53 protein-coding genes and 1 tRNA gene (1 of these 54 running past the window's edge) are annotated in these 56,751 nt (G+C 65.6%); 34 read left to right on the forward strand and 20 right to left on the reverse strand.

Going from position 1 to position 56,751, the window contains the following annotated elements:
- The 4 genes from GRX03_RS08300 to GRX03_RS08315 form a co-directional block, all read right to left on the reverse strand.
- Positions 1-983, reverse strand: partial view of a methyl-accepting chemotaxis protein gene (locus GRX03_RS08300; protein WP_159763748.1) — the 5' portion only. The gene continues 673 nt to the left of window position 1, outside the view; 983 of the gene's 1,656 nt are visible here — the first part of the coding sequence; it begins with the start codon at positions 981-983; the stop codon falls past the left edge of the window.
- 135 nt (positions 984-1,118) lie between these two features.
- The gene (ygfZ, locus tag GRX03_RS08305) at positions 1,119-2,210 is read right to left on the reverse strand and encodes a CAF17-like 4Fe-4S cluster assembly/insertion protein YgfZ (protein ID WP_159763749.1); all 1,092 of its coding nucleotides are present in this window, start codon (positions 2,208-2,210) and stop codon (positions 1,119-1,121) included.
- A 39-nt stretch (positions 2,211-2,249) separates the two neighbouring features.
- Positions 2,250-3,641 carry a carboxypeptidase-like regulatory domain-containing protein gene (locus GRX03_RS08310; protein WP_159763750.1) on the reverse strand — a complete coding sequence of 464 codons (1,392 nt, stop codon included), beginning with the start codon at positions 3,639-3,641 and terminating at the stop codon, positions 2,250-2,252.
- A 54-nt stretch (positions 3,642-3,695) separates the two neighbouring features.
- On the reverse strand, positions 3,696-4,664 hold the full coding sequence (locus GRX03_RS08315) for a PfkB family carbohydrate kinase (RefSeq protein WP_159763751.1): 969 nt from the start codon (positions 4,662-4,664) through the stop codon (positions 3,696-3,698).
- 84 nt (positions 4,665-4,748) lie between these two features.
- Here GRX03_RS08315 and tmcA point away from each other — a divergent pair, with 84 nt between their 5' ends.
- The 3 genes from tmcA to GRX03_RS16540 are packed head-to-tail and all read left to right on the forward strand — an operon-like array spanning position 4,749 to position 7,640.
- Positions 4,749-6,947, forward strand: a complete 2,199-nt coding sequence (gene tmcA, locus GRX03_RS08320) for a tRNA(Met) cytidine acetyltransferase TmcA (RefSeq protein ID WP_159763752.1) — start codon at positions 4,749-4,751, stop codon at positions 6,945-6,947.
- A 3-nt stretch (positions 6,948-6,950) separates the two neighbouring features.
- Positions 6,951-7,430, forward strand: a complete 480-nt coding sequence (locus GRX03_RS08325) for a DUF456 domain-containing protein (RefSeq protein ID WP_159763753.1) — start codon at positions 6,951-6,953, stop codon at positions 7,428-7,430.
- A gap of 36 nt (positions 7,431-7,466) precedes the next feature.
- Complete coding sequence (locus GRX03_RS16540; protein WP_201289206.1) at positions 7,467-7,640, forward strand: hypothetical protein; 174 nt, start codon at positions 7,467-7,469, stop codon at positions 7,638-7,640.
- On the opposite strand, the gene GRX03_RS08330 is transcribed toward GRX03_RS16540, so the two are convergent.
- Positions 7,637-8,761 carry a DUF373 family protein gene (locus GRX03_RS08330; protein ID WP_368278199.1) on the reverse strand — a complete coding sequence of 375 codons (1,125 nt, stop codon included), beginning with the start codon at positions 8,759-8,761 and terminating at the stop codon, positions 7,637-7,639. The two genes, GRX03_RS16540 and GRX03_RS08330, sit on opposite strands and share 4 nt — an antisense overlap.
- A 133-nt stretch (positions 8,762-8,894) precedes the next feature.
- Between GRX03_RS08330 and GRX03_RS08335 the strand changes: the two genes are divergently transcribed.
- A complete protein-coding gene (locus GRX03_RS08335; RefSeq protein WP_159763755.1) occupies positions 8,895-10,448 on the forward strand; it encodes a TraB/GumN family protein in 1,554 nt (517 codons plus the stop codon).
- A 1-nt stretch (position 10,449) separates the two neighbouring features.
- Positions 10,450-11,076: a metalloprotease gene (locus GRX03_RS08340; protein WP_159763756.1), complete on the forward strand. Its 627-nt coding sequence runs from the start codon at positions 10,450-10,452 to the stop codon at positions 11,074-11,076.
- A 160-nt stretch (positions 11,077-11,236) separates the two neighbouring features.
- On the opposite strand, the gene GRX03_RS08345 is transcribed toward GRX03_RS08340, so the two are convergent.
- Both GRX03_RS08345 and GRX03_RS08350 read right to left on the reverse strand, forming a co-directional pair.
- Positions 11,237-11,680: an acyl-CoA thioesterase gene (locus tag GRX03_RS08345; protein WP_159763757.1), complete on the reverse strand. Its 444-nt coding sequence runs from the start codon at positions 11,678-11,680 to the stop codon at positions 11,237-11,239.
- A gap of 36 nt (positions 11,681-11,716) precedes the next feature.
- Positions 11,717-12,097: a hypothetical protein gene (locus GRX03_RS08350; RefSeq protein WP_159763758.1), complete on the reverse strand. Its 381-nt coding sequence runs from the start codon at positions 12,095-12,097 to the stop codon at positions 11,717-11,719.
- A 90-nt stretch (positions 12,098-12,187) separates the two neighbouring features.
- On the opposite strand from GRX03_RS08350, the gene purM reads away from it, so the two are divergent.
- The 3 genes from purM to GRX03_RS08365 all read left to right on the forward strand — a co-directional run bounded on the left by purM (position 12,188) and on the right by GRX03_RS08365 (position 15,514).
- Positions 12,188-13,162, forward strand: a complete 975-nt coding sequence (purM, locus tag GRX03_RS08355) for a phosphoribosylformylglycinamidine cyclo-ligase (RefSeq protein ID WP_159763759.1) — start codon at positions 12,188-12,190, stop codon at positions 13,160-13,162.
- Between the two features lie 42 nt (positions 13,163-13,204).
- Positions 13,205-14,527: a cell division protein gene (locus tag GRX03_RS08360; protein ID WP_159763760.1), complete on the forward strand. Its 1,323-nt coding sequence runs from the start codon at positions 13,205-13,207 to the stop codon at positions 14,525-14,527.
- Between the two features lie 69 nt (positions 14,528-14,596).
- Positions 14,597-15,514, forward strand: a complete 918-nt coding sequence (locus GRX03_RS08365; protein WP_159763761.1) for a metallophosphoesterase family protein — start codon at positions 14,597-14,599, stop codon at positions 15,512-15,514.
- A 25-nt stretch (positions 15,515-15,539) separates the two neighbouring features.
- On the opposite strand, the gene GRX03_RS08370 is transcribed toward GRX03_RS08365, so the two are convergent.
- The gene (locus tag GRX03_RS08370) at positions 15,540-16,100 is read right to left on the reverse strand and encodes a CBS domain-containing protein (protein ID WP_159763762.1); all 561 of its coding nucleotides are present in this window, start codon (positions 16,098-16,100) and stop codon (positions 15,540-15,542) included.
- Positions 16,101-16,146: 46 nt separating this feature from the next.
- Complete coding sequence (locus GRX03_RS08375; protein ID WP_159763763.1) at positions 16,147-16,515, reverse strand: DUF555 domain-containing protein; 369 nt, start codon at positions 16,513-16,515, stop codon at positions 16,147-16,149.
- A gap of 257 nt (positions 16,516-16,772) precedes the next feature.
- Between GRX03_RS08375 and GRX03_RS08380 the strand changes: the two genes are divergently transcribed.
- The 6 genes from GRX03_RS08380 (at position 16,773) to GRX03_RS08405 (ending at position 22,822) form a co-directional block, all read left to right on the forward strand.
- The gene (locus GRX03_RS08380) at positions 16,773-16,946 is read left to right on the forward strand and encodes a hypothetical protein (RefSeq protein WP_159763764.1); all 174 of its coding nucleotides are present in this window, start codon (positions 16,773-16,775) and stop codon (positions 16,944-16,946) included.
- A gap of 38 nt (positions 16,947-16,984) precedes the next feature.
- The gene (gene psmB, locus GRX03_RS08385; protein WP_159763765.1) at positions 16,985-17,698 is read left to right on the forward strand and encodes an archaeal proteasome endopeptidase complex subunit beta; all 714 of its coding nucleotides are present in this window, start codon (positions 16,985-16,987) and stop codon (positions 17,696-17,698) included.
- A 66-nt stretch (positions 17,699-17,764) separates the two neighbouring features.
- The gene (locus GRX03_RS08390) at positions 17,765-18,028 is read left to right on the forward strand and encodes a ribbon-helix-helix protein, CopG family (RefSeq protein WP_159763766.1); all 264 of its coding nucleotides are present in this window, start codon (positions 17,765-17,767) and stop codon (positions 18,026-18,028) included.
- Positions 18,029-18,081: 53 nt separating this feature from the next.
- Positions 18,082-19,938 (forward strand): SLC13 family permease, encoded by a 1,857-nt coding sequence (locus tag GRX03_RS08395; RefSeq protein WP_159763767.1) that lies wholly within the window; start codon positions 18,082-18,084, stop codon positions 19,936-19,938.
- A 152-nt stretch (positions 19,939-20,090) separates the two neighbouring features.
- Complete coding sequence (locus tag GRX03_RS08400) at positions 20,091-21,398, forward strand: MFS transporter (protein ID WP_368278202.1); 1,308 nt, start codon at positions 20,091-20,093, stop codon at positions 21,396-21,398.
- Positions 21,399-21,457: 59 nt separating this feature from the next.
- Complete coding sequence (locus tag GRX03_RS08405) at positions 21,458-22,822, forward strand: phosphomannomutase (RefSeq protein WP_159763768.1); 1,365 nt, start codon at positions 21,458-21,460, stop codon at positions 22,820-22,822.
- A 6-nt stretch (positions 22,823-22,828) separates the two neighbouring features.
- On the opposite strand, the gene GRX03_RS08410 is transcribed toward GRX03_RS08405, so the two are convergent.
- The 3 genes from GRX03_RS08410 to GRX03_RS08420 all read right to left on the reverse strand — a co-directional run bounded on the left by GRX03_RS08410 (position 22,829) and on the right by GRX03_RS08420 (position 25,433).
- Positions 22,829-22,901: transfer RNA gene (locus tag GRX03_RS08410), tRNA-Gly, on the reverse strand.
- Between the two features lie 53 nt (positions 22,902-22,954).
- Complete coding sequence (locus GRX03_RS08415; RefSeq protein WP_159763769.1) at positions 22,955-23,458, reverse strand: metallophosphoesterase; 504 nt, start codon at positions 23,456-23,458, stop codon at positions 22,955-22,957.
- 43 nt (positions 23,459-23,501) lie between these two features.
- Entirely contained in the window at positions 23,502-25,433 is a 1,932-nt protein-coding gene (locus GRX03_RS08420) for an ABC transporter ATP-binding protein (protein ID WP_159763770.1), read from the reverse strand.
- Between the two features lie 134 nt (positions 25,434-25,567).
- Here GRX03_RS08420 and GRX03_RS08425 point away from each other — a divergent pair, with 134 nt between their 5' ends.
- Entirely contained in the window at positions 25,568-25,990 is a 423-nt protein-coding gene (locus GRX03_RS08425) for a universal stress protein (RefSeq protein ID WP_159763771.1), read from the forward strand.
- On the opposite strand, the gene GRX03_RS08430 is transcribed toward GRX03_RS08425, so the two are convergent.
- On the reverse strand, positions 25,987-27,090 hold the full coding sequence (locus GRX03_RS08430; RefSeq protein WP_159763772.1) for an aminopeptidase: 1,104 nt from the start codon (positions 27,088-27,090) through the stop codon (positions 25,987-25,989). The two genes, GRX03_RS08425 and GRX03_RS08430, sit on opposite strands and share 4 nt — an antisense overlap.
- A gap of 117 nt (positions 27,091-27,207) precedes the next feature.
- On the opposite strand from GRX03_RS08430, the gene GRX03_RS08435 reads away from it, so the two are divergent.
- The gene (locus tag GRX03_RS08435; RefSeq protein WP_159763773.1) at positions 27,208-28,449 is read left to right on the forward strand and encodes a sensor histidine kinase; all 1,242 of its coding nucleotides are present in this window, start codon (positions 27,208-27,210) and stop codon (positions 28,447-28,449) included.
- A 96-nt stretch (positions 28,450-28,545) separates the two neighbouring features.
- On the opposite strand, the gene GRX03_RS08440 is transcribed toward GRX03_RS08435, so the two are convergent.
- A complete protein-coding gene (locus GRX03_RS08440) occupies positions 28,546-29,106 on the reverse strand; it encodes a MaoC family dehydratase (protein ID WP_159764162.1) in 561 nt (186 codons plus the stop codon).
- Between the two features lie 278 nt (positions 29,107-29,384).
- Here GRX03_RS08440 and GRX03_RS08445 point away from each other — a divergent pair, with 278 nt between their 5' ends.
- The 4 genes from GRX03_RS08445 to phaC all read left to right on the forward strand — a co-directional run bounded on the left by GRX03_RS08445 (position 29,385) and on the right by phaC (position 32,341).
- A complete protein-coding gene (locus tag GRX03_RS08445; RefSeq protein ID WP_159763774.1) occupies positions 29,385-29,690 on the forward strand; it encodes an AbrB/MazE/SpoVT family DNA-binding domain-containing protein in 306 nt (101 codons plus the stop codon).
- A gap of 9 nt (positions 29,691-29,699) precedes the next feature.
- Positions 29,700-30,218 (forward strand): hypothetical protein, encoded by a 519-nt coding sequence (locus GRX03_RS08450; protein WP_159763775.1) that lies wholly within the window; start codon positions 29,700-29,702, stop codon positions 30,216-30,218.
- A 189-nt stretch (positions 30,219-30,407) separates the two neighbouring features.
- The gene (locus GRX03_RS08455; RefSeq protein WP_159763776.1) at positions 30,408-30,944 is read left to right on the forward strand and encodes a poly(R)-hydroxyalkanoic acid synthase subunit PhaE; all 537 of its coding nucleotides are present in this window, start codon (positions 30,408-30,410) and stop codon (positions 30,942-30,944) included.
- A 2-nt stretch (positions 30,945-30,946) separates the two neighbouring features.
- Positions 30,947-32,341 (forward strand): class III poly(R)-hydroxyalkanoic acid synthase subunit PhaC, encoded by a 1,395-nt coding sequence (gene phaC, locus GRX03_RS08460; RefSeq protein WP_159763777.1) that lies wholly within the window; start codon positions 30,947-30,949, stop codon positions 32,339-32,341.
- Here phaC and GRX03_RS08465 read toward each other — a convergent pair.
- Together GRX03_RS08465 and GRX03_RS08470 are read right to left on the reverse strand one after the other, a co-directional pair.
- Positions 32,338-33,141, reverse strand: a complete 804-nt coding sequence (locus GRX03_RS08465) for a BtpA/SgcQ family protein (RefSeq protein ID WP_159763778.1) — start codon at positions 33,139-33,141, stop codon at positions 32,338-32,340. The genes phaC and GRX03_RS08465 overlap by 4 nt on opposite strands.
- Before the next feature lies 1 nt (position 33,142).
- Positions 33,143-33,730 carry a thioredoxin family protein gene (locus GRX03_RS08470; RefSeq protein ID WP_159763779.1) on the reverse strand — a complete coding sequence of 196 codons (588 nt, stop codon included), beginning with the start codon at positions 33,728-33,730 and terminating at the stop codon, positions 33,143-33,145.
- Positions 33,731-33,847: 117 nt separating this feature from the next.
- Here GRX03_RS08470 and GRX03_RS08475 point away from each other — a divergent pair, with 117 nt between their 5' ends.
- The 10 genes from GRX03_RS08475 to GRX03_RS08520 all read left to right on the forward strand — a co-directional run bounded on the left by GRX03_RS08475 (position 33,848) and on the right by GRX03_RS08520 (position 50,083).
- Positions 33,848-34,336, forward strand: coding sequence for an Lrp/AsnC family transcriptional regulator (locus tag GRX03_RS08475; protein ID WP_159763780.1), 489 nt, complete (start codon positions 33,848-33,850; stop codon positions 34,334-34,336).
- Positions 34,333-35,472 (forward strand): pyridoxal phosphate-dependent aminotransferase, encoded by a 1,140-nt coding sequence (locus GRX03_RS08480; protein ID WP_159763781.1) that lies wholly within the window; start codon positions 34,333-34,335, stop codon positions 35,470-35,472. Before GRX03_RS08475 ends, GRX03_RS08480 begins: the two co-directional genes overlap by 4 nt.
- A gap of 156 nt (positions 35,473-35,628) precedes the next feature.
- Positions 35,629-38,340 carry a type II/IV secretion system ATPase subunit gene (locus GRX03_RS08485; RefSeq protein ID WP_159763782.1) on the forward strand — a complete coding sequence of 904 codons (2,712 nt, stop codon included), beginning with the start codon at positions 35,629-35,631 and terminating at the stop codon, positions 38,338-38,340.
- Entirely contained in the window at positions 38,337-40,451 is a 2,115-nt protein-coding gene (locus GRX03_RS08490; protein ID WP_159763783.1) for a type II secretion system F family protein, read from the forward strand. The genes GRX03_RS08485 and GRX03_RS08490 overlap by 4 nt, the downstream gene beginning before the upstream one ends.
- Before the next feature lie 27 nt (positions 40,452-40,478).
- Positions 40,479-40,910: a DUF7287 family protein gene (locus tag GRX03_RS08495; RefSeq protein ID WP_159763784.1), complete on the forward strand. Its 432-nt coding sequence runs from the start codon at positions 40,479-40,481 to the stop codon at positions 40,908-40,910.
- A gap of 1 nt (position 40,911) precedes the next feature.
- Positions 40,912-41,487 (forward strand): DUF7288 family protein, encoded by a 576-nt coding sequence (locus tag GRX03_RS08500; protein WP_159763785.1) that lies wholly within the window; start codon positions 40,912-40,914, stop codon positions 41,485-41,487.
- Entirely contained in the window at positions 41,484-42,341 is an 858-nt protein-coding gene (locus tag GRX03_RS08505) for a DUF7261 family protein (RefSeq protein WP_159763786.1), read from the forward strand. Before GRX03_RS08500 ends, GRX03_RS08505 begins: the two co-directional genes overlap by 4 nt.
- Positions 42,338-42,787, forward strand: a complete 450-nt coding sequence (locus GRX03_RS08510; RefSeq protein WP_159763787.1) for a DUF7266 family protein — start codon at positions 42,338-42,340, stop codon at positions 42,785-42,787. The genes GRX03_RS08505 and GRX03_RS08510 overlap by 4 nt, the downstream gene beginning before the upstream one ends.
- Positions 42,784-43,644 carry a DUF7289 family protein gene (locus tag GRX03_RS08515; RefSeq protein WP_159763788.1) on the forward strand — a complete coding sequence of 287 codons (861 nt, stop codon included), beginning with the start codon at positions 42,784-42,786 and terminating at the stop codon, positions 43,642-43,644. The genes GRX03_RS08510 and GRX03_RS08515 overlap by 4 nt, the downstream gene beginning before the upstream one ends.
- A gap of 205 nt (positions 43,645-43,849) precedes the next feature.
- Positions 43,850-50,083, forward strand: a complete 6,234-nt coding sequence (locus GRX03_RS08520) for a VWA domain-containing protein (RefSeq protein ID WP_159763789.1) — start codon at positions 43,850-43,852, stop codon at positions 50,081-50,083.
- A gap of 114 nt (positions 50,084-50,197) precedes the next feature.
- Here the strand turns inward: GRX03_RS08520 and GRX03_RS08525 are convergent, their stop codons facing one another.
- Positions 50,198-50,884, reverse strand: coding sequence for a DnaJ domain-containing protein (locus GRX03_RS08525; protein WP_159763790.1), 687 nt, complete (start codon positions 50,882-50,884; stop codon positions 50,198-50,200).
- A 163-nt stretch (positions 50,885-51,047) separates the two neighbouring features.
- On the opposite strand from GRX03_RS08525, the gene GRX03_RS08530 reads away from it, so the two are divergent.
- The 4 genes from GRX03_RS08530 to GRX03_RS08545 are packed head-to-tail and all read left to right on the forward strand — an operon-like array spanning position 51,048 to position 53,659.
- Positions 51,048-52,079 (forward strand): tyrosine--tRNA ligase, encoded by a 1,032-nt coding sequence (locus tag GRX03_RS08530; protein ID WP_159763791.1) that lies wholly within the window; start codon positions 51,048-51,050, stop codon positions 52,077-52,079.
- Positions 52,079-52,744: a class I SAM-dependent methyltransferase gene (locus GRX03_RS08535; protein WP_159763792.1), complete on the forward strand. Its 666-nt coding sequence runs from the start codon at positions 52,079-52,081 to the stop codon at positions 52,742-52,744. The genes GRX03_RS08530 and GRX03_RS08535 overlap by 1 nt, the downstream gene beginning before the upstream one ends.
- Positions 52,745-52,784: 40 nt before the next feature.
- Positions 52,785-52,991 (forward strand): hypothetical protein, encoded by a 207-nt coding sequence (locus tag GRX03_RS08540; protein WP_159763793.1) that lies wholly within the window; start codon positions 52,785-52,787, stop codon positions 52,989-52,991.
- Positions 52,988-53,659 (forward strand): O-methyltransferase, encoded by a 672-nt coding sequence (locus GRX03_RS08545; protein ID WP_159763794.1) that lies wholly within the window; start codon positions 52,988-52,990, stop codon positions 53,657-53,659. Before GRX03_RS08540 ends, GRX03_RS08545 begins: the two co-directional genes overlap by 4 nt.
- On the opposite strand, the gene GRX03_RS08550 is transcribed toward GRX03_RS08545, so the two are convergent.
- Genes GRX03_RS08550 through pyrG form a run of 3 tightly spaced genes read right to left on the reverse strand, consistent with a single transcriptional unit; the run spans position 53,654 to position 56,510 of the window.
- A complete protein-coding gene (locus tag GRX03_RS08550; protein WP_159763795.1) occupies positions 53,654-53,965 on the reverse strand; it encodes a DUF7126 family protein in 312 nt (103 codons plus the stop codon). The genes GRX03_RS08545 and GRX03_RS08550 overlap by 6 nt on opposite strands.
- Entirely contained in the window at positions 53,962-54,879 is a 918-nt protein-coding gene (gene guaA / locus GRX03_RS08555; RefSeq protein ID WP_159763796.1) for a glutamine-hydrolyzing GMP synthase, read from the reverse strand. Before guaA ends, GRX03_RS08550 begins: the two co-directional genes overlap by 4 nt.
- Complete coding sequence (gene pyrG, locus GRX03_RS08560; protein ID WP_159763797.1) at positions 54,879-56,510, reverse strand: glutamine hydrolyzing CTP synthase; 1,632 nt, start codon at positions 56,508-56,510, stop codon at positions 54,879-54,881. The genes guaA and pyrG overlap by 1 nt, the downstream gene beginning before the upstream one ends.
- Positions 56,511-56,751: the final 241 nt, after the last annotated feature.

Consider the following 56,751-nt stretch of genomic DNA (forward strand, 5'->3'; position numbering starts at 1 on the left):
GAATCCGCCGTCGAGGCGATTTCTTCGACGGACGCGCTCATGTTGTTGATCTCGTTCGACACCTCCTGTAGCGACGACGCCTGCTGATCGGCGGCACCCGAAATCGAGTCCGCTCGGGCCGCGATGTTCTCCGTCGACGACCGGAGCCGCTGGCTGTCGTCGGCGATCTCGCTGACGATCTCCTCCAGTTCCGCCAGAGTGCCGTTCAGCGTCTCGACCACTCCCGTCACGTCGTCTTCGACGTGTTCGAGCGAGAGATCCGTCGCCCGAGCGGTGAGATCACCCTCCTCGACGGTCGCGAGCGTCTCGGTCAGTTCGTCGACGAGCGTCTTGAGATCCTGCTGCTTGCGCACGTCTTCGGTCCGGTCCTCGACGTACTCGACGACCCCGACGAACTCCTCGTCTTCGTACAGCGGCGCGGCACTGAACCGGATGTAGCGGGTGTTTCCGTCGGCGTCGTCGAACGTCGACTCGTCCTGGTACAGCTCGAAATCGACCCAGTCGACGCGTTCGACGTCGTAGGCGACGTGCGTCGGCGTCGGATCGGTCTCTGATCCGCCGTGCGTGTCGATGATTTTGTCCGCAAGCGTCTTCGCGCGGCGTCCGTCGTGATACCAGACCGTGCTGAGTTGGTCCGCGGCCTTGGCCTGGTCCTCGTCGCTGCCGGTCAGTTCCTCCATCCCCTCGTTCCAGACCAGCGCGTTCCCCTCGGCGTCGGTCACGAACATGGGGGCTTTGGTCAGATGGAGGATCTGATGGAAGTTCTTCGGGAACGCCTCGATCTGACGGGACGGGTCCGACTCGTCGGCTGTCGCAACCGGACCCTGATCGTCCGCCTCCGTCGACACCGGTCCACCGTCGCTCAGTGGGACGGCGTTCCCGTCGGATGAATCCGGTTCTGTCTCTGAGTCCGTCCCGTGTTCCCGCGTATCGGCCGTCCGCTGGGATTCACTCGTGTCGTTGCCACCGGTCCCGGGGAGCATACTGTACACGCCTTGCCACATCTCAGGTAACGCTCACCACTATCCCCTCATATATTCGTCCGTCGGATTATCTGCATTGATACTGCCAAAGAGAGTACGTCGTCCGAGACTGGAGACGCGCGCCGACCAAATCTCTCAGTACGACGGCAGCCGTGCCGACTGGTCCGACCCGTCGACGAACGGCAGGTGCTGTCCCTCGGCGGGCGACTCCTCACCGTCGATCCGAACGGTCAGGTTCGCCTCGCCAATCGACGCCGCAACGTCTCGGTCCAGTAGCGCGAGCGCGGCGGGCGTATCGAGCATCGGGCTCTCGCACGCCCGCGTGACCTCTCCGGCGGTCTCGTCGCCGGCGAAGACGGTCGCACCGGCCTCGGGGACGGCGTCGGTCGTCAGCCCGACCAGTCGCTTCGTCGCCTGGCCGCGGTTTTCGACCCGAGAGACGACCTCCTGGCCGACGAAACAGCCCTTCTCGAAGTCGACGGCGTTGCGGAGACCGAGGTTGTTCGGCACCTCGTCTTCCAGTTCTGTCTCGAACAGCGGCGTCCCGGCTTCGAGCGTGAGCGACTCCCAGGTCTGGTAGCCGAAGGGCGCGGCGTTCAGTCCCCGGTTTTCCAGCGTGTCGAAAACGTCTCGGGCGTCTTCGGCCCGACAGATCACCTCGTAGCCCTCCTCTCCGGTGAGCCCGTCCGTCCGGACGACGGTCACGCCGGCGTCGCCCATCGACCCCCGGACGAAGGTCAACTGCTCGTCGGGCGTCTGGACGTTGCAGACGCTCGCAATCTTCTCCGTCGCTTTCGCGCCGTGGACGCCGAAGACGGCGAACTCCTCGGTCGCGTCCTCTATGTCCACGTCCTGGATGAACGTCTTCTCCTGCCACTCGCTGGCGATTTCCGGTCCCTTCCCCGGCGGTAGTACGACGAGCAGGCGTTCGCCGGCGTTGTAGACGTACATCTCGGTCCGGATCCGCCCCTGGGGGTTCAACAGCAGGGCGTAGACGCCGCGTTCCTCCTCGCTCGGAACCTGGTTCGAGACGGCGTTGTCGACGTACTCGACGCGGTCGTCGCCGGTGACGACGACCACGTCGTAGGCGTGCTCGATGACGCCGACGACGTTACGGACCGCTCGGTGGGTCCTGGCCGGACGGCCGTACTCCGCGACGACGCGCCGGCCGCCGCGCTCGACGAACGTCGCCTCGTGGCCCTCGTGAACGGACGGAAGGATAGTCATACTTCGATGCAGGACGGCTGGAGAGTTAAGAAGCGCGTTCTACGCCGACCGCCGACGGACGCCGAGCAACGCCACCGCGATCAGCGCACCCAGCGCCGCGAACAGCCCGAAGCCGGGACCGATTGCATCGCCCCCCTCCGAACCGTTACCGTCGGTGCCGTCCGCACCGTCGCTGTCGGTGCCGTCCGTGCCGTCGCCGTCGGTGCCATCTTCACCATCTGTACCGTCTTCACCGTCCGTGCCATCCTCCCCGTCCGTGCCGTCCTCGCCGTCGGTGCCGTCCCCCTGGTTGGCGTCGACGCCCTGGAGCGTCACCGAATCTGTGAGTCCGCGGTACGAGGCGGTGATCGTGTTCTCGCCGGCCTGGGTGATGTTGAATACGACCTGTCCCTGCCCGTTCGTCTCGCCAACTGTCTCCCCGTTCAGTCCGACCGTCACCCCCTCCACGGGGTCACCGTACGCGTTCGTGATCGTCACCTGCGTCGGCTGTCCGACGACAATCGCATCCTGCAGTTGGTTGATGCTGATCGACGGAACCCGCTGTGTGGTGAGTGTGAGCGAGGCCGGTTCCTCCCCGAGATTCAGCGTTTCGGAGGTGTTGAGATATCCGTCGAGGGAGACGGAGACTTCGTACTGGGTGTTGACCCGCAGGATGCCCTCCGTTCGGCCGTTCTCTTCGGTCTGTATCTGTCTCGTACTCTCGTCGCTGTTGATCGTAATCTGTGCCCCTTCGAGGGGTCGTGGCTCCTGGAAGTAATCGTCGAAGACGGCAAACTCGACGTTGACACGGCTCCGTTCGAGTTCGATCGTCTCCGAGACCGAACTACTGTTTACGTTGACAGATTCCTCCGCGGTGATAAATCCCGACCGGAGGACATCGACGGTGTAGTTGCGCTGTTCCACGCCCGAGATCTCGGCCGTCCCGTCGGGTCCGGTGAAAGCGACATCGACGACGGTGTTCTGTCCCTGGAACAGCCGTATCCGGGCGTCGTTGACCGGCATCCCCTCGCTGTCGACGACGGAGAACTGGGCCTGGCCGCGTGGGGCCATCTCGATCCGCAAGACCCCGTCGATCTCGCTCGCGGTCCGGGTCACTGGCTGTCTGTTTCTGACGAACTCGCCGTCGGTATCGTTCACGGTGAACTCGACCTCGGTGTCCCTCGGTACGTCGAGTAACACCCGTCCGCTCGAGGTCGTCGTGTCGGTGCTGGTGCCGTTGTCCCACTCCGCGACCACCTCGATATCGGAGAGGGTCCTGCCAGAGCGGTCTTCGACGACGACCTCGACTTCGACGAGGTCCTGCTGTGCGACAGCCGCAGACTCGGTGGTCTCCGTGCCGGGGTCCGTATTCTCGGCGCTCACGGCGCCGGCGGCCCCGAAAAGGACCACGACGACCGCGAGCGCGGAGACCAACGCCCTCGTTCGGAACATATGTAGATCATCGGCAACACTTCTTAAATGCCTACCGGCCACCGACCGCACACCCTACCTCGATTTGTCGACGACAGTCTCGGCAATCGGGTCGAGTTCGCCGGCGGTCGTCGTCAGGAACGGACCGGGGACCGTTCGGCTGAGCGTGGCCGCCGCGACGGCGTAGCTGAGCGACCGGGCGGTGTCCGACCCGTCGATGAGTCGCTCGAGGAAAGCCCCGACGAACGCCCCCATCTCGCCGGTCGGGTCGACGGTCTCGGTCTCGACTGTCTCGCGCTCGTGGATGATGTTGGTGCCGGGGGAGTCACGGAGCGCGACCGCCCCGCGGTCCGACCGACGGATCACGATGATTTCGAGGTCGTACTCGGCGGCGATAGTGTTGGCGAGTTCCCGCGGGCCGCCGCTGCGATCCAGCGCCTCCCGCGCCGACTCCTCCTCGGCGAACAGCACGTCGATGTCCGCTGCCAGCGTCTCCAGGACGCCGCTGTAGGTGTCCGGCGGTGCGAGTCCCTGGCTGTAGTCCAGATCGACGGCGGTCATCGCGCCGCTTCCCCCGGCGGCCCGCAACAGCGCCCCCGTCGTCTCCGCGGCCTCCTGTGAGAGCACCGCCGTCCCGAGGCCCGCGAAGATGATCTCCGTCTCCTGGACCCGATCCATCGGAAACTCCGCCGGTGTCGCCGTCGCGGCGGCGGTGTTCCCGCGGTCGTGCCACTGTTTGCTCCCCCGCGGGGCGGCCGCGCCTTCCCGGAAGAGCAGCCCCTGTCTGTGGGCGGGGTCCTCGCTCCAGGCCACCGCCGTCTCGACGCCCTGCTCTTCGATCTGTGACTGCACCCGCCGTCCGAGCGGCGACTCCGGGAGTTTCGAGAGCCACAGCGTCTCCGCCCCGAGTTCGTCGGCCGCGACCGCGACGTTGCTGGCCGTGCCGTCGGCGTGGATCGTCGCCTCCCGGGCCTGCTCCAGCCGCTGGTCACCCGTCGGTGACAGCCGCAACGGCGTCTCCCCGAACGTGATCAACTCTGTCATACCCTCCCCATACAGATGGAGGCTCTTAACTCAACTGGCAGTTGTCGACCCGAACGCTCAATGCCGCCGCCGTCAACCTCCGGTATGGAGCTTGCCGCTCGCCTGCGCGCCCAGGCCCGCCGATCCGACCAGCGCCGGCTGCTGGTCGTCACCGGCGAGGCGGAGAGCTGTCGCGAGCGGGCGCGGGCCGCCCTCGACGCGACCGACGTCGGTCCGGGCGAGACGACCTACGTCGGTCCGGCCGGAGAGTTCCACTGCGAGTCGGTAGCCCGTCACGAGGCCGACCGCCTGCTCGGGCAGAGCCGCGAGGCCGTCGTCATCGACTGTCATGAGCGGTGCGAGCCCAACACGCTCGGGAAGCTACTCGGCGTCGTCTCCGGCGGCGGCCTCCTCGTCCTCCTCGCCCCGCCGCTCGCGGAGTGGCCCGACCGCCGCGACGGCTTCGACCGGTCGCTTGCCGTCCCCCCCTTCGAGGTCGATGCCGTCGGCTCGACCTTCCGAACGCGGCTCGTGGAGACGCTTCGCGAGCACCGCGGCATCGTGGTCGTCGACGCGGACACCGGCGAGATCGAAGTCGACGGCCGCTTCGAGGCCCCGCCACGGCTACCCGATCCGACGCCGACGCCGCCCGACGACTCGCAGTTCCCCCGCGCGGCCTTCGCGGCCTGCCGGACGGCGGATCAGGCGGCCGCCGTCTCCGCGCTCGAATCCCTTCGCGAACCCGGGACCGCTGTCGTCGTCGAGTCGAACCGGGGCCGCGGAAAATCGAGCGCCGCCGGCCTCGCGGCGGGTGCACTTGCACACGACGGCACGGACGTGCTCGTCACCGCGCCGACGCGACAGAGCGCCGGTGCGTTGTTCGACCGCGCGGAAGAGCTGTTAGACACGCTCGGCGGCGTCTCGGACGCCGCCGACCTCTCGCCGTCGACCGGGTCGGGACGCATCCGGTACGAACGGCCGGCGGCGGCCGCCGACCTGCCCGGGTCGCCCGGTGTCGTCTTCGTCGACGAGGCGGCGGCGCTGCCCGTTCGCCTGCTCGAATCCCTGCTCGAAGCGCCGTCGGTCGCGTTCACGACGACCATCCACGGCTACGAGGGGGCCGGTCGGGGGTTCTCGATCCGGTTCCGGGACCGCCTGGCTGACAGCGACCACGACGTGTCCGAGTGTTCGCTCGCGAAGCCGATCAGATACGCCCCGGCCGATCCCATCGAGGTCTGGTCCTTTCGCGCCCTCGCGCTCGACGCCGCGCCGGCCGCCGACCAACTCGTCGACGCAGCGACGCCGGAGTCGGTGCGCTACCGGCGTCTCTCCGGCGCAGAACTCGGTGCGGACGAGCACCTCCTCCGGGAGGTCTTCGGCCTGCTCGTCGCCGCACACTACCGAACGGATCCGAACGACCTCGCGCGATTGCTCGACGCGCCGAACGTCTCCGTCCACTGCCTGTTCGAGGACGGCCACGTCGCGGCGGTCGCGCTGTGTGCTCGCGAGGGGGGCTTCTCTGCGGAGCTTCGCGAGCGCGTCCACGACGGCGAACGGGTCCGCGGCAACCTCGTCCCGGACGTGCTGACGAGTCAACTCCGGGACCGGCGGGCGGGTGAGCCGGTCGGCTGGCGGGTGATGCGGATCGCGACCCACGAGGCCGTCCGGTCGCGCGGGCTCGGCTCCGCGCTGCTCGATCACGTCCGGGCGGCTGCCCGCGCGGCCGACCTCGATTATCTGGGCGTCTCCTACGGCGTCACCCCGGGGCTGGCGGGGGTCTGGGCCGACAACGGGTTCGGGACCGTCCATCTCTCGACGACCCGCAACGACCGCAGCGGCGAACACTCCGTTCTCATGCTCGATCCGCTCTCGCCGGCCGGAGAGGCGCTGTTCGACCGCCACAGCGAGTGGTTCTGTCGGCGCGCTCCGGCGGCGATCCGCGAGTCGCTGTCGGACGCCGATCCGGCGGTCGTCCGGGCGGCCTGTCGAACCGCTCGCGCGACGCCCGCCCTCGACCTCAGCGACGCGGAGTGGCGACACGCCGCCGATACGGCGACCGGGCGGGCGATCTTCGAGACCGCGCCTCGCGGCCCGCAGCGGCTCTGTTTCCGACACCTCGTCGATCCGACCGAGGAGCCGTTCGACGCCGACCAGCGGGAGCTACTCGTCCGGAAAGGCGTCCAGGGCCAGTCCTGGGAGCGGGCCAGCGAGGCAGTAGGTTTTCACTCCGAGGCGTCGTGTAAACGAACGATGGGGGAAATCATCGGCCGTCTCGTCGACCTGTACGGCGAGGACCGCGCCTGAGCCATGCTCGCGTTCACACTGCTCGCCTTCGGGCTGTTGGTCGCCGGGGTCGTCGGGAGTCTACTCCCGACTCTCCCGGGTCCGTTGCTCTCGCTTGCCGGCGTCTACACCTACTGGTGGGCGAGCGGGTTCACCGCTCCCTCGACGCTGCTGGTCGCGGTCGTGACGGCTCTCGTCCTGCTGACGGTCGTCGGCGGGCTCTTCGAGGACGTGATCGCGGCGCGACTCGGCGGGGCCTCGGGCTGGTCGGCGACCGCGGCGGGGCTGGTCGGGTTCGTCTGCTTTTTCGCGCTCGGCCCGGTCGGGATGCTCCTCGGCTCCGCAACCACCGTCTTCGTCCTCGAATACCGCCGCCAGCGCGACGCGAAAGCCGGCGCGACCGCCGCCACGGCCGTCGTCCTCGCGACGATTGGCTCGACGCTGGTCCAACTGCTCGTGACGAGCACGCTTCTGGTCGCGATGGCGCTGGTCGTCCTGTTGTAGCCCGGCATTTATGACTGGTGGTTGCGAACACCCGGCATGGACTGCTCCGAGGACGGCTGTTCGAGCGAGGCCGCCTTCCGGCTCCACGTTCCGTGGGGCGACGACCGCGTGGTCTGTGCCGGCCACGCCCGCGTCGAGAGTCAGAAGGAGGGGGTGGTCGCGAAGCCGCTGGACGCCGCCGACGAGCGGTTACCCGACGGCGCGGCCTAAGCGCCCTCGCCGAACTGGCCCTCGTAGTCGGCGCTGCTGAGGTAGGCAGCGACGCGGACGCCGACGAGACTGACGACGATACTGCCGAGGATGAACACCGCGAGATGCGTGCCGGGCGCCAGCGAGAACGCCTCGATCTCTGTCGATCCGATTGCGATTTCGGGGACGGTCACGGGCGGAGAGACATCCGCCAGCCGCAGGAAGTACGCCGAGAAGCCGCGCACGGCCAGGCCGACGGCTACGGCGACGAAGGGGAGGTTGACGTAGGCGGTCCCGAGTTCGTCGTTTCGGATCACCTCGTCGAGGAGGCGGCCGGCGCTGGCGATCAGTGCGGCCCCGGTCAGCCACGGAATCGCGTCGTGGACGAACCGCGTCGCGAGGATCAGCTCTCCGGTGTCGGTGCCGAGTGCACTCACCCCGAGCGCCCCGACGAACGCGCCGGCGAGAGCCAGCCCCGCCCCGACGACGTAGGTGACGAGCGAGACCTGTCCGGAGTACAGCGAGTCGCGGATCCGCTCGGAGAGCGTCGCCAGCAGGTCGTCGATTCGAAGGCCCTTGTACAGGAGAAAGACACCGAGGACGGCGGCGATAGAGCCCAGCGACAGCGCCGGACTCTGGAAGACCGCGAGCAGCGCCGGAAAGACCAGCAGTGCGATCCCGACCGGAACGAGCACCGTCTTCCGTAGCTCCTCGTCGCCGAGAAACTGCTTGAGCAGGTAGTACGTCGACTCGATATCTCTGGCCTGCCGGACCACCACCCGGTCGACGGCGTCGACGGGCACGCGACTCTCGACCAGCGGGACCAGCCGCTCGTCCTCGGCGCTGTCGACGACGACCACCGCCGACTCGGGGTCGTACTCCGTCACGAGCTGGTCGATCTGTCCCGCAATCTCCCTGTCACCGGCGACGCTGTCGGTCGCCGCCGTCACCACCGCGACGGTCGACTCGTCGAGGTCGCGGGCCACCCGGAGCCCTTCGAGCAGGCAGTTGACGCGGCTGTCCTCCGGGTCTTCGATGCCGGCAGAGGTGACGAGCCGTTCGACCGCCTCCCGGCCCACGTACGGCGGGGACGACTCCGAGAGGGCTGGCCCGCGGTAGAGACAGACAACCAGCGTACTCACAGTTGCATGCAAACAGTCCCGATATATAAACCCTCAACAGTGTTTCCGGTCTGGGGACCGTCCCTTCCCGCGGACGACTACCTCGAACTGACACTCGAAACGCTTGTAAGCCGGGGACCGATAGGCGAGAGAAATGAGCGACGACGGAGAGGTCCTAGACCCCGACACTGCTGGCGGCGCCGCCGCCGAGGGCTCGGTCACCGTCGTCGGCACCGCCCACGTCTCCGAGGACAGCGTGCGCGAGGTCGAGGAGACCATCGAGCGCGAACAGCCCGACGTGGTCGCGGTCGAACTCGACCGGACCCGCTACGAGCGACTCAAGGGCGAGGAACCGGACGACATCGACGGGAGAGACCTCATCTCCGGTCGCACGATGTACCAGTTTCTGGCCTACTGGCTGCTCTCGTACGTCCAGGCGCGGCTGGGCGACGAGTTCGACGTCGAACCCGGGGCGGACATGATGGCCGCCGTCGAGGCCGCCGAGGCCCGGGGCAGCGCCGTCGCGCTGGTCGACCGGGACATTCAGGTGACCGTCCAGCGGCTCTGGTCGGGGATGCGCTTTCGCGAGAAACTGGCCATCGTCGCCGCCTTACTGGTCGAGACGCTGGGGCCGTGGACAGCCGGCTGGTCGATCGGCTTCTTTTTCGGTCTGCTCGGCGGTATCGCCGCCAGCGCTCTCGGCGGCCCGTATCTCGTTCCGGCGGCTCTCGGCGACGGCATCGGTCTCCCGGTTCTCGGGAGCGTCGTCGGCTCACTCGGCGGGATCCTCGATACCCTGCTGGTCGTCGCCGGCATCTCACTCGCTATCGGACTGCCGATCGGCGCGCTTCTGGCGCGCTCTGCGGGTGACATCGAGGCCGAGGAGTTCGACATGGCGCGGCTGACGGACGACGACGTCGTGACCGCGATGATAAAGGAGTTTCGCCGCTTCTCCCCCGGCGGGGCGCAGGCGCTGATCGACGAACGGGACGCCTACATCGCTCACCGGCTGCTCTCGCTGCGCGAGCAGGGGTATCACGTCGTCGCGGTCGTCGGCGCGGGCCACCGCGCGGGCATCGAGAACTACCTCGCCAATCCCGACACGTTGCCCGACCCGGAGAGCCTCGTCGGCGAGCCCTCCACCAGCCGCTGGCGCAGTGCCCTCTACAAGGCAGTCGGCTACGCCTTCACGCTGGGCTTTCTGTTCTTCTTCGTCCTGCTGGCGATGGCCGGCGTGCAGGGTGACCTCCTGCTCAACATCTTCATCGCGTGGTTTCTGGTCAACGGGATCATCGCCGCCGGCCTGGCCAAACTCGCCGGCGCACACTGGACGAGCGCGGGCGCTGGCGGCGCGGTCGCGTGGCTCACCAGCGTCAATCCCCTGCTCGCACCGGGCTGGTTCGCCGGCTACGTCGAGTTGCGGTACACGAGCATCAACCCGGCCGACATCGGTCGGCTCAACGACCTGCTCGCCGACCCGTCGCTGTCGCTGTGGGAACTGCTCGGGGAGATGCGCGACGTGCCCACCTTCCGATTGATCCTCGTCGTCGCGATGACGAACATCGGTAGTTTCGTCGCCTCGGTGCTGTTCGCGACCGTGTTGCTCCCGCAGTTCGCGGCGGATGTCGGCGGGATCACCGGCCTCGGCCAGCAGATGCTCGAAGGGGCGCGAAACAGCGCCGAACTGATCTGGGAGCTGGTTACCTGACATGCTCAGACTCAACGGCATCACGTTCTACCGCGACGAACTGCGTGACCTGGCCGTGGCGTGGGTCGCGCTCGGCTTCGCCTTCGCGATGTTTCTCGAACCCGCGACGATCCAGCGGATGCTCGGCGGCGCCGGACACTTCGGGCGGACTTTCCTGTTGAGCATGCTCACCGTCGGCGTGGGGTTCCTGCTGCACGAACTCGCACACAAGATCGTCGCGGTCCAGTTCGGTCAGGTCGCGGCCTTCCGGGCCGACTACGGCATGCTCGCGCTGGCGGTTGCGGGCGCGCTCGCGGGCATCTTCTTCGCGGCACCGGGGGCCGTCTATCACCGCGGCCGGATCACCACGAGACAGAACGGTCTCATCGCCGTCGCCGGCCCGGTGACGAACCTGGCGCTGGCTGTCGTGTTTCTCCTCCCGTTCCTGCTGTTCGGCGGCTTCGTCGGGGAGGTCTCCCAGATGGGCGTGCTGGTCAACCTCTTTTTGGGCGCGTTCAACATGATCCCGTTCGGGCCGCTCGACGGCAAGACCGTCCGCGAGTGGGACACCGGTATCTTCGCGCTCGTGCTCGTTACCGCGGTCGGTTCACTCGTCGGGTTCCTCCTCGGTTTCGGCTTCGGCCTGTGAACCACAGCAGGCCCCCGACGTGGCTCTCCAAGCGGGTCCGTCTCTGCGTCACACTGCCCCCGCTACGAGCGTACACAGGGTGTCGAGAACCGCGGCGACGACGAGTCCGACACCCTCCCCGACGGCGACTCAGTCAAACGCGGCGCTCAGTGCGAGACGGTCACTCCTCGGGGTCGTGTTCGAGCGCCGCCTGCCGAAGCCTCTGGCACCGCTCGGAGTCGACGGTGAGTTCCGGCACCGGCGTCGGCTTGTTCTGCTCGTCGACGGCGACGAAGACGAAATAGGAGTCGGTCGTCTGCTCGCGGTCGCCGGTTCGCGGCTGTTCGCGGAACGCCCGCAGACGGACTTTGACGCTCGTCCTGCCGGCGGCGTAGGCGTACGCCTCGACGATACAGGTGTCACCTTGCGGAATCGGGCGCTCGAAGTCGAGTTCGTTGATCCGGGCCGTGACACAGGTCTCGCCGGCGTGGCGCATCGCGGACATCGCTCCGATTTCGTCCATCCACTTGACGATATTCCCCCCGTGGGCGGCCTCGTAGTTGTTGGTGTGGGTCGGCTGGACCCGCTGGCGGTTCTCGATGTAGGTGTCCGAGACTGACGGCATACCGGAGGGTGGAGGCGGACGAACAAAATGGTACGCTCATTCCGGAGAGCCGCTGTCGGCCACACTCCGGTAGCCCTTTCGGGCCTCTGCGAGGAGGATAGCGGCGACTGCCAGCCCGACCAGCGACCGGGTGACCGTCGCCGCCGGCGGTGAGGCTGTGTCCGCAGCAGCCGCCCCGAAGAGGACGACGACGACGAGCAGAAAGCCGCGTCGGTACGAAGCCGGGACAGTATCGTCGACACGAAGCAGATACAGCTGTGGGAGGACGAACCCGAACCCGGCGAGCAACACGAACGTGGCAACCGACGTCCAGCCGTCGGGCAGACCGACCGTCGAGTCGACGATCTGCAGGACGAACCCAGACCCAAAGACGCCCGCAAGCGCGAGGACGCCGGCACGTGTTCCGGCAGATGCCATACGCCATTATGTTCTACCAGTGTCACTAAACTGTGGCGGTTCCTCCGAGACAACGACGGATTTTTGCCGCTCGGCCGCGCTCGCGGAGATATGACAGAGGACTCCGAGGAGGGACTCACCTACGCCGAGGCGGGAGTCGATATCGACGCGAGCGAGGCCGCGACCGCCGCGCTCGTCAACGCCGCAGGCGAGTTCGAGGGCGACTACGCGGGGCTGGTCGACCTGGGCGAGCAGTATCTCGCCCTGGCGACCGACGGCGTCGGGACGAAACTGCTCGTCGCCGAGGCAATCGACGACTACTCGACGATCGGCATCGACTGCCTGGCGATGAACGTCAACGACCTGGTCGCACAGGGCGTCGAACCGGTCGCGTTCGTCGATTATCTGGCCGTCGAGGAGCCCGACGACGAGATGGCCGAAGCCATCGGTGAGGGACTGCGCCGCGGCGCGGAGGAGGCCGGGGTGGCGCTGGTCGGCGGCGAAACCGCGGTCCTGCCCGACGTCATAAAGGGGTTCGACATCGCCGGGGCCTGTGCGGGACTGGCGCCGAAAGACGGCATCTTCGCCGGCGAAGCCGAACCGGGCGAGGCGCTGGTCGGCTGGCCCTCCAGCGGGATCCACTCCAACGGACTGACCCTGGCGCGAGAGGCGGTCACGCGCGAGCACGAGTACACCGACCCGTTCCCGCCGGACCCCGACCGCTCCATCGGCGAGGAACTGCTCGAACCGACCCGGCTGTACACTCACCTCCTCGGGCCGCTCCGGGAGGCCGCAATCAGCGGCGCGGCACACATCACCGGCGGCGGGTGGGCGAACCTCACCCGACTCGGCGAGCACCGGTACGAGATCACGGACCCCTTCGAGGCACAACCCGTCTTCGAGTTCGTCCAGTCGGCGGGCAACGTCGACGACGAAGAGATGCACCGGACGTTCAACATGGGGACCGGCTTCGTCGCCGCACTCCCCGAGGCCGACGCCGAGGCGCTCGCCGCCGAGACCGACGGCCGCGTCATCGGCCACGTCGCGGAGGGCAACAGCGTCGAGATTCGCGGACTGTCGCTGTGAGCCCCCGCCGGGACTTTTATACTGCGGTCGTCAACGACGGGTATGCACGTCGCGGCCATCGGAGTCGGGGGCGCGGGCGGACGGATCGTCGACCGGCTCGCTCGGGATCTAGGGACGGGAACGGACGCACCGCTCACCGCCGTCCACGCGATCGATACTGACACGGAGACACTCGCGTCACTCGGTGCAGTTCCGAGGGAGAATCGCCACACGGTCGGACAGTTCGAGACCGGCGGCGCGGGGACCGACGGCGACCGGAAGTTGGCGGCTGATATCGTCGATGAGGAGCGCATGGAGATCCGCCGCGCCGTCGAGGACGGGATTCCCACGACCGTCGACGCAATCGTCGTCGCGGCCGGACTGGCCGGCGGCACCGGATCGGCGGTGGCTCCGGCGCTGGCCGGCGGATTCGACCGGGTGTACGAACAGCCAGTCTACGCCGTTTCGGTCCTCCCCTCGGAGAGCGAGACCGACGACCGAGGGCGGGAGAACACCGCTCGCGGACTGACAGCGCTGAACGACGCCGCGACGGCACAGATCGTCTTCGACAACGACGCCTGGCTCCCCGCGGAGCAGTCTCTGGAGGCGCACAGCGACACGCTCAACGCCGAACTGGTCGACCGTCTCGGTCATCTGCTCACGGTCAGTCAGGAGACCGACGGGGCCGTCGGTGAGCGCGTCGTCGACACCCGGGATATTATGGGGACGCTCGACGGCGGGGGGCTCGTCTCGCTGGGGTACGCGAGCCGTTCGATCGCGGCCTGGCGCGGCGATAGCTCCCTGCTGGACGGGCTGAAACGGCGAGTTCTCGGTGACGACACCGACGAGGTGGAACGCGGGCGGGCAGTGCAGCGAACACTTTCGTGGGCGACGAGAGGGACGCTGACCTTCGAGTCGCCGCGGAGCGGGGCCACGCGCGGACTGCTCGTCTTCCGCGGTCCGCCGGAGTGGCTCCGCGGCGACGCCATCTCGAAGGGCCGGGAGTGGTTCGCCGACCGGACGGGGATCGAACAGCTCCGAAGCGGTGACTGTCCGGTCTCGGGAGCCGACACGCTCGATGTCCTCGTCGTCCTCGCGGGCATCGAGAACGCCCCGCGTATCGAGGCGTTCAGTCTGGACTCCGGCTCCTCCGATCCCAACGCCGACCACGCGGGGGACGAGGACGCGCCAGAGGACAGTGACGCGACGGAGGGCGGCGACACGGCGGGAGATGAACAGGGAGGCGAGCGTGACAGCGAGGGCTCCGGGGTGCAGTCGGAGCCCGACGACGACGGTACGGCGACCGGATCCGACGCGGAGGGAGGATCCGTCGATAATCCTCCCACCGAGGTCGGTTCCGTTACTGAGGATCGTGACAACGAATAACCGTCGTTTCGGCCGCGATAGCGGTGCTTATGTAGGCGGGAGCCGAACCGCCAGCCGAGCGACTCCATCGTGATCCACGGAGCAGAGTTACAGCCGGTCGAGGGGCCGGCCAGGCACGGCGTCCGGGGACTGCCGGCGGAGGAGCCGACAATCGTCAGCGTGAGCGATATCCACGGCTTCATCCGGGAGGGACGCAGCGCCCTGCTCACGCTGTCGGACCACCCCGAGTACGATCCCATCGTCGAGACCGGCCGGCTCCGACGGCTCGAGTGGGTCGGCGGCGACGAGTACGTCCTCGTCGTCAACGGCGACCTGATCGACCGTGGCGCCCACAGCGACAAGGTGCTGGAGACGGTCGAACGACTCGCGGAACAGGCTCCGCCCGGTCACGTCCGCGTCACCCTCGGCAACCACGAGATGGGGATGCTGACGCCCGATTTCTTCGAGTGGGGTGACTGGTACTCGATGTCCCGAACCGACGACCAGCGCCGGGAGTTCGCCCGGGCAATCGAGGATGGCCACGTCGTCGCCGCGTACGACGGCTACAACGTGACCTACGCCCACGCCGGGCAGCCGGAGCCGTACGAGACGCCCGCCCTCAACGAGGAGCTTCGGGCCGGGGCGACATACCTCGCCGAGGGGATCGGACAGACGGACGACCCCGACCGCCAGCGCGAACTCGTCGTCGAGTATCCGGCGGTCTACGGCGTCGACGGCGGAACTGGCCGCGGGCCGAACGCCGGCATCGCGTGGCTCGACTTCGAGCACATGCCGGCCGACGCTCCGCCCCAGGTCGTCGGGCACACCCGTCAGACCCGTCCGGTTCGACGCGGGAACGTCGTCTGTGAAAATGTTATCAGAGGGAATAGACGGAGCGACGGCGGCGAAGCGGTCGTCGTCGAGACACCGGACGGACTGTCGGCGCTGGCTCGGACCCCCGACGACACCGTCAGCGAACGCGAGTTCTCCCTTCCCGTGCTGGAGTGATCCCCTCCCTGCGACGGCCGCCTCGTTACTCGTCGGTGTCGGCTTCGGATTTCTTGCGTGCGATATCTGCTTCGGTGATGATCCCGACGATTTCGCTGTCCTCCTTGACGAGGACGGCGTCGTTGTGATCGAGCGAACTCTCGATGTCGGCGATGGTGTCGTCCGGTTCGACGGTCGTCGTCGACTCGTTCATGACCTCGGCGACGGGCAGTTCACCGACGTTCTCCTCGGACTGCTGGCGGATGCTCGACATGCTGATGAGCCCGAGCGGCGCGCCGTCTCTGATCACCGGGAGCTGTGAGTAGCCCTTCTCGTCCATCAGCTCCGTCGTCTCGCGGACGCTCGCGTCTGGTTCGACGCTGACGACCGGCGAGTGCATCAGCTCCGCCGCGTGGAGCAGTCCGCCCTCGGCCTCCTGTAAGGCGTTGACGATCCGGCGCAGCGTCGAGAGCCGCGGATCGACATCGCCGCCTTCGATCCGAGCGATCAGCGGCTGAGAGACGTCCGCCCGCTCGGCGAGGTCGCTCTGGGTCAGCCCCAACTCGTTTCGCCGCTCCCGGAGATCCTCCGGTGTCGGTAAGTCCATACGAACAATAACCTGAAGTAATACAAAAAAGCTCCGGGAGCGGCAGTTACTCCGCCTCGGCGTCGGCTCTGTCGTCCTCGAACTCCTCGGTCGCGACGATTTTCAGCGGTACGTCCCGGAGCGCCCCCCCGATATCGCTTTTCGCGATCCGTTTCGCGTGTTCGACACTCTCCGCGTTGAACACCTTCATCTCGAGTTGGAGGCCGACGAGCGACGTATCGGCGGCGATAAACGCCGAATCGAACGGCTCTCCACAGGCCGGACAGTCCGTCAGTCCGACCTCGACCTCGACGTAGTCCATGTCCTCTTCGTTGAGTCGTTTCCCCGCTTCACTCACTGCGACACCGATTGCGTCGTCGACGTTATCGACATCGTGTACCAACCAAGCGGCTTCCAACCAGACGCGGTAGTTCATATTTACACCGTGACGCTGGCCATACTCGTCTTTTTTGATTTCGTACGACCGCCGTTCACGGCGCACCCTTTCCGAATTATCGCTATAACTTATGGCCATGTCCCGGCTGTCGTACTCCTCGATTACGCGGTACTCCGGCCGACTTCGTTATATATAATAATTAATAATCTTGAAAGGGGAAAACCGCAAGACGTAGGCGGGGTTGATCGGCTCGTCGCCGGCCGAAGATTTATATACGTTCGTCGGCGGAGAGGTGAGTGAGGACGATGGAACGACTCCACCGATTCACACTGCTCGTCGCGTACCAGCTCACTCTCATGGCCGGCATCCTGCTGTTGCCGGTCGCACTGCTCACCGAACGGTTCGGCTTCCGACTCCCGATCGATCGGGCGGTCACGGGGCTCAAACAGCGCTACGAGCGGACGGTCTAACAGTAGTTTCTTACGTGCGTGTGCGGTAGCCGTAGGTAATGGAACCCACCGCCGATTCACAGTTCTCGCTCGGACAGCACACCGAACGGTTCGATACCGACCCCACGGAGCCGGAACTCGGTTCGCTTCCCGCCGGTGACCGCGAGGAGGAGGCGGTCAACAAGACCGGAACGACGACGATCGGCATCGCGACCGACAACGGCGTCGTCGTGGCGACGGACATGCGAGCCAGCCTCGGCGGCCGGTTCGTCTCGAACAAGAACGTCCAGAAGGTCGAGCAGATCCACCCGACGGCGGCGCTGACGCTGGTCGGCTCCGTCGGCGGCGCGCAGTCGTTCATCCGGACGATCCGCGCCGAGGCGAATCTCTACGAAGCGCGCCGCGGCAGGCAGATGAGCATTCAGGCGCTGGCGACGCTGGCTGGGAACTTCGCCCGCGGCGGCCCGTTTCTGGCGATCAACCCGATCCTGGGCGGCGTCGACGACGAGGGCAGCCACGTCTACAGCATCGACCCCGCCGGCGGCGTCATGAAAGACGACTACACCGTCACCGGTTCCGGCCTCACCGTCGCGTACGGGACCCTGGAAGACCGCTACGAGCCGGATCTCTCCCTCGAAGAGGCGCGGTCGACCGCCGCCGCCGCCATCGAGGCCGCGGCCGAGCGAGACACCGGTTCCGGTAACGGCATCTACGTCGCCGAGGTGACCGAGGAGGGCGTCGATATCGACGACTACGAACTCGGCGAGATCTGAGCGTCTGACGGGAGTCAGCCGACTGGCTGACGTGGCTTCTTGTAGCTGTCTCCGCAACGGCTCTGTATGGACGAACTCACGCTTCGCCTCCCAGCGGAGACCACAGCGGCGCTGCGCTCGGAGGCGGACGAACGAGGGGTCACAGTCGAGGAACATCTGCGGGATATCATCGACGCGTACCACGCCGACGAGCAACGACGGCCGGCCAGGGCCGTCGAGTACGTCCACGCCGTCGGTACCGAGGCGACGGCTCTCTCGGACGGCGAACCGGACAACTCCGAGGAGATCGGTTCGTTCAGATACGGGTCGCGGTCGGTCCTCTCGCAGTGAATCCCGTACGTACCACGTGGTTTTTTCATCGTACTGTGACTGCTGGACTGTAGATGGACTCGGTCGTCCTCGCCCAGACTGGAGACATCCCGCCGCTCACGCCCGAGATACTGCTTCTGTTTGTCATTATCGGGGTCGCGCTCGTGCTGTTCGTCATCGAACCCGTCCCCATCGATATCGTCGCTGTCGGGGTCCTCGTGAGCCTGATCGTCCTGGAGCCGTGGACGGGCGTCGATCCCGAGACCGGCGTCAGCGGCTTCGCGAGTCCGGCGACGCTGACCGTGCTGGCGATGTTCGTCATCAGCGAGGGGATCCGCCGGACGGGGCTGATCAACATCATCGGCAACGAAATCGCGGAACGGTACGGATCGAGCCAGTACAAACAACTGCTCGCCGTCCTCGGACTCTCCGGGGGGACGGCGGGCTTTATCAACAACACGCCGGTCGTCGCGGTGATGATCCCGATGGTGAACACCCTCTCGGAGCGCACCGGAATCTCCCCCTCGAAGCTTCTCATCCCGGTCTCGTACGCGGCGATGCTCGGCGGGATGCTGACGCTGATCGGCACCTCGACGAACATCCTCGCCTCGGATCTCTCCGCCCGACTGATCGGCCGGCCGTTCTCGATGTTCGAGTTCACCCAACTCGGCGTGCTCGTCCTCGTGACCGGTGTCGTCTACCTCGCCACCGTCGGTCGGCTGCTGATTCCCGAGCGTATCAAGATGGGCGAGGAACTGATCGAGGAGTTCGGGATGGCGGAGTATCTCACAGAGGTGGTCGTCGCGGAGGACTCCCATCTCGTCGGCAAGACTGTCGACCAGAGCTTCGCTGAACTCGACGTCGACGCGGACGTGATCCAACTCATCCGCGACGAACAGGCCTTCACCGAACCGCTGGCCCGCAAGGAGATCCGGCCCGGTGACATTCTCGTTCTCCGGACCGATCAGGACAGCATCCTCACCTTCATCGAGACCGAAGGCCTGGATCTCGCGCCCGATGCTCCCGTCACCGACGACACGCTCCGGGCCGAGCAGGCGGGGATGGAGCCGGACGCCGAGCAGCGACTCGTCGAGATCGTCGTCTCGCCGGGGGCGTCGATCCTCGGTGGCACGCTCGAATCGTTGAGCTTCAGAGATCAGTACGACGCGACGGTGCTCGCGTTGCGCCGCGGCGGCGAGGTGATCCACGCGCGGATGGACGAGCGCAAACTCCGCGGCGGCGATACACTGCTGGTCCAGGCCTCCGAGCGAACGATCAAACGGCTCGCCAACGACCGCGACTTCATCGTCGCACAGGAACTCACCCTCCCCGACTTCCGCTACGAGCGAATCCCGGTCGCACTCGCGATCATCGCGGCGGTCGTCGGTCTCGCCGCGCTGGAAATTCTCCCGATTCTGGTCTCCTCGCTCGCCGGTATCGTCGCGATGGTCGCCACCGGCTGTGTCAAACCGGAGGAGGTGTACGCGTCGGTCGACTGGAGCGTGATCTTCCTGCTCGCCGGGCTGATCCCGCTCGGCGTGGCGATGGAGCGGACCGGGGCCGCCGAGTGGCTCGCCGCCGTGATTCTCGTCGCCGCGACCGGGCTCTCCGCGCCGCTCGTACTCGGCCTGTTCTATCTCTTCACCGCCCTGATCACGAACGTCGTCAGCAACAACGCCAGCGCCGTGCTGATGATCCCGGTCGCCGTCGAGGCGGCGAGCGAAATCGGGGCCGATCCGTTCGTCTTCATCCTCGCGGTGACCTTCGGCGCGTCGACGGCGATGCTCACACCGATCGGTTACCAGACGAACCTGATGGTCTACGGTCCCGGCGGGTACAAGTTCACGGACTTCATGCGCGTCGGCGCGCCGCTGCAACTGCTGCTCGCGGTCGTGACGACGGCCGGATTGGTCCTCATCTGGGGCGTGTAGCGGCCGCCGCGCACGCTCCGCGCGGTCCCGTCACCGCGACCCGGCGGTCGGTCACTCACACCGACGAGGCGGCCACCCGAAACCGCTCGCCGGATCGCCGTCTACCGCTCTCGAATCGCAACCGTTTTTATACCGAATCGAACACTCCCAGTGTGCACGACGAGCGAGAGGATGGGGTCCGCCGAGAGGGAGAAGACATCCAGTTTCTCGTTCTCTACCTCACGCGGTTCGCAGAAGGGTTCGGCTTCATCACGCTGCTCACGCTGCTGCCGGCGTATATCAACACGCTCCAGCCACAGGAGACGACGATTCTCGGGCTGACGGTCAGCGCTGGGTTCATCATCGGGATGTACACGACCGGCTTCACGCTGGCACAGACGCTCGCGGTCGTCCCGCTGGCGTGGGCGGGCGATCGCTTCGATAAACGGACCGTCCTGCTCGTCGTTCTCGGCCTCGGCGCGGGCGTATACGCGCTGTTCCCGCTGGTCGACTCCTCTGCGTCGTTCATCCTGATCCGGGCGCTGCAGGGCGTCGCGGTCACCGGTGCCGGGCTGATGACTCTCTCGCTGGTGGGGGAACTCGCCACGACGGCGACGCGGGCCGAACGGATCGGGCGGGCCAACGCCGCCTCGTTTCTCGCCTCGATCCTCGGATCACTGTCGGCCGGCTGGCTGTTGGATCTGTTCGGATTCGCCCCGATTTTCGCGATCATCGTCGTGTTGCTGACCGTCGCGTGGGTCGGCCTGTACGCGCTGCTCGATCAGGACCCGACCCGAATCGAGGGCTTTCCGTTCTCGGATCTGGCGGTCAACCGCCGCATTCTGACGATGACGAGTTTTCGGGCGCAGTACGCCTTCGCCGTGACGATCGTCCGGACGTGGGTTCCCATCTACGCCGGTACCGCCGTCGCTTCGGGTGGACTCGGGGTCGCCGGTATCGCCGTCGCGGTGACCGTCACGGCAGAGAAGGCGACGAACATGGTCGGACAGCTGTTCACCGGTCAGCTCTCGGACGGCTACGGCCGCGCGCTGTTCGTCTTCGCCGGCGGCACCGCGTACGGACTCGTCGCGCTCGCCGTCCCCTTTGCCGACGCGCTCGGCTCCCGTCTCGGCACGGCGACGGCCCTGCCGGTCCTCGGTCCGGTCCCGGCGGCGTACCTCCCGCTTGTCGCTCTCTCGGGACTGCTCGGGGTCGCGGACTCGTTCCGCGAGCCGGCGAGTATGGCGCTGTTCGCCGACGAGGGAACCGACAACGGTGGCGTCGCGTCCAGTTTCGGCGTCCGCGAACTCGTCTGGCGGCCCGGCTCGGTGCTGGGGCCGCTGATCGCCGGCTGGCTGATGGTCGAGGTCAGCATGTCCGCGGTCTTCTACGTCGGCGGTGCGTTCGCGCTGACCGGCACCGGGGCCTTTCTGGGGATTCTCGTCACTACTCACGGTCGAGCGGCGCTGACCGCGTGGTGACCGTCGGCCAAAACCGGACGGACCCGACGGCATAAATGGGAGGGGCCGGTAGGTCGGATATGGACTTGTTCGGGACGGCAGGGATTCGCGGCCCGGTCACGGAGGTAACGCCGGGGCTGGCGCTGGCTGTCGGACAGGCGGTTGCGGCGCGACTCGACCCGAGCGACGGCCCGGTCGTGATCGGACGCGACGGCCGCGAGACGGGCGCGGCACTCGCAGGCGCCGCCGAGGCGGGACTCACCAGCGGCGGACTCGACGTTCGCCGCGCGGGACAGCTACCGACGCCGGCGCTGGCGTTTGCCTCGCGAGGCCGACACGGACTCATGCTCACGGCCAGTCACAACCCGCCGGAGGACAACGGCATCAAACTGTTCGCGGACGGCACCGAGTACGACCGCGCGGCCGAGCGCGAGATCGAACGACTCGTCGACTCCGGACCGGACCAGGCCTCCCACGACCAGTGGGGGACCAGCGAGGAGATCGAACCGCTGGCGGCCTACCGCGACAGCGTGACCGAGTACGCTCAGAGGGTCGGCGCGCCGCTGGCGGATCTCCGTATCGCCGTCGACTGCGGAACGGGTATGGCGGGGCTGGCGACTCCACAGGTGTTGACGACGCTGGGCGCGGACGTGCGCGCTCTGAACGCCAACGTCGACGGCCAGTTTCCCGCCCGGGAGAGCAAACCGACCGCCGAGACGCTCACCGACCTCTCCCGGTTCGTCGCTGACGGTCCCGCAGCGTTCGGTATCGGCCACGACGGCGACGCCGACCGGATCGTGATCCTCGACGGCGACGGCGAGGTCGTCCACGAGGATACGATTCTCGCCATCGTCGCCGAACACTACGTCGATAGAAGCGAGGCGGGCGATCCGGTCGTCGTCACGACGCCGAACGCCTCGGGGCGGATCGACGAGCGCGTCGCGGCCGCCGGGGGTCGCGTCGAGCGCGTCCGACTCGGTGCGTTACACGAGGGGATCGCGCGGGTCCGGGAGGCCGGAACCGACGAGACGACCGTCGTCTTCGCCGCGGAGCCGTGGAAACACATCCACCCCGAGTTCGGCGAGTGGATCGACGCCGTCGTCTCCGCCGCGGTCCTCAGCCGCCTGGTCGCCGAGGAGGGGCTGGACTCGCTTCGCGACCCGGTCGCGGAGCGTCCCTACCGAAAGGTCAGCGTCGACTGCCCGGACGACAGGAAGGCGGCCGTGATGGAGCGGTTGCACGGCCGACTCCCGGAGACCTTCCCCGAGGCGACCGTCGACACCGACTACGGCGTTCGGCTGGATCTCCCCGACGGCGAGTGGACGCTGGTCAGACCCAGCGGCACCGAGCCGTACATCCGGGTGTACGCCGAAAGCGACGACGTCGACGCCCTCGTCGAGACGGTACGAGGGACTGTCGAGCGAGCGGTGACGGACGCGGAGTAATGGGAGTGCGCGGACCGGAATTTGAATCCGGGTTAAGGGCTTGGAAGGCCCTTGTCATGCCAGACTAGACCACCCGCGCACGCAGTTTGTGCTTGCCCTCCCGGTGTTAAGTTTCTTCCTATTTTTCCCGGCTCAGACGAGTCGGCGCTCGAACTCCTCGCCCTCGGGGCTCCGCAAACTGATCCGCAGCTGTTCGCCGGCTTCTTCGATTGTCGCGTACGCCGGCCGGTACCGCCGCGGATCGGCGTAACTGCCGGGGTTGAGATGGGGGATCTCCCCGACAGTATCGATCACCGGACGGTGGGTGTGACCGGTGACGATCAGGTCGGCGTCCTCCTGGCGGGCCAGAAGCGACAGCGCCGTCGCGTCGTGTTCGTGGCCGTGTGCGAGGAGCACCCGTCGACCTGCCCACTCCGTCGTGGTCGTCGCCGGGAGCCGGTCTGTGACCGCCTGCACGTCGCGGTTGCCGGCGACGGCGACCAGTGAGGGGGCGATCCGCTCGAAGCTCTCGAGGACCGATGGGGTGGTGAAATCGCCCGCGTGGAGGAGTACGTCGGCGTCTTCGATTGCGGACCGAATCGGCGCGGGCAGTCCGGGGTCGTCGCTTCGGTGCGTGTCTGAGACGGCAACGAGCATGGTCGTACCCTGTCCCCGTGAGGGAATAAACGCCCCGGAGCGGTCAGTCGTCGACCCGGGTGCGGGCCTGTCGACGGGAGGCCCGCTCGATGAACTCCTCGGGGAGTTGATCGATTTCGCCGGCCTGCACGCCCCAGAGGTGCGCGTAGAGCCCGTCCTGAGCGAGCAGTTCGTCGTGCGTGCCACGCTCGACGATCTCGCCGTCTTCGAGGACGAGAATCCGGTCGGCGTCCTTGATCGTCGACAGCCGATGTGCGATGGCGAAGGTCGTCCGGTCCTCGCTGAGGTCGTCCAGCGAGCGCTGGATCAGCATCTCCGTCTCCGTGTCCACGTCCGAGGTCGCCTCGTCGAGGACGAGAATCTCGGGATCTTTGAGGATGGCCCGGGCGATGGCGATGCGCTGGCGCTGGCCGCCGGAGAGTTTGACGCCGCGCTCGCCGACTTCCGTCTCGTAGCCGTCGGGGAGGTTCTCGATGAAATCGTGCGCCTCGGCCATCTTCGCGGCCTCGATCACCTCCTCGCGGGAGGCGTCGAAGGAGCCGTAGGCGATGTTCTCCTCGACGGTGCCGTAGAAGAGATACGACTCCTGGCCGACGTAGCCGATAGCCCGGCGGACGCTCGACATCCGTACGTCACGGACGTCCTGGCCGTCGATTCGGATTTCGCCGTCGTCGACGTCGTACATCCGCAAGAGCAGTTTGAGCACGGTCGACTTCCCGGCACCGGTCGGCCCGACGAGCGCGACCGTCTCGCCGCTGTCGGCCTCGAAGGTGATGTCCGAGAGGATCTGCTCGTCGTCGTAGCCGAAGTCGACGTTCTCGTACTCGACTGCGCCCGCGGTCACGTCCAGATCCTTCGCGGCGGGGTCTTCCTCGATTCGGGAGGGTTCGTCCATCAGCCCGAAGATGCGCTCGGAGGAGGCCCGGGCGCGCTGGTACATGTTGATGATCTGGCCGAACTGGGCCATCGGCCAGATGAACCGCTGGGTCAGGAGGATGAAGGTGACGAACTCGCCGGTCGAGAGCGGTTCGGTGAAGATCCAGGGCGCCTGGCCCTCGGCTTCGAGCACCCACAGTCCCCCGGCGAGGAAGGTGGCGACGAAACCGATTCCCGCGAGCACGCGCAGCCCCGGGAAGAACTTGATCCGGGTGCCGATGGCGTCCCAGTTCGCGTCGAAGTAGTCCTGGCTGACCTCCTCGACGCGGTCGGACTCGTACTCCTCGGTGTTCGAGGACTTGATCACCTTGATGCCGCCGAGGTTGTTCTCCAGTCGGGAGTTGGTCTTCCCGACCGTCGAGCGGACCTCGGCGTATTTCGGCTGGATGATCTGGATGAAGACGTAGGTGAACAGCGCGATCAGCGGCACCGGAAGCAGCGCGACCAGCGCGAGTTGCCAGTTGTAATAAAAGAGGATGGCGGCGATGCCGAGCACCATCACGCTCAGCCGGAACATCGAGTTCATCCCGTCGTTGAGAAACCGCTCCAGGCGGTTGACGTCGTTCGATAGAATCGACATCATCTCGCCGGTCTGCTTGTCGGCGAAAAAGTCCATGTTCAGCCGCTGCATGTTGTCGTAGGTGTCGGTCCGCACGTCGTGCTGGATGTTCTGCGCGAAGCCGTTGAACCCCCAGTTACGCACCCAGTGAAAGAGCGCACCGACGAAGAAGGCCCCGGCGATCAACACCACCGTCAGGAGGAGTTGGCCCTGCGGATCGCCCGGAATCACCGAATCCGGGACGAACCAGATTGCGGCGAAACTCTTGTCCTGACGGATCACCGCGTCCAGGGCGAATCCGAGCAGGATCGGCGGGACCAGATCCAACAGGCGTGCGAAGATGCTCGCGACGATTCCGACGATCAGCGACCCCTTGTATTTGGCACCGTAGACGAGAAACAGCCGTTTCATCGGGTTCTCGATGTTCTCCCGCTGCTGCTCGAAGGGGTCGTCCTCGTCGCCGACCTCGATACCGCTCATGACCTGTTCCCAGGAGGTGCGCGGAGAAAAAAGCTTGTTTGCCACGTGAGGGCGTCTCAAGGCCCGGTTCCTGGATTCGTCCGAGTCGTGACAATCCAAAATAATTAATCTCGGTCTCGACGTAGCCTGTGATGATGTACGAGACCGTTCTCGTCCCAGTCGACGGGAGCGACGAGTCTCGGACCGCAGCAGCGGAGGCAGTCGAACTGACGGCGAGTGAGGGGATGCTCCACGCCCTGGCAGTGATCGAGGAGTTGCCGATGCACCGGCGTTCAGGCAAAGCCGAGAAGTTCGACCGCGGCGGCGACCGAAGCGAGGCCGAGGAGGCGATCGCCGCCGTCGCGGATCGGGCGGAGACGGCCGACGTCGACTACGAGACGACCATCACGGAGGGGGCCCCGTCCCGAGAGATCAGTTCCTACGCCGAGGCGGTCGACGCCGACGCCATCGTCGTCGGGAAACGGGGAGCGAGCGAGTCCGCGGGCGAGATCCTCGGGAGCACGACCGAGCGAGTCCTGAAAAACGCCCCGACGACGGTCGTCGCCGTCCCGTCCTAACCCTCGAAGCCGTCCTCCCAGCGGAAGTAGCCGTCGCGCTGGATCACCTCGCCGTCGATTTCGAGCCTCGTTCCGTCGGTCTGCATGTCGGTGATGAGATCGACGTGGACGGCGCTTTGATTGCCCGACTCGCCCTCCGGGAGACAGGCCTCGTAGGCCCGTCCTAGCGCGAGGTGGACGGTCCCGCCCATCTTCTCGTCGAAGAGTATCTGGTCGGTCACCCGGTCGATCCCGCGGTTCATGCCGATTCCGAGTTCCCCGAGGCATTCGGACCCGCCGTCGGTCTCGACGATTGCTCTCAGTACGTCCTCCCCCGCCTCGGCGTCGATATCCACGACGACGCCGTCCTTGAAGACCAGTCGGGCGTCCCTGATCCGAGTGCCCCGGATCGTCATCGGCACGTCGAAGACGACCTGCCCGGCGGTGTCCGCCGGCGCGGTAAACACCTCGCCGCTGGGGAGGTTGTGGGAGTCGTAGGCGACGCTCGCGGCGCTGTTGACCGCGGTCCGGTTCTCGATGGACATCGTCAGATCCGTTCGGTCGTCTTTGACCAGACGCACCTCGCTGCCGTCGTCCAGTAGCTGTTTGAGCCGGTCCATCTCCTCGGCCAGCGCCGCCCAGTCTCTGAGGATCGCGTCGTAGACGAACTCCTGGTAAGCCTGATAGCTCATTCCCGCCTGCTGTGCGAGCGCGCGCGTGGGGTGAACCGTCGATACCCAGTCCGTGTCGAGTCGGGCCTCCCTGATCCCCTCCCGGGCCTGCGCGTACGCGGTCTGTGTCTCCTCGGGAATGTCCGCGCTGGCGCTCGTGTTGCGCGTTCCCCGGAGTGAGAGGACGCTGTCGGCCTGCTCGTACAGCGCCCGTTCGTACTCGGGGTCGGCGGCGAACGCCCCATCGTGTGCGCGCTGGTAGGCGCGGCTCATCTCCTCGGACGCGTAGGTGACGACCATGTTGGCGTCGCGCTTGCCGAGTTCCTCGGCGACGGCGACGCCCAGGTCGTGTGCGCCCTCGCCCACAGAGACGACGACATCGTCGCCCGCGTCGATCCGCGCACTCCAATCGACGAGCGTCCGTGCGTGCTCGGTGACTCGGTCGTCCATACGTCGTTCTCGTCCCGGCGGCTGAAAACGGTGCGGGCTCGTCGCCCCGCCTGTCGAATCACCGAACGGTCGCCAACCGCGGCTTTTAATCCGCCGAGTGTTTTAGGCTGGCCTAAAATGTCGGACCACGCAGAGCAGTTCGTCGGGACGTTGTTTCGCGTGCTCGCAGAGCGAGAACACGGCGACGTCAGCGCGGCGCTGCTCGACGCCTACCGGACGAACGCGGAGACCGACCGGAACGAACTCGCACAGCAGTTGCTCTCGGATATCGTTACCGTGTTCGATGCCCACATGGAAACGCGCGCGGAGGTCGACGTGCTCGTCACGGCCGTCGAGCGCCTGCTCGAACGCTACGGGACGATCATCGAAGCGACCCCGGTCGCCATCTGCATCGTCGACGACGACGGTCGGATCGAACTGTGGAACGACGGCGCGGAGTCGGCGTTCGGCTGGGCGGACTCCGAGATCCAGCAGCAACCGTACACGCGACTGTGCGCCGCTCCAGGGGAGGGCAAGCAGTTTCTCTCCCGACTCGAAGCCGGCGAACGTCTCGACGGGATCGAGACGCGACACCGCCGGAGAGACGGGGGCGTCCTCGACGTTCGGCTCTGGGCGGCCCCGTTCCGACCGTCGACCGAGGAGTTCGGCGGTGCGGCCTTCGTCATCAGCGATATCTCCGAACAGAAACGCCGCGAACAGCGCCTCGCGGTGCTCAACCGCGTCCTCCGTCACAACATCCGCAACGAGGTCACCGTCGCCCAGGGTCATCTGGAGATGCTCGCGGAGGAGACGACGGCGGAGACCGAGCACGTCCGGACGATTCAGACCCACCTCGACAGGATCATCGAACTGAGCGAGGCGGCCCGACGCGCCGAACAGTTAGAGGCGGACACGGAGACGACCGAACTGGACATTGCCGACCTGCTGGCCGATCGGATCGATCACCTTCGAGACACTCACCAGTCGGTCGACATCGACGCGACGGTTCCCGAGTCCGCTCCCGTTCTGGGCCACGAACTCCTGCCGTACGCGCTCGACACTCTCCTCGATAACGCCATCGAACACAACGACGATCCCAAGCGTATCGAAGTCGCTGTCACGGCAGACTCCGAGGAAACCCGCGTCCGTATCGCGGACAACGGACCGGGACTGCCGCCGATGGAGCGGCAGGTACTGACGGCGGAGGCGGAGACCCAACTCAGCCACAGCACCGGCGTCGGGCTCTGGCTGGCCCGCTGGATCGTCCGCAACTCCGAAGGGACGATCACCGTCGGCGACGGACCGCTCGGCGGGACCGCTATAACGATCCGACTCCGCTCACAGCCACAGGAGCGCACCGCCGATTTACAGTCTATCTGAAGTGATATATAAGTAGAAGTACAAATAGGCGGCGCTGAGAGTGCCCTCTCGGGGCGGTCTCCGTGGGAAACCGGTCTGCTGGTACGAACCGCGTAGTTACTCCTCGTCGGGTGCGTCGTCGATGAGGATCACCGCTTCCCCGTCGATTGCGATATCGTCGCCGTTGAGCACGCGGGTTCGGAGCCGGTACTGGTTGTCACCGAGGTCTTCGACGATCTCACACTCCGCGGAGACGCGGTCGTCGATCCGAACCGGACTGTGGAACTCCAGATCCTGTGAGAGGTAGATGACCAGACCGGGGACGCGAGCGAGGGCGGCGCTGATCAGTCCGCCGACGAGCGTTCCGTGAGCGATGCGGCCCTTGAACCGGGTCTGCTTGCCGAAATCGTCGTCCAAATGCAGCGGGTTCGTGTCGCCGCTGGCGGCGGCGAAACTCTTCACGTCGGCGTCGGTGATCGTCTTCGTGAACGTGAACGTATCACCGACCGAGAGTTCCGTCGGGTCGTCGGCGCTGATCTCGGCGTGCCACTCGGGCAGATCCTTCGCCGGTTCGATCCGGTCGAGGGGTGGCGTCTCCGGCTCCGCGTCGTCTTCGTCTTCGGGGAGGCTCCAGGCTTCTACAGCCGCGCGGTTGGCTTCGATCGCGGTTTCGACCATCTGTGTGGACGTCTCTGCCCACGTGTCAAGGAATGGATTACCGTACCAGTCAGTACTCATCCTTTGCCGATTGGTGGTAGCGGCTAATAAAGACTGAGGTTACATTATCGTTTCTGAGACGCCGGCGGCCGGCGGTTTTCCCACGTCGTCGGCCGGGACAAACCGATGGACGGAACGGCTACGCCGACGGATTGAACGACATTAGATGGTGCTTAATGGTTCCCTGTGGCAGAACGCACAACCTTTATGCATCGGCAAGAGCTACCTCCAACCAACAGATGTCAGACGATAGTGACGGCCCGGCGTGGCCGCCGAATATGATGAAGTTGTTCACGGAAACAGGCGAGCAGGCGGTCGAGAAACAGCAGGAGCTGATGAAGCAGATGCTCGGTGCCGGGATGTCCGGGGGGATGGACATGAACCAGCTCGGAGCGATGAGCCAGACCGCGACGTTCAAGACGCGCGTACAAAGCGGCGGTCGGATCAGCATTCCCGACGCCGAGCGCGAGACGCTCGACATCGAGGAGGGGGACATCGTTCAGGCCGTTGTCGTTCCGGTCAAACGAAACAGAGACGACGACTGATCACAAACGATGGTCGATTACACGTCACCGATCACGGCAACCTTCGAGTTGCAACGCCAGACGATCAAACAGAGCCAGGAGGCGCTCGAACAGGGGATCCAGTTCCAGCAGGATTTCAACAGGGCGCTGGTCGGCGGTCTGGACGGTCAGGAAGACGCCCAGCGGCGAGTCGTCGAACTCCAGCGCAACGCGGTGCTCGACGCGCTCGACACCGTCGAGGCGAACATCCCCGGTTCGGAAGACGCCACGGCGGAGATGCGAGAGACCGTCGACGAGCAGTTCGATCAGCTGCTCGACAACCACGAGGAGGCCTTCGAGACGCTCACCGCGGAGATGGAAGACGGCGCGGAGAGCTACGAGAACCTCGTCTCCGAGTATCTCGACACGCTCGACGACCAGCTCGAGATGCTGATCGACGCTCACGAGGGACTCGAAGAACAGTCCGTCGAGACCGCCGAAGAGCTCACCGAACAGCTCGACCAGCTCCAGTCTCAGGTCGAGGATGTCCAACAGCAAGTCGAGGAGTAAGTTCGCGCTTTCCTGCAATCTCCGCTCGAAAGCACCACGACGCCGCATAGCGCCCGCGCTCGCAATCCGGGACGGTACAAAACGACAGTCAGTGGCTTCTTACGGGCGTTGATGGCATCGAACTTCGCCTGACGGAATAGCTCGGAAATAGCCGGGCGTTTATATATCTTGCCAACATAGAACGCAGTGATGAGCAATCAGCAACAAGAATGGGGAGACCTGTTTGGGCAGATGAACGAGGCCGTTGCGGAATCGTTCGAGAAGAACCTCGAAGCGCAGAGCGCGCTGATGGAGTCGTGGATGGGGTCGTTCGACTCCTCGCTGCCCGACGACGAGGTCATGGAAGACGGGATGGAGGGGATGGCCGACGCCTACGAGGTCTGGATGGACGCCGCCGAGGAGACCTTCGAGCGGACGGCCGACGCCGCACAGGGGGAGGACGTCGCGCCCCAGGAGTTCCGTGACATCTGGCTTCGCTCGGCGAACGAGGCCTTCTCGGAGGTGCTCTCGACGACCGCGTTCGCCCACGCGAACGGCCAACTCGTCCAGCAGGTCATGGAGATGCAGGAGGAGATGACCGAGATGACCGAGGATCAGTTGGCGACGATGGGGATCGCGACCAACGAGGACGTTCAGGAGGTCGGCGAACGCCTGATCGAACTCGAACGCCGTCAGCACGAGGTCGAGAACAAACTCGACCGCATCCTCGACGCAGTTGAGGAATAACCATGTCCTACAATCCATTCAGCGCTGCGCTCGACGCGCACACGAACACGCTCGACGCTATCGCGGACGCGACGGAAAACGCCGCCCGCCTGCCAGAGCAGGCCGAGACGATCAACAACATCGACGTCGGGATGACCCCGTCGGAGGTCGTCTACGAGGAGAACAAACTGGAACTGCTGCACTACCAGCCCGAAGAGGCGGGTATCGACGTTCCCGAGGACGAGCAAAACGAGGTGCCCATCCTCATCGTCTACGCGCTGATCAACAAGCCGTTCATCCTCGACCTCCAGCCGGACCGCAGCGTCGTCCGACGGCTGCTGGAAGCGGGCCACAACGTCTACATGATCGACTGGAACGAGCCCTCGCGGCTCGACCAGCACCTCGGCCTGCACGATTACATCAACCGCTACGTCGACAACTGCGTCGACGAAGTGCGCGACCGCTCGGGCCAGGAGAAGATCAACATCCTCGGCTACTGCATGGGCGGCACCTTCAGCGCCATCTACACGGCGCTGTACCCCGAGAAGGTCAACGCGCTGGCGCTGATGGCCGCCGGGCTGTACTTCGACGACACCGGCGGCGTGCTCGAACGCTGGGGCAGCGAGGAGTACTACGATCCCGCCGCCGTCGTCGACACCTACGGCAACGTCCCGTCGACGATGCTGGACGACGGCTTCAAGATGACCGATCCGGTCGACAACTACGTCCGGAAGTACATCACCCTCTTCGAGAACCTCGACAGCGACGACTTCGTCGAGAACTTCGCCCGGATGGAGCGCTGGCTGGACGAGGGGATCGATCTGGCCGGTGACGCCTACGTCGAGTTCCTCCGGGAGATCTATCAGAGCAACAGCCTCTACCGAAACGAGATGGAACTCGACGGCGAACACGTCGACGTCACCGAGATCACGGTGCCGATCCTCCAGATCATGGGCGAGTACGACCACCTCATCCCGCCGGAGGCATCGAAGCCGTTCAACGACGTGGTCGGCACGCCCGACGAGCAGATCACGACCATCGAGTACCCCACGGGCCACATCGGCATGTCGGTCTCGGGATCGACCCACGCCGAAGTCTGGCCGCAGGTCTGCGACTGGTTCCACGAGGTCTCGAAGGACGACGCCGAAGCCAGCGTCAGCGAGATGCAGGAGGAGGCCGCCGCGAGTATCGAGGTCGAGTCGACCGACGACGCGGAGAGCGACAGCGACGACGAAGCGAGCGACGGCGAGGCTACGGACCTCGAATCGATCGAGGGGATCGGTCCGACCTACGCTGACCGCCTCCGCGAGGCCGGCATCGAGACGCCGGCAGATCTCACCGAGCACACCGCCGACGAACTCGCGGACATCGCGGAGACCAGCGAGTCGCAGGCCGCCGAGTGGCTCGAACAGATCTAATTCCGGACGCGCTCGACGAGCGCCGACGCCCGCTCGCGGTCGACGCGGTTCGTCGTCACGCCGCCTGTTTTGACTGCCGTCCCGACGATTGCCCCGTCAGCAACCTCCAACAGCGCCGCGGCGTTGTCGACGGTGACTCCGCTCCCGACCAGCACCGGTACCTCGGGGGCGCAGTCGTCCCGGGCGGCGACGACCTCTTCGAGCGTCTCGCCCTCGGCGGCCGCCCCCGTTTCGGGTCCGGAGACGATCAGCCCGTCTGCGAGTCCGCGCTCGACTGTCTCGCGGGCCAGCGCGCCGATGTCTCGGTCGACCGGACTGGCGGAGTGTTTCACGTCGACGTCGGCGTAGACGGCCACGTCGGTATCGAGTCGCTCGCGCAGGCGCATCGTCTCGTGGGCGCTTCCCTCCAGCCAGCCCTGATCCGTCGCCCGGACGCCCGCGTGAACGTTGACGCGGACGAACGCGCCGCCGACCGCGGCCGCGACCGACAGCGCCGCCTCGGCGTCGTTGCGGAGGACGTTGACGCCTACGGGTACGTCGACCGTCCCGTCGACGGCCCGCGCGGTCGCGGTTAGCTCCGCTACCGTGTGTTTCGGGACCGAGTCGGGATAGAACGGCGTGTCACCGAAGTTCTCGATCAGCACGGCGTCGAAGCCGCTCGCGGCGAGCGCACGTGCGTCCTCGCAGGCCGCATCGCGGATCGCCGCTCGCGACCCGTCGTATTCGGGTGCGCCCGGCAGGGCCGGGAGATGAACCATCCCGATCAGCGGCGTCTCGCCGCCGAGCCCTGGCGGCTCCATCTCAGGCGTCCCAGTAGTCGGGTTCGTTGCCCTCGCGCCACTTGATCGAACAGCCCCGCGACGGTTTAAAGTCGTTGCTGACCGGCTTGTTGGCGAGCAGATTCTCGATGTGGTCCCGCATCTCCCGGGTCTCCGGGTCGTCGTCGGGGTTCATGGCGTCGTCGAGTCGGCCGTGGTACGCCAGCCGGAAGGTGCCGTCGCGGTTCGCGAACAGGAAGGGATCGGGCGTGCACATCGCGCCGTACTCGGCGGCGACGGTCTGTTCGTCGTCGCGGAGATAGGCGTCCCACTGGATCGTCCCTTCCTCGACGCGTTCGACCATCGTCTCGAAGTCGTCTTCGGGGTACTCCGTCTCGTCGTTGGGGTTGATCCCGACGACGGCGATGTCGTCGTACTCCTCGGCCAGTCGGTTCATCTCCTCGAATTTGGCCTTGGCGTACGGACAGTGGTTGCAGGTGAAGACGACGAGCAGGCCCTCGTACTCGCTGAAATCCCCGAGGCTGTAGCTCTCGCCGTCGGTTCCCCGTAGCTCGAAATCGGGTGCCTCGTCGCCCGGTTCGAGAACGTCCTTGGAGTCGAGTGCGACCATACGGGAGTGTGCGGCCGCGAGCCACCTTAATGCACCGGGAGTGCGCGGTCGAGGACGGCGTGGCGCTTCCTGGCATACCATAGCAACGTTTTTGTGCGTACTCCAGTGCTTTCAGATATGGACCTCTCCGACGAAGTCGTGGAGCTACTCCGCGAAAACGCACGGTACAGCGTCGAGGATATCGCCCGCCAGACCGACAGCGATCCGTCGGAGATCGAGGCCATCATCGATGATCTCGAAGACGAGGGCGTCATCAAGGGCTACCGGGCAATCGTCGACCGCGAGCAACTGGACGAGGAGACGATCCGCGCGGTCGTCGAGTTGAACATCACGCTCGACCGCGAGACCAGCTACGACGACGTGGCCGAGCGCATCGCCAAGTTCCCCAACGTCGAGTCGCTCCACCTCGTCAGCGGCGATTTCGACTTCATGATGGAGGTCGAGGGCGACTCGATGAGCGAGGTGTCTAGCTTCATCAGCAACAAGGTCGCACCCGTCCCCGAAGTCACCCAGACGGTCACGCATTACGTCATGACCACCTACAAGGAACAGGGCATCGAGTTCGGTGACGGCAGCGACGACGACCGCCTCTCAGTCTCACCATGAAGATCGCAGACCGCGTCGAACGGGTGCCGCCGTCGGGAATCCGGCGCTTTTTCGAGCTCGCGGAGGAGATGGACGACATCATCTCGCTGGGGGTCGGCGAACCCGACTTCTCGGCGCCGTGGGCCGCCCGCGACGCCGCGATCACCTCCCTGGAGCAGGGTAAGACCTCCTACACCGCGAACCGCGGCAAGCGGGAGCTACGCGAACTGATCGCGGAGACGATGGATCGCCGGTACGATCTCACCTACGATCCCGACGACCAGATTCTCGTCACCGCCGGGGCGAGCGAGGCGATCGATCTGGCCTTCCGGACGCTGATCGAACCCGGCGACACCGTCGCCGTCGCCCAGCCCTGTTACGTCTCCTACGCGCCGGGAGTGACCTTCGCGGGCGGGGAGGTGCTCCCGGTCCGGACCCGCCGCGAGGACGACTTCAAACTCACCTACGAGGTGCTGGAGGCCAGCGGCGCGGCCGACGCCGAGGTGCTGGTCTACTGCTACCCGAACAACCCGACCGGCGCGACGATGACCCGCGACGAACTCGAAGAGGTCGCCGCCTTCGCCCGCGAACACGATCTCGCCGTCCTCTCGGACGAGATTTACGCGGGACTCACCTACGAACACGAGCACGCCTCCATCGCTACGCTCGACGGGATGCGCGAGCGAACTATCGTCTTCAACGGCTTCTCGAAGGAGTACGCGATGACGGGACTGCGACTGGGATACGCGCTCGGTCCGACGGAGGCGATCACGGCGATGAATCGCATCCACCAGTACACGATGCTCTCCGCGCCGACGACCGCCCAGCACGCCGCGATCGAGGCGTTGCAGTCCTCTGACGGGGCCGTCGAGGAGATGCGCACTCAGTACGACCGCCGGCGGAAACTCGTCCTCTCGCGGTTCGAGGAGATGGGCCTGGACTGCTTTCGCGCCAAGGGAGCCTTCTACGCGTTCCCGGCCTGCCCGTGGGACGACGGCAACGAGTTCGCCGAGGCGCTGTTAGAGGAGACCGGCGTGGCCGTCGTGCCCGGTTCCGTCTTCGGAGCGGGCGGTGACGGACACCTTCGGGTCTCCTACGCGACCGGAATGGACGACCTCAAGGAGGCGCTCGACCGCATCGAACGATTCATCGAGTGACCCCCTCGTCCGCCGGGATCAACCACGTCCTACCGGTCGATTCGGACTGTGAAAACTCGCTGCTGAGGACGAACGCGCTGGCTACTCCCAGCGGAGTCTCGGCACGAACGAACCCCCCGCAAAGCTTTTTCGTCTGTTCACAGTAGGAGACCTGTAATGGCAATAGATGAAACGGGCGGGTCAGAAGACGACAGCTCCGGGGTAGGGGTCCGCTTCGACGAGAGCGTGACCCTCGGGGAGTACTCCTGGAGCGACTTTCGCCGGGACGAACACGACGAGGGGCGGTTCGACCGGAGCAAGTATCTGGGGTTCGATCCCCGCGATACCGGCCGCCGCCTGCAGGCCGGCGCGAGCGGGGCGAAGACGCTCAACCAGATCGTCGAACGCTACCGGGATCCCGCGAGCCGTGACGTCATCAAAGGGGAGTACACCTGGGAACATTTCAAACAGGAGTACTACTACGACGAGGAGGGGCTTCCACCGCGAGAGGACGGCGAGAAGATTCCGTTTCGTCCGGAGGAGTATCTCGGCTTCCACCCGGAAGAGACCGACCAGCGGTTGGGGGCCGCTGGCGACCGGGCGTCGAAACTCGCCGAGATTGTCGAGGAACGGACGGTCAACGTCAACGAGGAGGTGGACGAGGATGCGTTTTTCTCTACCCGTGGCGGCGGGATGACCGTCGCGAACCGATACGACCTGGAGAAGGCGGTGCCGATGGAGAAGAAGACACACTTCATCGAACAGGACCGCTACTGGGTGAACAAACCGTACGCTTTTATCGTCATCTTCAAATCGCAGAAGGAAAACGAGATCAAGTACTACGTCGTCGAGCCACATCTCAACTCCATCGAGGAGGAGTTACTCGACTTTCTCTCACAGAAGCTCAAGACGGCGATCAAATACTCCGAGGACGAGGTCATCGTCCAGGGGAGCGAGGCGGACCGCGCGGAGGTCATCCAGCGCGAGGCCGAGCGGTTGCTCCGGCGGTACGACCTCTACGAGGGGCGCTCGAAGGCACAGCGGCAGTCACCGACGACCGAGAGCGAGCGCGGCGGGTTGATGGACTCGTTGCGGGGCGCGTTCGGCGGCGACGAGACGAACAACGGGGCCGACCCGCCGGACGTTCGAGCCGACGAGGCAGACCCGCCGGCGGTCCAGGGCGAAGCGGCTGACCCGCCGGCTGGGTCCGAGGAATCCGGCGGGCCGATGGAGTCGCTGAAAGGGTTGTTCGGCGGTGACGAAACGAACAACGGGGCCGCGAGCGCGGGCCAACCCACGACCATCCAGGCGGCCGAACGACAACTCGAAGGCATCTCGGTCCGCCCGGAGCCAGCGATCATCGAGGACGATCCCGACACGCTCAGCGAGTACCAGGTCGAGAAGTTGTTGTACGTCCTCAAACGCAACTTCATCGGCTACTCCCGCATCGACCCGATCAAACACGACATCAACGTCGAGGATATCTCCTGTGACGGCTACAACAGCCGGGTGTTCGCCTATCACACCGACTACGAGCAGATCATCACCAACGTCAAACACGGCAAGGAGGAACTGGACGATTTCGTCGTCAAACTGGCCCAGCGGTCGGGCAAAGGCATCTCGAAACGCCAGCCCCAGGTCGACGCGACGCTGCCGGACGGCTCGCGTGCCCAACTCACCCTCGGTGCCGAGGTGTCCGACCACGGGACCAACTACACCATCCGCCAGTTCAAGGACGTACCGTTCACGCCCGTCGATCTGATCAACTGGAACACGTTCAACCTCGACGAGATGGCCTTCCTCTGGCTCTGTATCGAGAACCACAAGTCGCTCATCTTCGCCGGCGGGACGGCCTCTGGGAAGACGACCAGCCTGAACGCGGTGTCGCTGTTCATCCCCTCCAGCGCGAAAATCGTCTCCATCGAGGACACCCGCGAGGTCGAGTTGCCCCAACGCAACTGGGTCGCGAGCGTCACTCGCCCTTCCTTCGGCGAGGACGACACCGGCGACGTCGACGAGTTCGACCTGCTGGAGGCGGCGCTCCGCCAGCGCCCGGATTACATCGTGATGGGTGAGATCCGTGGCGAGGAGGGCCGAACCGCCTTCCAGGTCATGTCCACCGGGCACACCACCTACACCACCTTCCACGCCGACTCCGTCGGTGAGGTAATCAAACGCTTCACCACCGACCCGATCAACGTCTCGAAGACGCTGTTTACGGCGCTGGATCTCGTCTCGATTCAGACACAGACGCGGGTGGACGGCCACAAGGTCCGCCGGAACAAGGTCCTGACGGAGATCAACGAGTACTCACCGGAGAACGACGAGATCAACGTCCGGGACGTCTACGAGTGGCGCGCCGAGACGGACAACTTCATCCAGATGGGATCATCCTCGACCCTGGAGGAGATCAAGTTCGACCGCGGCTGGTCCGACGAACGGCTCAACGAAGAGCTATTCAAACGGAAGACGGTGCTCGCCTACCTCATCCAGAACGGGCTGAACACCTACACCGAGGTGGCGGCGACGGTCCAGGCGTTCATCAACGATCCGGAGACGATCCTCGCCATCATCGCACAGGACAAACTGGAGCGCTCGCTGGAGGACCTTCGGGAGATGGAGTCCGTCAAGATCGATGTCGATCCCGAGGAGGAGGACATGGTGCCGCGGCCGGATCCCGGCGAGGAACTTCTCGTCGAGACCGACGAGATTCTCTCCCAAGCCGAGCCGCTCCTCCAGCAGTACCGCGACATGGAGACCGGAGATCTGGTCGCGGCGCTGTCGGGAGCCAACGATACCGACGAGATCGAACCCGACCCGGAGGAGGACAGCGGGTTCGACTTCGGCCAGTTCGTGCCGAAAGCGGGCTCGGAGGCTGAGGAGGAATGAGTCTCGAAACCAAACGACAGGCCGAAGAGACCCCCGACGACAACTCGCTGGGGGGCCGGTTCTACCCGCTGTACCGGCGGCTGTTCGACGACAACAGCGACTTCGTCAAGGGTGTCGAGAAGAAACTCGCACAGGCCCGGATGGCCGACAACGTCGAGTTGTTCATCTCGCGGGCGCTCGCGGTCGGGCTGATCGCCGGGCTCGGACTGTGGATTCTCGGCGTGTTGGTCGGCTGGCTGTTCCTGCAGTTGTTCGGCTGGAGCGGGCTGGTGCCGTTGCCCGACGCGCTCTCACAGGTCATCGACATCATCCGCGAACCGGCAATCCTGCTCCTCTCGGGGCTGATATTCGGCTCGATTGGCTTCGCGATCGGGTTCGGCTCGCTCGTCGCCGTGCCGTATTTCCGCGCCAGCGCACGCGAACGCGAGATCAACATCCTCCTCGCTGATTCCGTCTCGTTCATGTACGCGCTGTCGGTCGGCGGCATGAACCAACTCGAAATTCTCCGCGCGATGGCGAAAGCCGACGACACCTACGGGGAGGTGGCCAAGGAGTTTCAATCGATCGTGCTGGAGACGGAGTATTTCGATACGGACTACCGGACGGCGATCCGAAACCAGGCGCTCGAAACTCCGAGCGACGAACTCTCGCAGTTCCTGACGGATATGCTCTCGATCGTCGACTCCGGCGGGGACATGACCGACTTCCTCGAAGACCAGAAGAACAAACAGCTCCGCACCGCCCAGCAGGAGCAGAAAAAACAGCTCGACACCCTGGAGCTGTTCGGCGAGATGTACATGACGCTGTCGCTGTTCCCGCTGCTTTTGATCATCATCCTGGTCATCATGGGGCTGATGGGCAACGGACTCGACCGCTTCCTGCTGAACGGGACGGTCTACGGTCTGATCCCGCTGATCGGCGCCGCATTCCTCGTCCTCGTCTCGACCGTCACTCAGGACGAGATCGGTGACGGCTACCTGCGACCCGAGGCCGACGAGGAGTTCACTGTCGACGAGGGCATCGGCGTGTTCAACCCCGGGCTCGTCGAGCGGTACACCGGCGACAAGCAGGTCTTCGACCAGATCAAACGCCGCGAGGGGACCCACGAACTGATGGAGATTCTCCGGTCGCCGCACACCTTCTTCAAGGACCATCCGAAGCTCATCCTGCTCGTGACGACGCCGGTGACCGCGCTCGTCATGATCGGACTGGTGGTCTCCGGTGCCGCCCCGACGTCGATCGACGGCATCCAGGCCAGCCCGGTCTGGGGGACGTTCGTCTGGATGTATCTACCGATCTATCTCAACATGCTCCCGCTCGCGGTCTTTCACGAGTGGAACGTCCTCTCCCGGAAGGGGGTGCTCGGAAACCTCTCGGAGAACCTGCGAAAGCTCGCGAGCGCGAACGACACCGGGATGACGCTGCTCGAATCGATCAAGACCGTCTCGGAGACTTCCTCCGGAAAGCTCGCGGAGGAGTTCGAGGCGATGCACGCCAAGGTCAACTACGGGACGAGTCTGAAGGACGCGCTCCGGGAGTTCAACAACAAGTACCATCTCCCCCGGTTGGCCCGGACGATCAAACTCATCAGCGAGGCACAGGAGGCCTCCAGCCAGATTCAGGACGTGCTCTCGACGGCCGCGGTCGCCTCGGAGAACCAGGACGAAATCGCCCGCGAACGGAAAGCCCGGACCCGGATGCAGATGGTCATCATCATCATGACCTTCCTGACGCTGCTGGCGGTGATGGGCCTGCTCCGAGTGCAGTTTCTCGACACGATGGCGTCGCTTGGCAGTGCTGGCAGCGGAGCGAACAGCGAGGCGGCCGGCGGAGAGTTCGGGGCCAACATCGAGACGGGTTATCTCTCGATGGTCTTCTTCCACGCGGTGACGATTCAGGCCGTCGTTTCGTCGTTCATCGCGGGCTACATCCGGAGCGTCGAACTGATGGCCGGGCTGAAATACGCCGTCGTGCTCGCGACGATCACGCTGATCACGTGGACCGTCGTCGAACAGGTCTCCAACCCACAGGAGACGGCGGCCCTGCTCCTCTTTGTCGGCTCGACCGGCCGGTCGTATTTAACCTCTCAAACGAGAAACTCAAAACACTGATAACACCGGGGTGTGTGACGAGGAGGTATGAACCGGCGGGGCCAGACAGCCTACGATTACCTCCTCGGGATCGTACTGCTGTTGGTGACGATCATCACGGTACTGTCACTGTTCCCGCAGGTGTTCGGCCCGTTCGTCGAGCCAGTCTCTTCGGATCAGGAGAAGATGGCCGACCGGGTCGCGTCCGACGTGATCGAGACGACGGCGCTCGGCGGAACCGAGCGGACGATCAACGCGAGCGAACTCGACGACCTGGCCGTCGAACAGGCGAAATCAGAGGCCGGACTCCGGGAGATCCGCAGCGTCAACGTCTCGCTTCAGCGGGGGGCTGAACCGGTCGTGGGGGCGGGTGATCGACAGCGCGACGGAGAGCCGTCGGCAGTCGTCGTCCGGACGGTACAGACCGCCGAGGGCGGCGCGTGTCGGACCGGCTGTCAACTCGTCGTGCGGGTGTGGTAAGATGCAACCGATGGAGCACAACCGTGGACAGGCCTACGCGCTCGAAGGAATCATCGGGGCGATTATCGTCGTCTCGGCGCTGGTGTTGGGGCTGCAGGCGGTCGATATCGCACCGTGGACCGGCAGCCAGACGCTCGATAGCTCCGAGACGCGTACCGAGGTTGCCGACATGCTGGCGGTCGCGGAGGACGCGGGCGCCCTGCAGGAGGCGGTCACCTGCGTCGACGACGACGGCGACCCCCACCCCGATGTCGCCGCGACCGAGGACAACGTCTCGGAACTCGGTGCCATCCTCAACCGGACTCTCGAAAGTCAGTACAGCTACCGGATCGCGGTCGGTGTCGACGGCACCGAGACACAGATCGGACCGACTCCGTCGCTCCCGAACACCGACACCGTGACCGCCTCCCGGACGGTCGTCCTGTCGGATACCGATCCCGTCTACGAAGTCGACCCGCAATCAGAGCAGTGCCGACCCGCCGGCACCCTCGAAGACGCCGGTGATCTGTACATCGACGACCAGCACGGAGACGAGAGCCTCTACGCGGTGGTCCGAATCAGGGTGATCGCGTGGTGAGCCGACGCCGACAGCGGGGCCAACTGGTCCTGATCGCGGCGATTCTGGTCGCGACGGCGGTCCTCGGTGCGGTCGTCCTGCTGAACGCGGTCCACAGTTCGCCGGACGTGAAAGCCCAGACGGACGCACAGAGCCTCTCGACGGCAGACCGGACGGTCGGAGACATCCGACAGGATCTCAGAGACCTCTTTTTCGGGACCAACGGAACCGACGCTCAGTATCCGTTCGCGACGGCGAGTGATCTCGGAAACGCCACCGGGGCCTACAGCAGCGACCTCGCCGCGGTCGTCTCCAGGGATAGCCCCGCCGTCACCGCGGTGGAACTGCTTCCGGCTGAGAGTACGACCGGCGGGTTCGTCTCCGGGGCGGTGCCGACCTCGAACACGTCAGTCATCGAGAACGCGAGTTCGCTCCCCTACCTCTCGATCAACGCGTCGGCCGCCGCGACTCCCCGTATCACCATCGTCCGGACGGCCGCACCGGACAGGGAAATCGTCCTCGACGGATCGAGCACCGAGTACGACGACCGGACCGGCGACCGACGCGAGTGCGACGACATCTCCGGGCGAGCGCGGCTGGAACTGACCCGTGGCTCGGGGGCGATCCGCGGCGAAGACGGCGCTGTCTGTGAGGTGTTCGTCTACGATCCGACACAGTCGAGTGAATACGACGTGGCTATCGACGCCGCCAACGGCGACGGCCGGTTCAACGCCAGCGGGGGCGGTACTCCCGTCCTCACCGGTGACCGTCGGCACACCGGGGTCGTCGTCAACCCGACGTTCGAGGTGACCTACCGGGACCCCAGCGTCACCTACCGTGGCAACGTCACGCTGTTCCGGGGTGATCGGCGGTGACCGACCGCGCCGTCTCGATTGCGCTCACGCACGCACTGACCGTCGCTATCTCGACGGTTCTGGTTTCGGGGTTGATAATCGGCGCCGGAACCCTGCTCGAATCCCAGGAGCAAACCGTCGGTGAGACCCAACTCAGAGAGATCGGAAGCGACGCGGTGACCTACATCAACACGCTCGACCGGTTGAACCGAACCGGCGAGAACGTCACCGTCACCGCGGAACCGGATTATCCGGAGCGGATCCTCGGTTCGTATCGGTACACGATCGCCATAGAGAACCGCACCGGGAGCAACACGCTGGTGGTCCGGTCCGAACAACTCGGCCGGTCCGTCGAGTTCGACATCGAAACCCGCACCAACGTCACGAGTTCGGGCACCAGCGGTGGCGACGTGGAGATCAGCCTCTGTGAGGGCGACCGACTCACGCTCGCGGGGTGTGGCTCGTGAGCGATTCAGACCGGTATTCGGCACCGACACCGAACCGCGCGGTGTCAGATGTCGTCGCCTTCGTGCTCACGTTCGCGATCATCATCGCCGGCGTAGGCCTCGTCTCCACGGGCGCATTCGACCGACTGACCGCGTTTACCGACGAACAGCGGATCGACAACGCCGAGCGCGGTATGGAAGCCGCGGCCTCGACCATCGACAGTCTCGGCCGCGGCAACGACACCTACCGCGAGTTCGCCCTCTCGCTGAGCGGCGGGAACGTCTGGTTCAGAAACAGCACCATCACCATCGAAAACAGCAGTGCGAACCTCTCCCGTCTACCAGGCGGCAGTGCCGACAGCGCGGATATTCCGGTGAACGCGCTCGAACACCGGTTCGAGTTCGGCGGCGAGACGGTCCGGATCACACACGAGGGGGGCGGTGTCTTCCGTACCGATACGGCCCGCCCGCGATACGACCCGGCCATCACCGTCGAAGACGGCACGCTCATCGTCTCGCTGATCAACCTGACCAGCGACGAGACAATCGACCGCTCGGGAACGTACGACAGTAATCTCGCCCTCGACCCGACCGGCGTTCCGACGGAGGCACCGGTCTCCGCGGACAAACAGTTCGTCAGTTTCAGCGCGGAACTGATCGGCCAGCGGCGAGTCTACAACTCGACGGTCGACGACCCCGATATCACCGTCGACGTTTCCGCGTCTGCGAGCCCCGAACAGTGGGGGTATTTTTTCAGCGAGGCGGAGGGCTGGACCTCGACCGGCGACGCGACGTACACGCCCGACGAGCGGATCGACACCGTCCTGATCCGGGTCTCGACGATCCGGCTCTCGACGCCGCCGCGGCGGACGACGTGACCCCGGACCGCCGACTGCCTCCTGTGAGCCGCCGCCGCGGGGCCTCCGTCCTGTTTTATGTTAACAACTCACATTATTCCGTCCGTTGTTTTCAGCTCTGAAATCGAACGATACCGCTCTCGGCCCGGAATATCAGGAGGCAGTGAACAAAATTGAATCCGGACAATGGATTTTTTAAACGGGTGTTCCGTTGTATGCCGTAATCATGAGGGCCCCGTTGGATCCGACGGACACTCGCGGAATCTCCGAGATCTACGGGACAGTCCTCATCATCTCGCTGGTCTTTCTCGTCGCCTTCTCCCTCGTCGGCGTCGGTGTGTTCATTCTCGGCGACACGACGGCCGACGCGAACGACCGACTCGCACAGGACGCGGTCCTCGAACTGGACGACCGGGTGAGCGCTCTCACGGCGGATCGCGTCGAGAACTCGATCACCTGGGAGGTCCCACAGGGCACCGCCGAGGATTTCGAGGCCAACGGAACGCGGGGCACGATTAACGTCACCGTACGGACGAACGATACGTACTGGACCTGGGGGAACTCCAGCGGGTTAGTCGACTCGCCCGTCCAGGCGAACGCCACGGGTGAGATCCCGCTGGGAACGATCACCCACCGGAGCGAAGACGGCGTCCTGACGGTGTATCAGGGCGGGGGCGTCTTCGAGATCCAGGACGGCACGGTGACCGTGTTGCGCGAGCCGGAGATCTCCGTCTCGGAGGGGAATCTCGATCTCGATTTCGTCAACCTCTCGTCGGTGGATCAGATCGACGGCAGCGAGTTGACTGCGACACAGCGCCGGACCCAACCCGACTCCGCCGAGATCCAGCAGATCGTGGACGCCCAGATGCGCCGGGACGGGAACCTCGTCGCCCCGGCCAGGGTGAATCTCACGATCACGAGCGAGTTCGCCGACGGCTGGGGCGCTCTCGTCCGGGAGGCGGTCGAGAGCCGTCCCGTCACGGTCTGGGATCACACCGACCTCCCGGAACTGGCGACGAACCAGGTCAAGATCGGCTTCGGTGAGTTCGGACGGGGCGTCGATCTCCCCGACGAGCGTAGCCCCTACGCTCCCGGAGTGATCTACAGCGGCGTCGCCGACCTCGCGCCCGAACTGTACAACTGGAGCGCCGGGACGATTCGCGAGCGCGCCGGTGGCTTCAACGTCAGCGCGAACGGCGGCAACGAGTACACCGTCGGCCTCAGGTACGACCACGACGGGGACGGCGCCGACTGGTGGAAACTCAACGCGAGCAATCAGTGGGTGAACATCGAGGACCCCATGGCCGCGCCGCTGGGGCCGGACGAACCCCGTCCCGTCAGCGTCGACCCCGCGAACGGCGTCTTCAGGATGGATGACGACGCCTGGACGTGTGTCGTCAGTCACGCTCCCAGCGCCTCGGAGCCGCTGCGGTCACAGGTCAACCGGACGGGGAGTGGCTGTTTCGTCGACCCGGTCGGCGTCGAGAATCCCGACGACAGCGTTGCCGAGTTCAGTCCCCTGCTCGAAATCACTGGCCTGAGCGTACGCGGCCCCGCGAGCAAACAACTGGCCTTCGGTACCGACCGCCTCCAGGTGGCGGTAAACGTCACGAACACCGGAACGGGCGATGCGGACAGCGGAGAGCCGACTGCCATGCTTGCCGATCCGGACGGCGGCGATCCGTGGGTCGCCGACGGAACCCGACTGAACGCCAGCAGCCCGTTGTCTCGCGGTGAATCGGCCACGTACTCGTTCAGCTACACGCCGCAGTTCCTCGGTGATCGATTCCGGGTCCGCGCCGGCACTCCCGACGACGCTGCCGGAAACGACACGTGGTGGGAGATCACGAAGACGCCGGACGCCGAGCCGTTCGAGATCGAACGCGTCACCGTCCGCAACAGTCCCATCGTCGCCGGCGACGTCCTCAAAGTCGATGTCACGGTCAACAACACCGGTGACAGCCGAGACGAACAGACAGTCATCCTCTCGGACCGTGCGGGGCCACAGGCGACCGCGACGTACAACCTCAGCGCGGGTACCGAACGGACGAAGACCATCGAGTGGGACACCGAGGTCGGGGACGGGAACCGTAGCAACAAGTCGATCAATATCTCGACGCTGACCGACCGCGAGTCAGCGACGGCGATCATCCGCAAGCCGGGACTGGCGTCGGCCGACTTCGAGATCGACCGCGTCGAGATCGACGATCCGGTCACCGAGGGCAACGACCTCGAAGCCGAGGCGACGATCACCAACGACGGCAGCGACACGGGCACGCGGACCGTCCGTCTGCGAGACGACAACGGCGTGATCCGCGCGACCGTCCCCGATCTGACGCTCGATCCCGGCGAAACCGTCACCCTCGGCAGTTCGGCACCGCCGCTGGTCTGGGAGACCGATACGGGCGATACCGGCGTCTACGATCTGACCGTGGAGACCGACGACGACACCAACACGACGACCGACGTGGAGATCACGACACCGACCGGCGTCGGGACGTTCAACGTCTCGATTGCCGAGAGCGGCCTCGACGACGTGATCGCCGGCGACGACCTCGAAGTCCCGGTCACTATCGAGTACAACGGCGGCGGAACGCGGACCGAGAGCATCTGGTTGACCGATTTCGACGGCGAACCGGTCGACGCACGGACCGTCTCACTGACCAGCGGGAGTTCCGTGCGCCGGACGCTCGTCTGGGAGACCGAGGCCGGAGACGGACAGCACGCCCCCGGAACGATCACGGCAAACGGTGTCGACGACACAGACAGCGCGAGCGTCGAGGTCCGACCGGAGGACGAGGCGGGTCCGAGTTACACCATCACGTCGGTTTCGACGAACAGCTCAGTCGGCTCGAACGGATCGCTACCGCCCGATCCGACGACGGAGGGCGAGGATCTGGAGATCAACGTGACCGTCGAGAACAGCGGCACCGTCCTCGGGACCGAGAGCGTCGTCGTCGAGTACGTGCCGGAGGACCGCCCGGTCGCTACGAGGGAGGTGAGCATCCCCAGCGGGGCCAGCAAGACTGTCACCCTCACCTGGGAGACAGTGGTCGGCGACAACACGACGACGCCGTCTAATCCACGGAACGCCGAAGACATCGAAATCCGAGTTGCCGGCGAAACAGCCCGCGAGACGGTCTTTATCGACAACCGAACCGTGCGGCGCGATCCGGTCGACGTGATGTTCGCCATCGACGAAACCGGCTCGATGGGCGTGCCGGCCGCGTACTCCCGGAGCGGGATGGAGCCGACGCCACAGCTCACCCTGGGCGCCCAAGCCACTGGAGACAGCTACGAATCGAACGACGAACTCGGGGCTGCCGCATCGATTCCCACCGGGACATACGCCGATCTCCTGATCGCAAACGGGGAGAGTGATTACTTCGCCGTCACGCTCAACGAAACCGAGTCACTCGACGCCGCGATCGGCTTCGACGACGACGCCGGCAACCTCGAACTCGAACTGTACGGCCCGACCCAGCGGCTTCTGGACAGCAGTCGCTCCTCCGGCGAGGGCGAATCTGTCTCGGTGTCGGACGTGACCGAGGCTGGCACGTACTACGTCCGTGTCTACGGCGACGGGACTGACTCCGCAGAGTACGACCTGTTCGTTCAGTCCGGGGACAGGTCAAACGACGACTACGAGCCGAACGACGATATCGGGGCGGCACAGCCGCTCGGAAGCGGGGAGTATCGGGATCTGCGGATCGCCAACGCCGAGAGCGACTTCTTCGCCGTCTCGCTGAACGACAGCGAGTCCCTGCGCGGTTCGATCGACTTCGACAACGACATCGGCGATCTCGACCTGGTGCTGTACGATCCGGAGGGCGACCTGATCGACGCCGGGTACGGCTCGGAGAGCGAATCTGTCTCCGTCTCGAACGTGAGCGAGGCCGGAACCTACTATCTCAGGGTTTACGGAGACGACGGCGCCTCCGCACCGTACGCCCTCGACATCGAGACCGGTAGATCCGTCTCCGACGAGCGGTTCTCGTACGACTCCCCCCTGTTCGAGGAGCCGGTCACTCCAGCGGGTGAGGAGTTCCTCTACGTCAGACAGCGAAACGAGATCTACGAACAGGGCGAGCAGTTCGACATCCCGTACCGCTACCGCTCGAAGGTCTGGCCGGGCAAGCGGCTCACGAACGCGACCGACGTTCCAGCGGAGGCAGATCTGTGGTACGCACTCCCCGAAACTGGCGGCGACGTCTCCGGCGAGGTCGAAAACCCCGGTACCGAAGGGACGTTCTACGTCTCCGGACAGACCGTCGATCCGGCAGACCACGGCGGAGCGGCCTACGTCGTCAATCTCAGCGACCGGTACTGTTCGGCGCTCTGTTACGACAGCACCGGCCAGCGGTACGACGCCGTCCTCGCGGCACTGAGCAGTCTGAGCCAACCGCTCGGCGATCGGGCGGGACTGTTGGAGTTCAACCTGAGCCAGAACGTCTACCAACCACTGACGAACAACCTCTCCGCAGTCGAGCAGTCCCTCCGGGTCAATCCCGGCGGCGGCACGGACATCACGAACGCCATCCTCGAAGCCCAGGAACAACTCAACCGGACCGCCGACCCGAACCGGAAGGCAATCGTGTTGCTCACCGACGGGGAGCACAACGCGCGGGACGTGGCGCCGCCGAGCGAGCGGGTGGACGAGATTGCCGACAACGTGACAGTCTACGTCGTCGGTTTCGGCAGCGCAGACACCAGCTCCGACGGTGAACTCGCGACCGTTGCCAATGCCGGGACCGGGGAGGGCAAACTGTACGACGGCAACGACGACGATCTCGAAGAGATCTTCGCTCAGATCGGCGAGGAACTGGACGAACCCGACCTGCCGAACGTGCAGGTGAACACCGACAGCACCCTCCAGGTCAAGGAAGGGGAGACGCTTCAGGTCCCCGTCGGCGTCGAAAACACCGGCGCGGGCGGCGAACGGATCATCACGGTGACCGATATCTACGGCAATATCGTCGACAGCACGACTGTGTCACTGGCCGCGGGCGAGCGGATCAACGCCAGTGACCCGGCCGCGCCGGTGCTCGAATGGGACGCCGACCTGCAGGGCGAGGAGCCACCGACCAGCGGCGAACTGCTCGTCCGGACGCCGAGCAGCGAGGCGACGCCGAACGTGACCGTCACGGAGGGCGATCCCTCGGAGTTCGCCGTCACGATCCAGAGCGTCACACCGACCGACCCGCAGGCGACCGACGAGATCAACGTGACGGCCAGGATCGAGAACCGACTACCCGGCCCGGATACGCAGACCGTCGTGCTACGCGACGACGAGGGCAACCCTGTCGACGTTCAGACGGTGCGTCTCGACGGCGCTGACGGCCCCAACAGCGCGACGACGACCAGTTTCACGTGGAAGACCCGTCCGGGTGACTCCGGAACCGGACAGACCCTCACCGTCGAGAGCGACGACACCGCCGATACGACCACGGTCGACATCGACCGCGCCCCCGGCGCGGACGACCAGTTCGACGTCGAAATCACCGGCACGACCGCCCCGACCCTCGCCGGAAACGAGACCGACGTCGAGGTGCGCGTCGAGAACGTCGGCTCCGATCCCGGCCAGCAGTTCGTCGAACTCCGGAACTTCGACAACAACACGGTCGATCTCGTCGAGACGCGGACGCTGAGCCCCGGCGGGACCGAAACGTACACACTGACGTGGAACACCACTGTCGGCGACGCCGGTACCGGCAACGTCTACGCGGTCACACGGGACGACGCCGACGGCGAGGCGGTGACGATCCGCCAGGTGACCGGGCCGAACTCGACGTTCGAGATCGTCGACGCTGATGCGGTCAACAGCACGGTAACCGCGGGCGATCCCGTCGAGATCACGGCGGAGATCGAGAACACCGGCGTCGATCCGGACAGCCAGTTCGTCGAGGCGACCTTCGACACCGTGACCAAGACAGCGAACATCTCCGACCTCGATCCGGGGGCTCGGAGTACTGTTACTTTCCAGTTCGGGACGGCGACCGGTGCTGTCAACTCCTCGCAGACGTTCGATATCGATCTCGAAACCGAAGACGACAACGAGACGGTGTCGGTGACGGTCGAGCCGGCGGGTGCGCCGCTGCAGGTCGACATCGTGGGGACGGGCGATCCGGTCCGAGCCGGCGAGGCTCTGCCGGTGACGGTCGAGGTGACGGGATTGGACTCGACCAGCACCCTCTCGCTCGAAACGCCGTACGGCGGAGCCCTCAACCCGACGAATATCACGACGATCAGGAGTAACGGAACATACACGATCACGTGGCCGACGCTGCCCGGACAGGGCGATCCGAACCCGCAGTCCGTCGTCGCTCGCGTGCGCGGGAGGACGAGCGATCCCGCGGCCGTACGCGTCGAGGAGGCTCCCGAGGGTGATGTCGTCGCCCCCGGGACCGGTCCGAGCGCGGATCCGGTCGGGATCGATATCGACGAGATCGAGATCAACTGACCCGTGGCAGGAACGTCCTCACCAGGGACGGTCCCTCGGTCAGTGATCGCCGGGACGGGGCTCACCCGGGCGAGCGGTCACTGCCCGGCGCGAACGGAGCCGGGAGACCGGCCGCTATGAGAGTTCCGTGAGGACGTGAATCGTCGAAAGCAGGACGACAACCCCGACCAGAAGCAGCGAGAACAGCCCGGTCGCCGCCGCGAGCGCCGGATCCGTCTCGGGGCGGCTCAGCATGAACCCGCCGGTCGCGAGCGCACTCCCGACGAGCGTGAGGTGGATGACGAGCCAGGGCCCCATCTCCCGAACCGCCTCGGCGGCGGACCCACTCGGCGGTCGCGTCGTCGACCCCCCTCCGGAGCGCATGTAGGCATCCGGGGCCCGCTGCCAACTCTCCTCCGTGTACCCGCCGTCCGCCGCTCGTGACCAACTTCGCCGGTTCCCCGCTCCGGTATCACGCTCCTCTCGTGGCTGTCGTCTCTCCGAGGGTCTCCACCCTCGCGTGCCGCTGCCAGTAGATTGACGACCTGCCTCGCCGGTTTCCGACTTCCCCGCCTCCCAGACAGAGGTTTCGATGTGCTCGTTCACGTAGGCCTCGTGGCCGAGTCGGTCGTAGGTCGCACGCTCGTCGGCGTCGAGCAACACGTCCCGTGCCGTGGTGAGTCGCTTGAACCGCTCGGCGGCGTCGGGATCGTCGCTGACATCGGGGTGGCACTCCTTGGCACGGCTCCGGTAGGCGCGACGGATCGCGGCCGCGTCCGCGTCGCGCTCCACCCCGAGAACCGTGTAGAAGCTCTCTCCCATCAGTCGTTCGACGGTACGCGGCGGGCGATCAAATAGCTGACTCCGGCATCGACGTCGGCTCCGCCGGTCGATTGGGAGCACATAACAGCGCCGGCTGTCGTCCGCTGTGGCCGGTCTCGGCGACAGACGCATCATTTATTCCAGCGCAGGCGGATGGACTGGTATGGACGAACAACGGCGTTACGACCTCGTCACGCGCTACACCGAGGAGGTCGTTACCGACGACGAACTGGAGTCACTGCTCGAGGACTCGCCGAGCGTGTACATCGGCTACGCGCCGACCGGTGAGATGCACATCGGCCACTTCACGACGATGCGGAAACTCGCCGATTTCCTCCGTGCGGATCTGGACGTGACCGTCCTGATCGCGGATCTGCACGCCCACCTCGACAGTGAGAAGAGCCCGTGGGATCTGCTCGAAGCCCGAAGCGAGTACTACGAGGAGGCGATCCGGGGCATGATCGACGCCACCGGCGCCGACCCCGACCAGATCAGTTTCGTCCGCGGCCGCGAGTTCCAACTCGACGAGGAGTACACGATGGATATGTATCGGATGGCCGCGGAGACGACCGTCGCTCGCGCACAGCGGGCCGGTAGCGAGGTCGTCCGCGAGAGCGAGAGCCCGAATCTCGGCGGACTGATCTACTCGCTGATGCAGAGTCTGGACGTGAAGGCGCTGGACGCCGACATCGCCTACGGCGGGATCGACCAGCGGGGGATCTACATGCTCGGGCGCGAACTGCTCCCCGAACACGGCCACGACGCGCCGGTCTGTCTGTTCGCGCCGCTTCTGTCCGGCCTCTCCGGCGGCAAGATGAGCGCCTCCGACGCCGCCTCGAAGGTCAACCTCACCGACTCCCCGGAGGAAGTCGAGGAGAAGATCAACGACGCGTACTGCCCGATGGGCGAACTCGAGGACAACGGTGTGCTCGAATATCTGGAGTATCTGGTCTTCCCGATTCTCGACGAGCGCGGCGAGAACTTCGTCGTCGACCGCCCCGAGGAGTACGGCGGCGATCTGGTCTACGAGAGCTACGATCAGGTCGCGGAGGATTTCGTCGCGGAGGACCTCCACCCGGCGGACCTGAAGGGCGCGGCCGCCGCCGCAATCTCGGAGGTCATCGACCCGGTCCGCGAACGGCTGACCGACCAGCCGGAACTGCTGGCCGAGGCCTACCCCGAGAAGTACGACTGATGGCAGACGGAGACGGGCGCGACCACCGCGACCCGGAACGGACGCAGGCGGTCTACGACGAGATTGCCGACCACTTCGCGGAGACTCGCGCCTATCCGTGGCCCGAGGTCGAAGCCTTTCTCGACGGAGTCGACGGCGCTGGCGTAGCGCTCGACATCGGCTGTGGCAACGGCCGCCATACGGCCCTGCTCGCCGACTGCGCGGAGCGAGCGGTCGGCTTCGACATCAGCCGCGAACTGCTCGCCACGGCGAGCGGGCGGATGGCAGAGGACGGATGGCGTGCGGACCTCCTTCAGGGTGATGCGGCAACGCTTCCGCTCCGGTCAGAGTGTGTCGACGTGGCGGTCTACGTCGCGACAGTGCATCACCTGCCCGACCGGGAGAGCCGGGTAGCGAGTCTGCGCGAACTCGCCCGCGTCCTCGACGGCCGGGCGCTCGTCAGCGCCTGGAGCACGGCTCACGACCGCTTCGAGGCCCACGGCGGCAGCGAACCCGAGGGGTTCGATACGACCGTCGACTGGACGCTCCCCGGCGGCGAGACCGTCGAGCGGTTCTATCACATCTACGCCCCCGAGGAGTTCGAGGCGGACCTCCGGGCGGCGGGGCTGTCCGTCGCGGAGGCGTTCGTCTCCAGCGGGAACTGTTACGCCGAAGTGAGCGCCTGACTGTCGTAACGCTCTCGGTACACGAACCCGAACGGCCGATATGTCCACGACGATCAGCACGCCGACGGCGGACGAGGAGTGCGCATACTGCGGCTGTGCCATCTTCGACCACGATCCGATCTGTGTCCGCGACTGCACCGACGACTGCGGATCGCCGCTGTATTTCTGTAACTACGGCTGTCTGTCGGCACACATCGACGAGGAGGGGCTGGCGACCGACACGACCTGCGAGTGGTCTCCAGAATGAGCGAGGACGTCGTCCCGTCCGAGGTCACGGATCTGGCCGGGTTGATCGGTCCCGAACCGGACGAGATCATCCGGGCGATGGAAGACCACGCCGACGACGAGGACTTTCCGACCGTCGGCCCGGCGGTCGGCGCGTGGCTGTCCGTGCTCGCCCGGACGACCGACGCCGAGCGGATCTTCGAGTTCGGCTCCGGGTTCGGCTACTCGGCGTACTGGTTCGCCCGCGGGATGGAGGCGGGTGAGATCGTCCTCACGGAGGTCGACGCCGACGAACTCGATCAGGCGGAGTCGTACTTCGAGCGGGCCGGCATCGCTGACCGAGCGCGCTTCGAGTACGGCGACGCCATCGACATCGTCGAGCGCTACGACGGACCGTTCGATATCGTTCTCATCGACAACGAGAAACAGCGGTACGAGGAGGCGTTGCGGGCTGTCGAGGACAAACTCCGACCCGGCAGTCTCGTGTTAGCCGACAACGCGATCACCGCGGGCGTCATCGACCGCGAGGACGTGATCGCGTTACTGCGCGGCGAGGACGTACCGACCGCGACGGAGGCGAGTCGCGGTATCGCCGCGTATCTGGAGTACGTCCGCACTCACGACCGCTTCGAGACGAGTCTCCTCCCGGCCGGCGAAGGGGTCGCAGTGAGCGTCGTCACCGACTCATAGCTCCGCGGCCACGTCCGCGGGATCGAACAGGTCGGGATCGAGGATGAGATCGGCCTGTCCGCGTGCGAAATCGGGGACGGAGCCGTCGGCGTAGACGACCACCTTCACCTCCTCGTTGAGATCCTTTGCGACCGAAATCGAGGTGGCCTGCTGGACCTCCGTGAGCACGTACGCCGTCGCGTCGACGATACCGGCCTCTTCCAGCGACGGCCGGTTACCGATGTCGACCCGGGCGACCTCGAACCCCTCCGCGGCGATGGCCGCACCGATGTCGTAGGGGTCCTCGCCTGCGACGATCACAGTCATTCGTACTCGATGGTCGCCGGCGGTTTGTGGGTCACGTCGTAGACGACACGGGCGACGTTCTCGTGTGCGCCGGTGATCCGCGACTGGATCCGCTGTAGCGTCTCCCAGTCGATCTCCTGTGCTCGCGCGGTCATCCCGTCACGCGATTCGACCGAGCGGACCGAGACGACCCAGCCGTGGACGCGGTTGTCGCCTTTGACCCCGGTGGCCTTCCCGATCACCGCCGCGAGGGCCTGCCACGGCTCGTACTCTTCGAGTTCCTCCTCGACGACGTGGTTGGCCTCTCGGGCCACCTCCAGTTTCTCCTCGGTGATCTCGCCGATGATCCGCACGGCCAGGCCGGGGCCGGGGAACGGCATCCGCTCGGAGATGATCTCCTCTAAGTCGAGTTCGCGGGCGACCTCCCGGACCTCGTCCTTGTAGAGGTCCCGCATCGGTTCGACGATCCCCTCGAAGTCGATGTGTTCGGGGAGGCCGCCGACGTTGTGGTGGGACTTGATCGTCCCCTCGCTCTCGATCCGGTCGGGATAGATCGTCCCCTGGACGAGATACTCCGCCTCGACGTCGTTCGCGACGGTCTCGAACTCCCGGATGAACTGCTCGCCGATGACGTGGCGCTTCTCCTCCGGGTCGGTGATACCTTCGAGGGCATCGAGGAACCGATCCTGTGCGTCGACGATCCGCAACGAGTCCATGTAGGAGAAGGTCTCGCGGATCTCGTCGGTCTCGCCTTTGCGCATCAGTCCGGTGTCGACGTAGACCGGCGTGAGTTGGTCGCCGATGGCCTCGTAGGCCAGCGCGGCGGCCGTCGAGGAGTCCACGCCCCCGGAGAGGGCGATGATCGCGTTGGCACCGCCGACTTCGGTCGCAATCTCCTCGCGTTTCTCCTCGATGAACGAACCGACATCGACCATCAGTTCTCACCTCCGTCGAGCGCGCAGACGGCATCTAGGAAACCGACGAACGGCGGGCTAGCACGGGTCGGGCGCGAACGGAACTCGGGGTGGAACTGCGTTCCGAGGAAGTACGGGTGCTCCGGGAGTTCGAGAATTTCCATACGTCGCCCTGAGGTACCCGAGAACACAAGTCCTGCGTCTTCGAGTTGCTCGATGTACTCGGGGTTGACCTCGTAGCGGTGGCGGTGTCGCTCGGTGCAGGTCGTCGCCTCGTACAGGTCGTGTGCGAGCGTCTCCGTCTCGATCTCGGTATCGTAGGTGCCGAGTCGCATCGTCCCGCCCATGTCGTCGAGATCCTTCTGCTCGGGCAGGAGATCGATCACGGGGTGGGGTGTCTCCTCCGCCAGTTCCGCGGAGTGGGCTCTCTCCAGGCCGAGGACGTTGCGCGCGTACTCGACGACGGCCATCTGAAAGCCCAGACAGAGGCCGAGGAACGGGACGTTGTTCTCGCGTGCGTACCGGATGGCCTCGATCTTCCCTTCTGTTCCGCGGGAGCCGAATCCGCCGGGGACGACGATCCCGTCCACGTCGTCGAGTTGGCCGTCGTGACCGTCGGCCAGATCCTCGGAGTGGATCCACCGGCGCTCGACGTTGACCCGCTTCTCCAGGCCGGCGTGTTTCAGCGCCTCGTGAATCGAGATGTAGGCGTCTTCGAGGCCGTACTTGCCGACGAGGGCGACCTCGACGGTCCCCTCTTTGTCCCGGGTCACCAGATCGCGCCACTCGGTGTCTCGCTGCTCTTCTGGGAGGGCTTCGTCGTCGAGTTCCAGGTGTTCCATGACGTACTCGTCGAGGCCCTCGTCTTCGACCATCAGCGGGACGTGGTAGATGTCCTCGACGTCGGGATTCGAGAAGACGGCGTCGGTCGGCACGTCACAGAACAGCGCGATCTTCTCCTTGACGTCGGGGTGGAGTTTGTCCTCACAGCGGCCGACCAGGATATCGGGCTGGAGACCGATCGACCGGAGTTCCTTTACGCTGTGCTGGGTCGGTTTGGTCTTCTGTTCGCCGTTTTTGGAGTAGGGGACGAGCGTGACGTGTGCAAAGAGAATATCCTCGTCGTCTTCCTCGTGGGCGAACTGCCGCAGCGCTTCGAGATACGGCATCCCCTCGATATCCCCGACGGTGCCGCCGACCTCGACGATGCAGATATCGCTTCCCGCGGCGGCCTCCCGAACCCGGCGCTTGATATCGTCGGTGATGTGAGGAATGATCTGGACGGTCTTGCCGAGATAGTCACCGGCGCGTTCTTTCTCGATGATGTTCTGGTAGACCTTCCCGGTGGTGACGTTGTGGTCGAAGGTCATGTCGATGTCGAGAAACCGTTCGTAGTTGCCCAAGTCCAGGTCGACCTCCCCGCCGTCTTTGAGGACGTAGACCTCGCCGTGCTCGAAGGGGTTCATCGTTCCCGCGTCGACGTTGAGGTAGGGATCGATCTTGACCGCGGTCACGTCGAATCCGGCGTTTGCGAGCAGTCGACCCGTACTCGCGGCGGTGATTCCCTTGCCAAGCCCGGACATCACCCCGCCCGTGACGAAAATGAACTTCCGACCCAGCGTGGGGTCGTATTCTGTCTCTGATTCCGGCATACTGACCGTCTGCTTGGGACGCTGAAATTCCTTTCGGACCACCTTTCTCTCGCGGGGGTCCGGTGGGACCCCGCGAGAGAAACGTGGGCGAAAAAGGCCGCGAGCGTGCCATTGCACGCTCGCGGTGGAGTCAGGCTAGCCGCTACCGCACCCGCTCGGTAAACAATGTGATAGTCGGAAACGGGGACAGTCTCGGGAGAGCCTGTTCTCCCGGTGCCGGGAGCCGCGCGCGTGAAGTCAG

The sequence above is a fragment of the Halovenus carboxidivorans genome, assembly GCF_009831575.1.
GTDB lineage: Archaea > Halobacteriota > Halobacteria > Halobacteriales > Haloarculaceae > Halovenus > Halovenus carboxidivorans.

Excerpts from the sequence above, each read along its gene's own strand:
- ygfZ (WP_159763749.1), bottom strand. The coding sequence starts at position 2,210 with ATGACTATCCTTCCGTCCGTTCACGAGGGCCACGAGGCGACGTTCGTC.
- GRX03_RS08310 (WP_159763750.1), bottom strand. The coding sequence starts at position 3,641 with ATGTTCCGAACGAGGGCGTTGGTCTCCGCGCTCGCGGTCGTCGTGGTC.
- GRX03_RS08315 (WP_159763751.1), bottom strand. The coding sequence starts at position 4,664 with ATGACAGAGTTGATCACGTTCGGGGAGACGCCGTTGCGGCTGTCACCG.
- tmcA (WP_159763752.1), top strand. The coding sequence starts at position 4,749 with ATGGAGCTTGCCGCTCGCCTGCGCGCCCAGGCCCGCCGATCCGACCAG.
- GRX03_RS08325 (WP_159763753.1), top strand. The coding sequence starts at position 6,951 with ATGCTCGCGTTCACACTGCTCGCCTTCGGGCTGTTGGTCGCCGGGGTC.
- GRX03_RS16540 (WP_201289206.1), top strand. The coding sequence starts at position 7,467 with ATGGACTGCTCCGAGGACGGCTGTTCGAGCGAGGCCGCCTTCCGGCTC.
- GRX03_RS08335 (WP_159763755.1), top strand. The coding sequence starts at position 8,895 with ATGAGCGACGACGGAGAGGTCCTAGACCCCGACACTGCTGGCGGCGCC.
- GRX03_RS08340 (WP_159763756.1), top strand. The coding sequence starts at position 10,450 with ATGCTCAGACTCAACGGCATCACGTTCTACCGCGACGAACTGCGTGAC.
- GRX03_RS08345 (WP_159763757.1), bottom strand. The coding sequence starts at position 11,680 with ATGCCGTCAGTCTCGGACACCTACATCGAGAACCGCCAGCGGGTCCAG.
- GRX03_RS08350 (WP_159763758.1), bottom strand. The coding sequence starts at position 12,097 with ATGGCATCTGCCGGAACACGTGCCGGCGTCCTCGCGCTTGCGGGCGTC.
- purM (WP_159763759.1), top strand. The coding sequence starts at position 12,188 with ATGACAGAGGACTCCGAGGAGGGACTCACCTACGCCGAGGCGGGAGTC.
- GRX03_RS08360 (WP_159763760.1), top strand. The coding sequence starts at position 13,205 with ATGCACGTCGCGGCCATCGGAGTCGGGGGCGCGGGCGGACGGATCGTC.
- GRX03_RS08370 (WP_159763762.1), bottom strand. The coding sequence starts at position 16,100 with ATGGACTTACCGACACCGGAGGATCTCCGGGAGCGGCGAAACGAGTTG.
- GRX03_RS08375 (WP_159763763.1), bottom strand. The coding sequence starts at position 16,515 with ATGAACTACCGCGTCTGGTTGGAAGCCGCTTGGTTGGTACACGATGTC.
- psmB (WP_159763765.1), top strand. The coding sequence starts at position 16,985 with ATGGAACCCACCGCCGATTCACAGTTCTCGCTCGGACAGCACACCGAA.
- GRX03_RS08390 (WP_159763766.1), top strand. The coding sequence starts at position 17,765 with ATGGACGAACTCACGCTTCGCCTCCCAGCGGAGACCACAGCGGCGCTG.
- GRX03_RS08395 (WP_159763767.1), top strand. The coding sequence starts at position 18,082 with ATGGACTCGGTCGTCCTCGCCCAGACTGGAGACATCCCGCCGCTCACG.
- GRX03_RS08405 (WP_159763768.1), top strand. The coding sequence starts at position 21,458 with ATGGACTTGTTCGGGACGGCAGGGATTCGCGGCCCGGTCACGGAGGTA.
- GRX03_RS08415 (WP_159763769.1), bottom strand. The coding sequence starts at position 23,458 with ATGCTCGTTGCCGTCTCAGACACGCACCGAAGCGACGACCCCGGACTG.
- GRX03_RS08420 (WP_159763770.1), bottom strand. The coding sequence starts at position 25,433 with ATGAGCGGTATCGAGGTCGGCGACGAGGACGACCCCTTCGAGCAGCAG.
- GRX03_RS08425 (WP_159763771.1), top strand. The coding sequence starts at position 25,568 with ATGTACGAGACCGTTCTCGTCCCAGTCGACGGGAGCGACGAGTCTCGG.
- GRX03_RS08430 (WP_159763772.1), bottom strand. The coding sequence starts at position 27,090 with ATGGACGACCGAGTCACCGAGCACGCACGGACGCTCGTCGATTGGAGT.
- GRX03_RS08435 (WP_159763773.1), top strand. The coding sequence starts at position 27,208 with ATGTCGGACCACGCAGAGCAGTTCGTCGGGACGTTGTTTCGCGTGCTC.
- GRX03_RS08440 (WP_159764162.1), bottom strand. The coding sequence starts at position 29,106 with ATGGTCGAAACCGCGATCGAAGCCAACCGCGCGGCTGTAGAAGCCTGG.
- GRX03_RS08445 (WP_159763774.1), top strand. The coding sequence starts at position 29,385 with ATGTCAGACGATAGTGACGGCCCGGCGTGGCCGCCGAATATGATGAAG.
- GRX03_RS08450 (WP_159763775.1), top strand. The coding sequence starts at position 29,700 with ATGGTCGATTACACGTCACCGATCACGGCAACCTTCGAGTTGCAACGC.
- GRX03_RS08455 (WP_159763776.1), top strand. The coding sequence starts at position 30,408 with ATGAGCAATCAGCAACAAGAATGGGGAGACCTGTTTGGGCAGATGAAC.
- phaC (WP_159763777.1), top strand. The coding sequence starts at position 30,947 with ATGTCCTACAATCCATTCAGCGCTGCGCTCGACGCGCACACGAACACG.
- GRX03_RS08465 (WP_159763778.1), bottom strand. The coding sequence starts at position 33,141 with ATGGAGCCGCCAGGGCTCGGCGGCGAGACGCCGCTGATCGGGATGGTT.
- GRX03_RS08470 (WP_159763779.1), bottom strand. The coding sequence starts at position 33,730 with ATGGTCGCACTCGACTCCAAGGACGTTCTCGAACCGGGCGACGAGGCA.
- GRX03_RS08475 (WP_159763780.1), top strand. The coding sequence starts at position 33,848 with ATGGACCTCTCCGACGAAGTCGTGGAGCTACTCCGCGAAAACGCACGG.
- GRX03_RS08480 (WP_159763781.1), top strand. The coding sequence starts at position 34,333 with ATGAAGATCGCAGACCGCGTCGAACGGGTGCCGCCGTCGGGAATCCGG.
- GRX03_RS08485 (WP_159763782.1), top strand. The coding sequence starts at position 35,629 with ATGGCAATAGATGAAACGGGCGGGTCAGAAGACGACAGCTCCGGGGTA.
- GRX03_RS08490 (WP_159763783.1), top strand. The coding sequence starts at position 38,337 with ATGAGTCTCGAAACCAAACGACAGGCCGAAGAGACCCCCGACGACAAC.
- GRX03_RS08495 (WP_159763784.1), top strand. The coding sequence starts at position 40,479 with ATGAACCGGCGGGGCCAGACAGCCTACGATTACCTCCTCGGGATCGTA.
- GRX03_RS08500 (WP_159763785.1), top strand. The coding sequence starts at position 40,912 with ATGCAACCGATGGAGCACAACCGTGGACAGGCCTACGCGCTCGAAGGA.
- GRX03_RS08520 (WP_159763789.1), top strand. The coding sequence starts at position 43,850 with ATGAGGGCCCCGTTGGATCCGACGGACACTCGCGGAATCTCCGAGATC.
- GRX03_RS08525 (WP_159763790.1), bottom strand. The coding sequence starts at position 50,884 with ATGGGAGAGAGCTTCTACACGGTTCTCGGGGTGGAGCGCGACGCGGAC.
- GRX03_RS08530 (WP_159763791.1), top strand. The coding sequence starts at position 51,048 with ATGGACGAACAACGGCGTTACGACCTCGTCACGCGCTACACCGAGGAG.
- GRX03_RS08535 (WP_159763792.1), top strand. The coding sequence starts at position 52,079 with ATGGCAGACGGAGACGGGCGCGACCACCGCGACCCGGAACGGACGCAG.
- GRX03_RS08540 (WP_159763793.1), top strand. The coding sequence starts at position 52,785 with ATGTCCACGACGATCAGCACGCCGACGGCGGACGAGGAGTGCGCATAC.
- GRX03_RS08545 (WP_159763794.1), top strand. The coding sequence starts at position 52,988 with ATGAGCGAGGACGTCGTCCCGTCCGAGGTCACGGATCTGGCCGGGTTG.
- GRX03_RS08550 (WP_159763795.1), bottom strand. The coding sequence starts at position 53,965 with ATGACTGTGATCGTCGCAGGCGAGGACCCCTACGACATCGGTGCGGCC.
- guaA (WP_159763796.1), bottom strand. The coding sequence starts at position 54,879 with ATGGTCGATGTCGGTTCGTTCATCGAGGAGAAACGCGAGGAGATTGCG.
- pyrG (WP_159763797.1), bottom strand. The coding sequence starts at position 56,510 with ATGCCGGAATCAGAGACAGAATACGACCCCACGCTGGGTCGGAAGTTC.